The sequence below is a fragment of the Thiorhodospira sibirica ATCC 700588 genome, from assembly GCF_000227725.2.
Classification (GTDB): Bacteria; Pseudomonadota; Gammaproteobacteria; order Ectothiorhodospirales; family Ectothiorhodospiraceae; genus Thiorhodospira; species Thiorhodospira sibirica.
In genome coordinates, this window is sequence record NZ_MU255056.1 from 1,536,347 (window position 1) to 1,594,017 (window position 57,671).

The 57,671-nt window shown below is 53.1% G+C and carries 38 protein-coding genes and 1 CRISPR repeat array; of the genes, 27 read left to right on the top strand and 11 right to left on the bottom strand.

Annotated features, from left to right (window positions below; all coding sequences use genetic code 11):
- The 4 genes from tuf to rpsL all read right to left on the bottom strand — a co-directional run.
- The coding region (gene tuf / locus THISIDRAFT_RS07405) for an elongation factor Tu (RefSeq protein ID WP_221913974.1) at positions 1–951 on the bottom strand (951 nt) is incomplete at its 3' end.
- A gap of 41 nt (positions 952–992) precedes the next feature.
- Positions 993–3,089 carry an elongation factor G gene (fusA, locus tag THISIDRAFT_RS07410; RefSeq protein WP_006788637.1) on the bottom strand — a complete coding sequence of 699 codons (2,097 nt, stop codon included), beginning with the start codon at positions 3,087–3,089 and terminating at the stop codon, positions 993–995.
- A gap of 72 nt (positions 3,090–3,161) precedes the next feature.
- The gene (rpsG, locus tag THISIDRAFT_RS07415) at positions 3,162–3,629 is read right to left on the bottom strand and encodes a 30S ribosomal protein S7 (protein ID WP_006788636.1); all 468 of its coding nucleotides are present in this window, start codon (positions 3,627–3,629) and stop codon (positions 3,162–3,164) included.
- A 21-nt stretch (positions 3,630–3,650) separates the two neighbouring features.
- The gene (rpsL, locus tag THISIDRAFT_RS07420; protein ID WP_006788635.1) at positions 3,651–4,028 is read right to left on the bottom strand and encodes a 30S ribosomal protein S12; all 378 of its coding nucleotides are present in this window, start codon (positions 4,026–4,028) and stop codon (positions 3,651–3,653) included.
- Between the two features lie 347 nt (positions 4,029–4,375).
- On the opposite strand from rpsL, the gene THISIDRAFT_RS07425 reads away from it, so the two are divergent.
- From THISIDRAFT_RS07425 to THISIDRAFT_RS07485, 13 genes are all read left to right on the top strand, one after another.
- Positions 4,376–4,759 (top strand): DUF6394 family protein, encoded by a 384-nt coding sequence (locus tag THISIDRAFT_RS07425; RefSeq protein ID WP_006788633.1) that lies wholly within the window; start codon positions 4,376–4,378, stop codon positions 4,757–4,759.
- Between the two features lie 12 nt (positions 4,760–4,771).
- Positions 4,772–6,460, top strand: coding sequence for a potassium channel family protein (locus tag THISIDRAFT_RS07430; protein ID WP_006788632.1), 1,689 nt, complete (start codon positions 4,772–4,774; stop codon positions 6,458–6,460).
- A 96-nt stretch (positions 6,461–6,556) separates the two neighbouring features.
- Positions 6,557–7,045, top strand: a complete 489-nt coding sequence (locus THISIDRAFT_RS07435) for a Crp/Fnr family transcriptional regulator (protein ID WP_006788631.1) — start codon at positions 6,557–6,559, stop codon at positions 7,043–7,045.
- Between the two features lie 621 nt (positions 7,046–7,666).
- Positions 7,667–7,885: a hypothetical protein gene (locus THISIDRAFT_RS07440; protein WP_006788408.1), complete on the top strand. Its 219-nt coding sequence runs from the start codon at positions 7,667–7,669 to the stop codon at positions 7,883–7,885.
- A gap of 205 nt (positions 7,886–8,090) precedes the next feature.
- Positions 8,091–9,878 (top strand): TM1802 family CRISPR-associated protein, encoded by a 1,788-nt coding sequence (locus THISIDRAFT_RS07445; protein WP_006788407.1) that lies wholly within the window; start codon positions 8,091–8,093, stop codon positions 9,876–9,878.
- Between the two features lie 36 nt (positions 9,879–9,914).
- Positions 9,915–10,910 carry a type I-B CRISPR-associated protein Cas7/Csh2 gene (gene cas7b / locus THISIDRAFT_RS07450; RefSeq protein ID WP_006788406.1) on the top strand — a complete coding sequence of 332 codons (996 nt, stop codon included), beginning with the start codon at positions 9,915–9,917 and terminating at the stop codon, positions 10,908–10,910.
- 2 nt (positions 10,911–10,912) lie between these two features.
- Complete coding sequence (cas5b, locus tag THISIDRAFT_RS07455; protein WP_006788405.1) at positions 10,913–11,629, top strand: type I-B CRISPR-associated protein Cas5b; 717 nt, start codon at positions 10,913–10,915, stop codon at positions 11,627–11,629.
- Positions 11,598–13,979 carry a CRISPR-associated helicase/endonuclease Cas3 gene (locus tag THISIDRAFT_RS07460; protein WP_006788404.1) on the top strand — a complete coding sequence of 794 codons (2,382 nt, stop codon included), beginning with the start codon at positions 11,598–11,600 and terminating at the stop codon, positions 13,977–13,979. Before cas5b ends, THISIDRAFT_RS07460 begins: the two co-directional genes overlap by 32 nt.
- Entirely contained in the window at positions 13,967–14,692 is a 726-nt protein-coding gene (locus THISIDRAFT_RS07465; RefSeq protein ID WP_006788403.1) for a CRISPR-associated endonuclease Cas6, read from the top strand. The genes THISIDRAFT_RS07460 and THISIDRAFT_RS07465 overlap by 13 nt, the downstream gene beginning before the upstream one ends.
- An 82-nt stretch (positions 14,693–14,774) precedes the next feature.
- On the top strand, positions 14,775–15,764 hold the full coding sequence (gene cas1, locus THISIDRAFT_RS07470) for a CRISPR-associated endonuclease Cas1 (RefSeq protein WP_006788402.1): 990 nt from the start codon (positions 14,775–14,777) through the stop codon (positions 15,762–15,764).
- Positions 15,751–16,056, top strand: a complete 306-nt coding sequence (gene cas2, locus THISIDRAFT_RS07475) for a CRISPR-associated endonuclease Cas2 (RefSeq protein ID WP_006788401.1) — start codon at positions 15,751–15,753, stop codon at positions 16,054–16,056. Before cas1 ends, cas2 begins: the two co-directional genes overlap by 14 nt.
- Positions 16,053–16,661: a CRISPR-associated protein Cas4 gene (gene cas4 / locus THISIDRAFT_RS07480; protein ID WP_040853043.1), complete on the top strand. Its 609-nt coding sequence runs from the start codon at positions 16,053–16,055 to the stop codon at positions 16,659–16,661. The genes cas2 and cas4 overlap by 4 nt, the downstream gene beginning before the upstream one ends.
- Before the next feature lie 197 nt (positions 16,662–16,858).
- A CRISPR array of direct repeats spans positions 16,859–23,332; the repeat unit is 37 nt; unit sequence GTTTCAATCCTTGTTGTAGTGGATTTAGGGTTTAAAC.
- A gap of 787 nt (positions 23,333–24,119) precedes the next feature.
- Positions 24,120–24,620 (top strand): BRO-N domain-containing protein, encoded by a 501-nt coding sequence (locus tag THISIDRAFT_RS07485; RefSeq protein ID WP_221913975.1) that lies wholly within the window; start codon positions 24,120–24,122, stop codon positions 24,618–24,620.
- Positions 24,621–25,109: 489 nt separating this feature from the next.
- Here THISIDRAFT_RS07485 and THISIDRAFT_RS07490 read toward each other — a convergent pair whose 3' ends face one another.
- A complete protein-coding gene (locus tag THISIDRAFT_RS07490) occupies positions 25,110–26,021 on the bottom strand; it encodes an SDR family oxidoreductase (RefSeq protein WP_006787173.1) in 912 nt (303 codons plus the stop codon).
- 28 nt (positions 26,022–26,049) lie between these two features.
- Here THISIDRAFT_RS07490 and THISIDRAFT_RS07495 point away from each other — a divergent pair, with 28 nt between their 5' ends.
- The 4 genes from THISIDRAFT_RS07495 (at position 26,050) to THISIDRAFT_RS07510 (ending at position 30,529) form a co-directional block, all read left to right on the top strand.
- Positions 26,050–26,376, top strand: a complete 327-nt coding sequence (locus THISIDRAFT_RS07495) for an FmdB family zinc ribbon protein (RefSeq protein WP_006787174.1) — start codon at positions 26,050–26,052, stop codon at positions 26,374–26,376.
- Between the two features lie 32 nt (positions 26,377–26,408).
- The gene (locus THISIDRAFT_RS07500; protein ID WP_040852041.1) at positions 26,409–27,050 is read left to right on the top strand and encodes a DUF502 domain-containing protein; all 642 of its coding nucleotides are present in this window, start codon (positions 26,409–26,411) and stop codon (positions 27,048–27,050) included.
- 100 nt (positions 27,051–27,150) lie between these two features.
- Positions 27,151–28,935: an aspartate--tRNA ligase gene (aspS, locus tag THISIDRAFT_RS07505; RefSeq protein WP_006787176.1), complete on the top strand. Its 1,785-nt coding sequence runs from the start codon at positions 27,151–27,153 to the stop codon at positions 28,933–28,935.
- A 55-nt stretch (positions 28,936–28,990) separates the two neighbouring features.
- The gene (locus tag THISIDRAFT_RS07510) at positions 28,991–30,529 is read left to right on the top strand and encodes a phytoene desaturase family protein (RefSeq protein ID WP_006787177.1); all 1,539 of its coding nucleotides are present in this window, start codon (positions 28,991–28,993) and stop codon (positions 30,527–30,529) included.
- Positions 30,530–30,547: 18 nt separating this feature from the next.
- Here the strand turns inward: THISIDRAFT_RS07510 and THISIDRAFT_RS07515 are convergent, their stop codons facing one another.
- The 3 genes from THISIDRAFT_RS07515 to aceE all read right to left on the bottom strand — a co-directional run bounded on the left by THISIDRAFT_RS07515 (position 30,548) and on the right by aceE (position 35,587).
- The gene (locus tag THISIDRAFT_RS07515; protein WP_159098513.1) at positions 30,548–31,327 is read right to left on the bottom strand and encodes a class I SAM-dependent methyltransferase; all 780 of its coding nucleotides are present in this window, start codon (positions 31,325–31,327) and stop codon (positions 30,548–30,550) included.
- A 199-nt stretch (positions 31,328–31,526) separates the two neighbouring features.
- A complete protein-coding gene (gene aceF / locus THISIDRAFT_RS07520) occupies positions 31,527–32,834 on the bottom strand; it encodes a dihydrolipoyllysine-residue acetyltransferase (RefSeq protein WP_006787179.1) in 1,308 nt (435 codons plus the stop codon).
- 89 nt (positions 32,835–32,923) lie between these two features.
- Positions 32,924–35,587, bottom strand: coding sequence for a pyruvate dehydrogenase (acetyl-transferring), homodimeric type (aceE, locus tag THISIDRAFT_RS07525; protein ID WP_006787180.1), 2,664 nt, complete (start codon positions 35,585–35,587; stop codon positions 32,924–32,926).
- Positions 35,588–35,832: 245 nt separating this feature from the next.
- Between aceE and pyrC the strand changes: the two genes are divergently transcribed.
- The 9 genes from pyrC (at position 35,833) to fabF (ending at position 47,856) form a co-directional block, all read left to right on the top strand.
- Positions 35,833–36,876 carry a dihydroorotase gene (pyrC, locus tag THISIDRAFT_RS07530; RefSeq protein WP_006787181.1) on the top strand — a complete coding sequence of 348 codons (1,044 nt, stop codon included), beginning with the start codon at positions 35,833–35,835 and terminating at the stop codon, positions 36,874–36,876.
- The gene (gene rnt, locus THISIDRAFT_RS07535) at positions 36,861–37,523 is read left to right on the top strand and encodes a ribonuclease T (protein WP_006787182.1); all 663 of its coding nucleotides are present in this window, start codon (positions 36,861–36,863) and stop codon (positions 37,521–37,523) included. The genes pyrC and rnt overlap by 16 nt, the downstream gene beginning before the upstream one ends.
- Before the next feature lie 120 nt (positions 37,524–37,643).
- Complete coding sequence (locus THISIDRAFT_RS07540; RefSeq protein ID WP_006787183.1) at positions 37,644–39,155, top strand: YifB family Mg chelatase-like AAA ATPase; 1,512 nt, start codon at positions 37,644–37,646, stop codon at positions 39,153–39,155.
- A gap of 101 nt (positions 39,156–39,256) precedes the next feature.
- Positions 39,257–40,375 carry a GGDEF domain-containing protein gene (locus THISIDRAFT_RS07545; RefSeq protein ID WP_006787184.1) on the top strand — a complete coding sequence of 373 codons (1,119 nt, stop codon included), beginning with the start codon at positions 39,257–39,259 and terminating at the stop codon, positions 40,373–40,375.
- Between the two features lie 42 nt (positions 40,376–40,417).
- Positions 40,418–43,984: an EAL domain-containing protein gene (locus tag THISIDRAFT_RS07550; RefSeq protein WP_006787185.1), complete on the top strand. Its 3,567-nt coding sequence runs from the start codon at positions 40,418–40,420 to the stop codon at positions 43,982–43,984.
- Positions 43,985–44,075: 91 nt separating this feature from the next.
- Positions 44,076–45,017, top strand: a complete 942-nt coding sequence (gene fabD / locus THISIDRAFT_RS07555; RefSeq protein ID WP_006787186.1) for an ACP S-malonyltransferase — start codon at positions 44,076–44,078, stop codon at positions 45,015–45,017.
- A 2-nt stretch (positions 45,018–45,019) separates the two neighbouring features.
- The gene (fabG, locus tag THISIDRAFT_RS07560; RefSeq protein WP_006787187.1) at positions 45,020–45,760 is read left to right on the top strand and encodes a 3-oxoacyl-ACP reductase FabG; all 741 of its coding nucleotides are present in this window, start codon (positions 45,020–45,022) and stop codon (positions 45,758–45,760) included.
- A 271-nt stretch (positions 45,761–46,031) separates the two neighbouring features.
- On the top strand, positions 46,032–46,274 hold the full coding sequence (gene acpP, locus THISIDRAFT_RS07565) for an acyl carrier protein (RefSeq protein ID WP_006787189.1): 243 nt from the start codon (positions 46,032–46,034) through the stop codon (positions 46,272–46,274).
- A 343-nt stretch (positions 46,275–46,617) separates the two neighbouring features.
- The gene (gene fabF / locus THISIDRAFT_RS07570) at positions 46,618–47,856 is read left to right on the top strand and encodes a beta-ketoacyl-ACP synthase II (RefSeq protein WP_006787191.1); all 1,239 of its coding nucleotides are present in this window, start codon (positions 46,618–46,620) and stop codon (positions 47,854–47,856) included.
- Positions 47,857–47,974: 118 nt separating this feature from the next.
- Here the strand turns inward: fabF and THISIDRAFT_RS07575 are convergent, their stop codons facing one another.
- Positions 47,975–48,253 carry a ComEA family DNA-binding protein gene (locus THISIDRAFT_RS07575; protein ID WP_006787192.1) on the bottom strand — a complete coding sequence of 93 codons (279 nt, stop codon included), beginning with the start codon at positions 48,251–48,253 and terminating at the stop codon, positions 47,975–47,977.
- 751 nt (positions 48,254–49,004) lie between these two features.
- On the opposite strand from THISIDRAFT_RS07575, the gene THISIDRAFT_RS07580 reads away from it, so the two are divergent.
- A complete protein-coding gene (locus THISIDRAFT_RS07580; protein WP_006787193.1) occupies positions 49,005–51,353 on the top strand; it encodes a diguanylate cyclase in 2,349 nt (782 codons plus the stop codon).
- Between the two features lie 801 nt (positions 51,354–52,154).
- Here the strand turns inward: THISIDRAFT_RS07580 and THISIDRAFT_RS07585 are convergent.
- The gene (locus THISIDRAFT_RS07585; protein WP_006787195.1) at positions 52,155–55,625 is read right to left on the bottom strand and encodes a carboxypeptidase-like regulatory domain-containing protein; all 3,471 of its coding nucleotides are present in this window, start codon (positions 55,623–55,625) and stop codon (positions 52,155–52,157) included.
- A 20-nt stretch (positions 55,626–55,645) separates the two neighbouring features.
- Positions 55,646–57,637, bottom strand: a complete 1,992-nt coding sequence (locus THISIDRAFT_RS07590) for a calcium-binding protein (RefSeq protein ID WP_139063998.1) — start codon at positions 57,635–57,637, stop codon at positions 55,646–55,648.
- Positions 57,638–57,671 lie beyond the last annotated feature (34 nt).

Genomic DNA, 57,671 nt, shown 5'->3' on the forward strand with positions numbered 1-57,671 from the left:
TTCTTTGGACAGGACGTATACCTCGGCTTCAAATTTAGTGTGCGGGGTGATGGAGCCGGTTTTGCACAGCACTTGTCCGCGTTCTACGTCGTCGCGTTTGGTGCCACGCAGCAAGACGCCGACGTTGTCTCCGGCCTGCCCCTGGTCGAGCAGTTTGCGGAACATTTCTACGCCGGTGACGGTGCTTTTCTGGGTGTCGCGGATGCCGACAATGGAGACTTCGTCGCCGACTTTGACGATGCCACGCTCAATACGACCGGTGACGACGGTGCCACGCCCGGAGACGGAGAAGACGTCTTCGACGGGCATGAGGAAGGCGCCGTCAATGGCGCGCTCGGGCTCCGGGATGTAGCTGTCGAGGGCGGCTATGAGTTTGTCGATGGCGGGCACGCCGATGTCGGAGGTGTCGCCTTCAAGTGCCTTGAGGGCGGAGCCTATGACGATGGGGGTGTCGTCGCCCGGAAATTCGTAGCTGGAGAGCAGGTCGCGGACTTCCATTTCGACCAGCTCGAGCAGTTCGGCGTCGTCTACCATGTCGGCTTTGTTGAGGAAGACGACGATGTAGGGCACGCCTACCTGACGGGCGAGCAGGATGTGTTCGCGGGTCTGGGGCATCGGGCCGTCAGCCGCGCTCACGACCAGGATGGCGCCGTCCATCTGCGCCGCACCGGTGATCATGTTTTTGACGTAGTCGGCATGGCCGGGGCAGTCTACATGGGCGTAGTGGCGGTTTTCGGATTCGTATTCGACGTGCGCGGTGGCAATGGTGATCCCACGGGCGCGTTCTTCCGGGGCGTTGTCAATCTGGTCGTAGGCACGGGCTTCGCCACCAAATTTTTTGGCCTGTACCACGGTCAGCGCGGCGGTCAAGGTTGTTTTCCCATGGTCTACGTGACCAATGGTTCCCACGTTGACGTGCGGCTTCTTACGCTCAAATTTTTCCTTGGACATGGCTTTTAATACCCCTTACAAAAAATAATCAATGGTTAATATCAAGATGTTTTCTTAATCACCGCTTCGGTGACATTACTCGGTGCTTCTGCATATTTGGCAAACTCCATGGAGTAGGTCGCCCGTCCCTGACTCATCGACCGCAGCGTGGTGGAGTAACCAAACATCTCTGCCAAAGGCACCTCAGCGCGTAACAGCTTCAGACCGGCATTGTCTTCCATGCCTTGAATCAGGCCGCGACGACGATTTAAATCGCCCATCACATCACCCATGTATTCCTCGGGTGTTTCCACCTCAACTTTCATGATCGGCTCTAATAAAACCGGGCTGGCTTTAAGCGCGCCTTCACGAAACCCCATCGAACCGGCAATCTTAAACGCCATTTCCGACGAGTCCACATCGTGGTAAGACCCGTCATACAACGTCACCTTGACATCCACCACGGGGAAGCCTGCCAACACGCCGTTGCGCATCTGCTCCTGAACGCCTTTGTCTACCGCAGGGATATACTCCTTGGGCACCACACCGCCAACAATGCCATTTTCAAATTCATAACCGGCACCGGCCTCTCTGGGCTCGATCCGCAGCCATACATGGCCATACTGACCGCGACCACCGGATTGACGGACAAACTTGCCTTCCTGCTCCACCCGCTTGCGAATGGTTTCACGGTAGGCGACCTGAGGCTTGCCGACATTGGCCTCGACCTTGAATTCACGACGCATCCGATCCACGATGATTTCCAGATGCAGCTCGCCCATCCCGGAAATAATGGTCTGCCCGGATTCTTCATCTACACGCACGCGGAAAGAGGGATCTTCCTGCGCCAACTTGTTAAGCGCAACCCCCATTTTTTCCTGATCGTTTTTGGTCTTTGGCTCAACTGCCACGGAAATCACCGGCTCAGGGAACTCCATCCGTTCCAGAATCACCGGCTTATCCAGTGCAGACAGCGTAGTCCCCGTAGTGACATCTTTCAGACCTACACACGCGGCGATATCACCGGCGCGCACTTCCTTGATTTCTTCACGCGAGTTGGCATGCATCTGCAACAAACGGCCAACGCGCTCTTTGCCCACGCTTTGGGAGTTGTACACCGAGTCACCGGAATTCAACACGCCAGAATACACACGAATAAAGGTCAGCGTACCGACAAAGGGATCGGTGGCAATCTTGAAAGCCAGCGCAGAAAACGGCTCATCATCGCCCGATTTACGATGAACGGGCTGCTCGGTATTGGCATCAAGACCGGCAATCGCTGGAACTTCCGGCGGCGAGGGCAGATATTCAATCACCGCATCCAGCATGGCCTGCACGCCTTTATTTTTGAAGGCTGAGCCGCACAGCATCGGCACGATTTCCAGGGCAATGGTGCGCGCCCGCAAACCGGCACGGATTTCTTCCTCAGAAAGCGCCCCGCCCTCAAGGTACTTATTCATCAGATCTTCATTGGCCTCAGCGGCGGCTTCGACCATATTTTCCCGCCACTCCTCGGCCAGTGCCTGCAAATCGGCAGGAATATCCTGATACTCAAAGGTGACACCCTTGTCTTCTTCATTCCAGAAGATCGCCTTCATCTTGATGAGATCGACGACTCCTTTAAAACTATCCTCTGCGCCCAAGGGGATCTGCACCGGAACGGGATTGGCGTGCAGACGCTCACGCATCTGCTTGTGTACCTTGAAAAAATCCGCCCCTGCACGGTCCATCTTATTCACAAAGGCCAGACGCGGCACTTTATACTTGGTGGCCTGACGCCACACCGTTTCGGATTGCGGCTGCACACCGCCAACGGCGCAATACACCATGCAGGCACCGTCCAGCACGCGCATGGAGCGCTCGACTTCAATGGTGAAGTCGACGTGTCCGGGCGTGTCGATGATATTGATACGGTGCTCGGGATACTGCTTAGCCATCCCTGACCAAAAGCAGGTCGTCGCTGCAGACGTGATGGTAATGCCACGCTCCTGCTCTTGCTCCATCCAATCCATCGTCGCAGCACCGTCATGGACCTCACCCACCTTGTGAGAAACGCCGGTATAAAAAAGAACGCGCTCGGTGGTCGTGGTTTTGCCGGCATCAATATGGGCACTAATGCCGATATTACGATACCGCTCAATGGATGTTTTGCGTGCCACAGATAAACCCTCTGAATCTTCCTCTAAAAACCCGATGGTGTGCGCATCAACCGGCACACCTCAAATACACAACTACCAGCGATAATGTGAAAATGCCTTGTTCGCTTCAGCCATGCGGTGCGTATCTTCACGCTTTTTCACCGCAGCACCTTTGCTTTCCGAGGCGTCCATCAACTCACCGGCCAGCTTCAAGGCCATGGACTTTTCGCCGCGCTTGCGTGCAGCGTCTACCAGCCAGCGCATTGCCAGGGCATTTTGCCGCACGGAACGCACCTCAACCGGCACCTGATAGGTCGCACCGCCCACACGCCGGGACTTTACCTCAACGCGGGGACGCACATTGTCAAGCGCCTGCTCCAACACCTGCAAACCGTTACCTTTCTTCGCCTCGACCTGAGCCAGCGCACCATAAAGGACGCCTTCGGCAACGGATTTCTTGCCGTCACGCATGACCGTATTGATGAACTTGGCCAACAATTCACTGCCGTATTTGGGATCAGGAAGGATGGTACGCTTGGGGGCTTCAGATCTTCTGGACATAGATTGCTCTCAATAACTCCATCAGGCCTTCTTGGGACGCTTGGCGCCATATTTGGAACGGCCTTGCTTACGATTTTGCACACCTTGTGTATCCAGGCTGCCGCGCACCGTATGATAGCGCACGCCCGGCAGGTCCTTGACACGACCGCCACGAATCAGCACAACGGAGTGCTCTTGAAGGTTGTGGCCCTCGCCACCGATATAACTGGACACCTCATAGCCATTGGTCAACCGTACACGCGCTACTTTACGCATGGCCGAGTTAGGCTTTTTGGGTGTCGTCGTATAGACACGCGTACACACGCCCCGCTTCTGAGGGCAGGCCTCCAAGGCGGGCACATTGCTCTTGTCCATCTTGCGCTTACGGGGTTTGCGCACTAACTGGTTAATTGTCGCCACGAAAGTTTTTCTCCTACCCTAGAAACAAAGACAGGCCGAACCATACCGGCCTGTTTAAGGGTGCAGTATTCTAAAAAGGGGCCTGCTTCATGTCAAGCATAAAGGGCCGTAACAACTAGGTAAAAATCACATAATTAGGATCATTCAGGCCGATAATGCGGCACCTCAAAGCATCCATCATGGCGCGCTATTATAGTGAGCCGCCCGCCCAGCCGCTAGAGGGCAAGCGTTTATATTTATCACCGTGATGCCAAAAGCCCCAAACCTTGTGCCCACGGTGCCTTTTTAGGCCAACCCTCTGCTATGCTTGTAACCCCTGCGTCTGGCGCAACCTCGGAGAGATCAACGTGAATCTTGGCAAGGTGATTTTCGGCTTTTTTATCCTGTTGGCGATGACCTTAAATTTTGGCTTTTTTATCGGCGACATCGACAACCCGGACCATCACAATGTGTATGAGCTGTTTGCCGCTATTGTGGTTAGCCTGATTGCCACCATTTTGAAATTTGGCGAACGCACCCAGATCGGTGCGGTCCTGCTGGCGGCCAGCCTGGTGGCGGATTTACAGTTGATTGCCGCAGCACTGGTCTGGGCCATTGCCGTGCATGTGCTGGATGTGGGCCTGACTCCGGCGGTGATGGCGAGCATCGTATCACTTTCAGGGGGTGCCTTGCTGGCTAATGTGGTTTCCGTGGTCTTGCTGACGGTGGAAACTGTCACCCTGCATCGTTGAGCGACTGTGCCCATGCAATCCGTGGTTCCCTTGATTTTTCGGCGGATGCGCATTCCGCTCGTGGTGTTGGTGAGCGCCTACAGCATCGCCGTGCTGGTGTTCACCCTGATTCCCGGCGTGGATGATCAGGGCAACCCGTGGCGGATGAGTTTCTTTGAGGCGCTGTACGTGGTCAGTTACACCGGCAGCACTATCGGCTTTGGCGAAGTGCCGTATGATTTTTCCAATGGCCAGCGCCTGTGGACCATCATCAGTATCTATCTGACGGTGATTGCCTGGCTGTATTCCATCGGCACCATCATCTCCTTGTTACAAGACAGCGCCTTTCGTCAGGCCCTCAACCGCAGCCAACTGCGCCGCAGCCTGCGTAGTTTTGCCGAGCCATTTTATCTGGTCTGCGGCTATGGCGATACCGGCAAGCTCTTGGTGCGCTCTCTGACTGACCGCAAGCGCCGTGTGGTGGTGATTGATAATAATCGGGAAAATATTGACGAACTGAGCCTCAAAGACCTCAGCGTTTACGTCCCCGGCTTTTGCCTGGATGCCCGCATTCCGGAAAACCTGCTCATCGCCGGTCTGCAACATCGACGCTGCGCCGCCGTGCTGGCGGTTACCGATGATGATCAGGCCAATTTGCAAATCGCCATTACCAGCAAATTATTAAGCCCCAAGGTCACGGTCTATTGCCGCGCCAAGACGCAGGCCACCGTGGCCAATATGCAATCCTTTGGCACCGATTATGTCATAGACCCCTTTGAGGAATTTGCCCAGCGACTGGCCCTGGTCATCCGTGAACCAGATACCCATCGGGTGTATGAATGGCTCTCTGCCGTGCCCAATACCAAACTGCCGGAAGGGGTTGAACCGCCCAAGGGTCGCTGGATCCTCTGCGGCTTTGGACGCATGGGCAAGGCTGTCTATAAAGCCTTGCGCGCTGAGGGCATTGAAGTCACCGTGGTAGACGAAAATCCCCAGGCCCACAACGCCCCCAAGGGCACTATCTTTGGCAAGGGCACCGAGGCCTGCACCCTGCAAGAGGCGCGCATCGACCAGGCCGCCGCTTTGCTAGCGGCCACTGCTGATGATGCCGACAATCTCTCCATCATCGTGACCGCACGAGAATTAAATCCGGATTTATTTATCGTGGCGCGCGAAAACCGCCTGCACAACAAGGCGCTGTTCCGTGCCGCCAAACCCCAATTAGTGATGGAGCCCAGCTACATCATTACCACCCGCATTCTGTCAGTGCTCACCACCCCGCTGCTTGAAGACTTTCTGCGCATGGCCAGAGGACAGTCGAATCAATGGAATCAGCAACTCGCCCAGGAAATGCGACGCATCAACCAGGAACTCACCCCCGAAAGCTTCAGCATCCGCGTAAGCCTCAACCGCTGTCCGGGACTCACCCAGGCCCTCAAGCTGGGCAAGCCCATCCTGCTTGAAACCCTGTGCCGCGACCCGCGCAACCGTGAACAGTTTCTGGAAGTCCTGCCCTTGCTCCTGCGACGCGGCGAACACAATACCCTGCTACCCACCTTTAATACCCCGCTGGAAATCGGCGATCGCATCCTGTTTTGCGGCTCCAACCAAGCGCAAAACCTGATGCGCCGAGGCCTCAATAACCTCAATACCCTGCAGTTTCTGTTTTGCGGCGAACAATGCCCGGATGGCCTGATCTGGCGCTACATGGGGCTGCGCTAGATTAAAGGTTGAAGTGCGTGCTTTAACCGGGATACTATCGCTATATTCAAAAACACTTATATCCTTACAATTTTTTGTCTTAAAAGGCTCACCACCATGGATCATACCTCCGACGATATCAAAAGTTTTTGCAGCTCCCGCCTGGGCGAAGGTTTGAATGAAGAACAAATGCGTCTGCTGGCCAGCATTTCCCGCTGCCGTACCCTGCACGATGACGAGATTTTATTTGAAGAGGGCAAGGTGGATCACACCCTGCACATCGTCGCCTCTGGCAAACTGCTGATCACCCGCCAAGTTGCCGGCGGCGATCCACTGATTTTGCACGTCATTCAGGAAGGCGACCTTGCCGGCGAAATGAGCTTTGTTGGCGGACGCCCCCACAGCGCCACCGTCCGCGCCATTGGCCGCCCCACCGTATGCACCTTTGAGCGCAGCGACTTTGAATCATTGATCGAAAAAGACCCCTGGCTGGTCTACAAAGTCATGCAAAACATCGTCAAAGTCGTCCATGACATCCTGCGCAAAATGAACACCCAGTATGTCGAAATGAGCAACTACATCAGCCAGCAACACGGGCGTTATTAAGTCTTGTCTGCAAGCGCCGCACCCTCTAGCCCGGCATAAAACGTGGCGGCATCCTCCAGATGCCGCTGCAAAAAAGCGATGCCTGGAAGCCGCTGCCACTTCGTGCGGAGCGGTGTATATAGGGGGAGCTTACACCTAGACCATGCCCCCGCCCAGCCTCTTTGATCAATCTCTCAGCCGAACAACGTGCCCTGCTGGAAGGCTTGGCACACCGCCGTGAAACGTCCCACAGCCTGGCCCAACGTGCGCAAATCGTGCTGCGTGCCGCCGATGGGCCGCCTTTCTCCAGGATCCCACGCACCGTATCCGTTTCGTCTATACCTGCTCCTAAAAACCTAAACAAAGTTGCTTATGCGATTTTTAGGCATTTCGCTCTCCGTTGATAACACCCTTGCGGGCGAGCAACTGGAGTCCTGGTTGAGCAGTCCCAACCGAATGGCCGGTCAACACCGGCAACATGGGCGGTTTCAGCCGTCGAAACCCAGCTTGCGCCATAAAAGTGGCCTCGGCGTTCATCCTGAACAGAGAACAACTTTGCGATTCGACTTCGACCCCGACCATGGAGCGCGAAACCTTCGCGCTTGTAGATAACCTATCTACAATAGAGAATTCTGATAAACAATGAAGAAAAAATCAAGAACTGTTTTTTGCTCCAACTACTCCTGGCTCAACCACATCGAAATCGGGTTCGCTATCCTGACCCGACGACGGCTCCGGCGTGGGCGCTTCGCCTCTACCAAGGCGCTCAAACAACGCCTCCTCGACTTCATCGCCTTCTTCAACCACACCCTCACCAAATTGTTTCGCGAGACCTACATCGGCAAACCGCTGATGGCGTAAATTATCCTGAATATTTCTGGGGTGGGGTACTGGTCTATCCGGGGTTTTGACAGCCTCGCGTTAATGTGGCAAAACTCTCCGGGCGTGGCCACAAAAGCAGGTATGCCATTTTAAATTTTCTTGCCTATTTAAAAATGACACACGAATCGGCGTTATACAGGATACAGGGTATGCCGTATCCATTCTCAGGAGGTCTTGGACAAAGATGTTTCAACGCTTTTATGAACTGGCTCATTGCCTGCCGCAACGCCCTGCATGGGAGCGACTCAACGAAGGAATGCCCACAAACTATGACCGGGGCTTAGCCTTATGTTTTGATCCTGCGGGCAACTGGTGTGGGGTACGCACATATCAAGGTAATCAGGGGGTCGTGTATCGGTCAGGCCCCTCTAACGGCATTGACTTCACACCCTGCTGCAAACTGGCCAGCAATACCGCCAACCGTATTGCGGCAACCGTGGCCATGTGTACCGAAGCACCAGAGCTTAACGCCCGGCAGCGTGAATGGCTGAGCGCCACGCTGGCAAACTTTCGCACACATCAAGACGCGATCTGGGCAGCAGTTGAAACCGCCAGTGCCCAGGCTGATATTGATGGCAAAACGCATCGCGGCTATGTGTACTGGGCAGATGAAGCCATGCAGCCGGTGTATGCCTGGCCCGAAATAAGTCATGTGCTGGTACGCCGGGCCATGGAAAGCTTTGGCGACAAGGGCGGACAACGTAAAGATGGATGTTGTGCGGTATGCGGTCGCAACCAGATCCCCGTTTATGGCAATTACGCCGTATTAGCCTGTTATAACTTAAATAATCGGGGCAGTATTGCAGGTGGTTATGAGGCCAGTGCAGCCCATCGCAACTTTCCCGTATGCGCCGACTGTGCCTTAACCATTGCAGACGCCTTCACCTTTGCCAATACGCATTTGGCCAGCGTCATGGCAGGGCAAAGCTATCTGGTCTTACCTTATAGCAATGCGCCAAAGGTGCGCGAGGAATTACAGGCGCGTCTGGGAAATCATCCCCAGCGCTACAGCCTGGGCAAGGCCAAAGATCTGGTCGCTGATGAACTGGAGTTAACCGATGAGTTCAGTGATTGCGGCGATCAACTGGCCCTGGCGCTGATTTTTTATCAAGAAAAAAATGCCTCCTGGCGCATTCACGCAGAAGTGCAACATCTGCTGCCCAGTCGCCTGCAGGCACTACATAACGCAGCGCGCCGCATTGAACGTGCCGCCGATCTTGTGGCCATCCGTAAAACACAAGCGCAACCAGTACACATTAATGCATTTAGCTTCAAAAACTTTTCAGGCAATGGCGATAAAGCCAGCGAAGAAACGCTGCGCAGCTGGTTGACCGCACTGTTTGCCGGTGAAACCATTCAACGTGCGCATTTTCTCCATGCCTTGGTGACAAAATTGCTTCATACCGGCCGACACACCCCCGATTGGCTACACTGGATGACCCGCCAGGCATGGGGCTTGTACCGGTATGCCCAGGACGTAAAACTCATTATCCACACGCAACAGGAGCATCCCGCGATGTCTGAGGCCATCCCCCATAGCCCTTATGGACAATATATCCGTGAACACGCTGAGTTTTTTCACCGCCCGGAGTTGGTGGTTGCTTTTCTCACCGGCTGCTATGCCGCCACCGTGGCTGCGGTACAACGCCAAGAACGGGGCGCTGATCCCTTTACCAAAAAATTTGTGGGGCGCCTGCTGACCCGCCAGCACCTCCAGCGCCTCTACCGTGAAGGCCATGCCAAGCTTTCCCAATACCGCAAACTGGGGTATGTGATTACCAGCCTCGATCCTGATCTGGCCACGGCCTGGGTCAGCTGCGGAGAGCACTGGCAAATCAGCGACGATGAGGCAACCTTTGCATTCACCATTGGCTACAGCCTTGCCTATCGTATTGGTCAGCTGGCGCGTGAGAGCGCACACGCACACCCCACGGCGGACGAGGCAATCCTGCTTCCGCCGGATGCCGTATAAACACCCTCAATATCACGTTTAATCAAGGAGCGTTTCATGTTCACTGTATCTGATCTGACCAACCGCCACGAAATCCTGTTTCTCTACGAAGCCCGCGATTGCAATCCCAATGGCGATCCGCTCGATGAAAACCGCCCGCGCACAGACCCGGAAACGGGCGAAGCCACGGTCAGCGACGTACGCATCAAGCGTACCGTGCGCGACTATCTGCTCAGCCTGGAACCAGACGTTGAGAAGCGTCTGGCCAACGGCGTTGAGATCCTCATCCGCGACACCATGAAAGCAGACGGCCACCTCTCTGAAGGCAAAGACCGCGCTGAACACTTCCTCAATGAGGCGGCAAAAGGCAAAAAGAAAGAAGCCAAGCGCCAGGCCCTGGAAGAAGCCATCACCCAAGGATGTATTGATGCACGCCTGTTTGGGGCCACACTGCCACTGGGCAAAAGTGAGCCCTCCATACAGCTGACAGGCCCGGTACAATTTGCCGCCTTCAATCGCTCATTACACCGCGTAAGCCCGGTGCTCGTGCAACAAACAGCGGCCTATGCCGGCGGAGCCAGTGTGCATCAAAAATCCTTTGCAGAACGCTGGCTATTGCCCTATGCCCTGATTGCCGCTTATGGGGTCGTCAATGAAGTCGCCGCCAAAAGCACCGGCTTATCTCAAAAAGACCTGCGTCAACTGTTTGCCGGTCTTTGGCATGGGACGGCAGCCCTCAACACCCACTCCAAGCTGGGACATGATCCGCTGCTGCTGGTGGTTGCCGACTACCAGCCCGGTTATCGTCTGGGGGCACTGACACAGCGCATCGCACTCACCCAGCAACGCGCCGAGGATAGCGCCCTGCGCTCCACCCAGGATTTTGAGCTAGACATCGCCCCGCTGCTGGAAGCCTGGCGTGCTTATCCCCGCCTGCAAGGCGTGCGCGTTATGCAGGATGCGCGGCTGCGCTGTCGCATGGGAGAGCAGGTCGGTAGCTTTACAGAACTGGCCAACGCCGCAGGTCTTCATGTCAGTGCTCTGGATCTCTAATCATGCGCACCCTGGTCTTTGAGGTCAGTGGCGAGTATGCGCTGTTCAAAAAGCCCTACTCGCCCATGAGTCCAGTCAGCTACCCATTGCCGCCGCCCCCGGCGGTACTGGGCATGCTGGGTGCCATTCTGGGGCTGGATAAAAACGCCTATCATCACACCCTGCAATGGGCGCAGGTGCGGGTTGCGGTCAGCCCCGCTGCGCCGCTGCGCTTTTTTCGAGCGGCATTGAATCTGCTCCAGACCAAAGATGGCACCGACCGCTATTTTCGTCCACGGGCCGATAAAAACACGCACACCCAAGTCCCGTTTACCTTTTTGCGCGAACCTCGCTTCCGCATCCTGGTCGCCGGGCTGGCATCGCCACACGCTGACGCCATCGCCACTGCACTGCAAAATGGCACAAGCCGCTATACGGTCACGCTGGGATTAGCAAACTGCCTTGCCGATCTACGCTGGATCGGCGAATGGAATGCCGAGGCCATCAGCGCCGGAGACTACGCCGTTAACACCGTACTGCCGCTATGTGAGGGAATGCACCTTCACTATGAGGCCGGACGGCGTTACCATCGCCTGCGCATTCCGGCCAGCATGGACCCGCAGCGCGTGGTGCATCGTTATCAGGAAATTGTACTGGCCGAAGACGCGCAACCGATGCGCGTCCGCGTACCCGATGGAGTGCTCTATCATGTCAACACCGGCCCCGTTGCCTTTTTATAAGTGCCAGGCACATCCAGGAGACGCCCTCAACCAACACCTGCTGCGCGTAGCCCAGCGGGCAGCGGCCAGCATTGCCCCGACCGCTCGCCCAGAGATTGCCCGCATTGCCTTTATCGCCGGGCTATTTCACGATCTGGGCAAGGCCACCCCCTGGTTTCAGCAATACCTCAACGGCCAGGCGCGGCGCAGTGCCTTAACGCATCACGGCGAACTGGGTGCCATACTCAGCTGGTGGTACAGCGCCCAGCTTGACGGGCCTTTATGGCAACGGTTAGCCGTGTTCAGCGCCGTGCGCCGCCATCATGGCGCCTTGCGCATACAAAACTGGCCAGATCTTTTCGCCCAGACGCGCAGCGAATTTCGTGAACCCGATAGCCCCCTGCGCACCCAACTGGCCGCCCTGGACAGCCCAGGCATTGCCAACTGGCTCAGTGAACAGGCCACAGCACATCCGCAATATGGCCTGCCCGTACACTGCGAACCTCCCAGCCTGGAACACATCGAAGCGCGGGTGTACGAACGCGACTGTGTCGGCTCCAAATTGCGACGGGCGTACACCTCCCTTGACGAGGCGCTTGCCACCCTGTCAGCATTTGGGGCATTGCTTGCCGTAGACAAAACCGATGCCGCCTTAAGCGGTGCGCACATCGCACGACAAGCGCTACCTGCCGATGCCGTCAGCCACTACAAGCGCCAAGTCTTCCCCGCAGAGGCATCCTCAAGCCCGCTCAACCAGCGTCGTGAGCACATCGCCAAAACCCTCACCACAACCTGGCTTGCACACCTTGAACAACCACTGCTGACCTTTACCGCCCCCACCGGAGCCGGCAAAACCCTCAGCGTATTACACGCTGCATTACAGGTGCGCACCCATCTGGCAAAACAGCACGGACACGCGCCGCGCCTGATTTACTGCCTGCCATTCACCGCCGTCATTGACCAAAACCATGCCGTCATCCGCGCCATCCTCAAAGCCAGCGGACTGGCCGAGCGCGAAGACATCCTGCTCAAACATCACCACCTCAGCACAGGCGTATTTCGCACCGGCGACGACGCTGCAGAACATCAGCCCGACGGCGCCGGCCAACTGCTCACCGAAACCTGGCAAAGCGAGATCATCGTCACCACCTTTCACCAACTACTGCACAGCCTGCTCAGCCCATGCAATGCCAACCTCAAACGCGCCGGCCAACTTAGCGGCGCCATCCTCGTGCTAGACGAAGTACAGGCCCTGCCACTACGCTACTGGGAAGCCCTGCGCCAACTCTTCAAAGCCCTGGCACGGACTGCAGGCACACGCATCCTGCTCATGACCGCAACCCGACCGTTGATTTTTCAGCCCGGCGATGCCCTGGAGCTGCTGCCCGACCATGCACAACACTTTCAGGCACTCAACCGCACCCGTTTGCACCTGCAACATCATAACCCCCTGCCGCTGACCGCCTTTGCAGGCCAGCTAATCGCCCACCTGCACAACAACCCGCGCCCCACACTCATCATTGTCAATCGCCGCAAGGCCGTATCCACCCTCTTTCACGAACTGACCCGCGCCTTCCCACAACGCCCCTGCGTCGCGCTCTCCACACACCTGACCCCGCGAGACCGCCGCGCCCGCATCCGCCTGATCCAAAGGCTACAGCGTCAAGGCCAGCCCGTCATCGTCATCAGCACCCAACTCATCGAAGCCGGCGTAGACCTAAGCTTCCCGGTGGTACACCGCGACCTCGCGCCACTGGATGCCCTTATTCAATCAGCCGGACGGTGTAACCGCCACGGCGAACAGGCCAAAGCCCTGGGAGAAGTCTACCTCTGGCAACTGGCCACAGACCCCAGCGAAACCCAAACCAGTGAACCGCTGTGGCGGCGTATCTACGATGCCGCCCTGATTGAAGTCACCTGCGAAATACTCGGCCATGCCGCCTATTGGGATGAACGCGATTTTCTCGAACTCAGTGCCCGCTACTTCAGCGGCTGCCGGGCGCGTCAAGATCAACAACGCCTCGACGAACAGCTCAAAAACGGCGACCTGGCCGGAATTGAGCGCGACTTTCAACTCATTGAAGAAACCCCCAGCCTCACCCTTTTCATCCACCGCACCCCCAAAGATCAAGCCCTCTGGCAGATCTACCGCGACATCCAGGACAACCCCGCACTCAGCCCGGCCCAACAGGAACGAGCACTGCGCCCCTATCGCGCCGCCTTTCGTGAGCGCATCATCCAGATTCATGCCAACACCACAACAGGACTAGACCGTGATACCGTAAACCGACTTGATGCCACCCCCGAAACCTACCATCGCAGCACAGGATTCATCAAAACACCCGGAGTAGACGCCACATGCATTCTCTAGCACACATCGCCCTCGCCCAAGTGCAACTCCAATGGGACCGCCCCCTAAGCGGCCCTCCCAGCACCCGAACCCGCCAACTGCGCGGCGCACTGGCCAACACCTTTCCAAACGAAGACCTCTTCCACCAACATGACCCCGCAACAGGCCGCGTACTCTACCGCTACCCCCACCTGCAATACCGCTGGCACCATGGCCACGGACTAATCATCGGCTGGAGTAGCGCCGCACAACGCCTGCTCGGCCTCCCCTGGCTAGACTACACACTCACCCTGGGCGATGATCAAGTCACCATCACCGACGCCGCACTCACCCTGCGCCAAACCCAGTTTGCCGTCAGCGACCGCCTGCTGCACTACCAAACCAGCAGCCCGATATTACTCTTCAACCAGGAAAACTACCGCCACTACCAAACACTTGACGCCCCTGCCCAAGCCCTGGAACAAGATCGCCTGCTGGTCGCCGCCCTTTTGTCGGCATTTCGTGGCCTGGACATCAACTGCACCCAGCGTCTCTACGCCAGCTTCACACACACACAAACCCGCCCCAGCACTTACAAAAGCGAACGCCTGCTCGGCATACAAGGACGCATCGTCACCAACCTCTTAATACCCGACGGCTTTGCCTTTGGACGCGCCGTCAGTCACGGCTTTGGCGTCGTACACAGCTATCAACCCAAAAACACCGAACATCACAAAAAAGACGCACAGATATAAACCTGGAATGACACACCCAAGACGTGGCTTCGTGCTGATACGAAGCCACAAAAATAAAAAATCCCCTGTAAGGAGCTAAAAAATGGATCTAATTCTTACCACATTTGGCACATACCTTCATCGACAAGGAGAAATGTTTCTGATAAAAATAAAAGAACAAAAAAAAGAAATATCTTCACGAAAAGTACGTTCGATTTGCATTACCACAGGCGCCAGCCTTTCAACAGACGCCATCTTGCTCGCGCTTGAAAAAAATATTGACATTGTATTTCTTGATCCAACAGGACATCCCTACGGAAGAATCTGGCATGGAAAACCCAGCTCAACCACCGCCATTCGCCGTGAACAACTGCGTCTTGCCGACACTGAAAAAGGACTACAATTAGCTTTAGAATGGATGTTACAAAAAATGGATAATCAGATTGAATTTCTACAGTCATCAAGGCAAAAAAGAACCCGCATATCTGCTCAGTTAACAGAAAAAATCGAAGCATTAACTATCTTGCGGTCTGCGCTATGCAATATAACAGGCTGCATTAATGAATCCCGTGGAACTATAATGGGAATAGAGGGCCGTGCAGGACGCACTTATTGGGAAGCTGTTAATAAATTACTACCTGAGAATTTTCAATTTAATGCGCGCTCAAGAAACCCCGCTAAAGATGAATTTAATTGCCTGTTAAATTATGCGTATGGTGTACTATACAACACGGTAGAACGCGCTTGCATTCTTGCAGGACTTGATCCTTATGTGGGTTTTTTACATACCGATCATTATCAAAAAAAATCCCTGGTATTCGATTTAATTGAACGTTACCGAATTTGGGCCGATGAAACAGTAGTTAATCTTTTTGCTGCACGCAAAGTAAAACAAAGCCAATTTGACCGCCTGCATAATGGATTAACACTAAACAAAGAAGGAAAAGCCATACTAATGGAAGCATTTAATAGCTACCTTGACCAGGGGATTCATTATCGTAATCGTAATATCAAGCGTCGCGATACTATACAGTTTGACTGCCATCGCTTGGCTAACGAATGGATTGGAAAATATCAACATGAAAACGACTGATACATTAGTATGGATCATTTATGATATCACTGAAGACAAAGCACGCGGCAAAGTGGCAAAAAAATGCAAAGAAGCGGGTCTTTATCGAGTTCAAAAATCTGTTTTTCTTGGAACTATTGCTCGCAACAGACTGGATGAGCTACAAATGCATATCGAAGAGCTAATCAATCCAGAGATTGACTCTGTATATATTTTCCCGATGTGTGAAGAAGACTTTCGTAAAGTAAAGTTACTCGGCCAGGCGTTTGATAAAAAACTGGTAACTGATGAAATAAAGGCGTTATTTATATGAATGAATGGGAAACAGACACCGAAAGGACACCAATGCTTACACCGTCCGAAATATTAGAGCACATCTACTGCCCTAGATTTAGCTGGTTTATGCATGTGCAAAATATTCCACAACATGAAGAAAAAAGATTTAAAGTTTTAAAAGGCCGTGAAATACATCGTCGTCGTACAACTGAAAATAGAAATTATCTACGTCAAAAAATTGGTGCTATTGGACGTGAAATAAACGTCTACCTCGCTTCGCCAAAATTACATCTACGCGGCATTGTAGATGAAGTGATTTGGTTAAAAAATAACACGATGGCGCCATTGGACTACAAGTACACAGAAGCACAAAACAAAACATTTAAAACCCATGAAACACAAATTATATTATATGGAATGCTGATTGAAGAGGTTTACCAAAAACCGGTAGAAAGCGGGTATATTGCATATATACGCAACGGCAGTCAGCTACAAGAGGTAAAAATCACAAAAAATAAAAAAGAAAATTTAATTTCATTGATACAAGAAATTTTTCAAATCATTGAAACTGGAAAAATTCCGAAAGGCACTAAATCACGCTTACGCTGTGAAGACTGCTGCTATAAAAACATTTGTGTTTAAATAATGGTTAAAGCTGCCCACAAAAAAAGCCCTTTATGCTAAAGCGACTGGACGCAACTCCGGCATAACCAATCGGTTTAAACGCTCGGCGTTTTTAACAAATTAAAAACAGAGCTTGGTTTTTAATGCGTATACTTGCAGTAAATTTTGGGTTCCAAAAGCAGTCACAACTGTCGTTAAAAAAACCACACCCCTTAGTTTAAATTATTGCTGTAGTGAATTTAGGATTTAAACGATTTGCTGAGTGGAGCGCCGAGTTTTACTCGGCATATTTCAATCCTTGTTGTAGTGGATTTAGGGTTTAAACACGTATGCCGACCAACCAGCGCGCGGATGTGATGATGGATGTTTCAATCCTTGTTGTAGTGGATTTAGGGTTTAAACCAAATCCTGGTATGCCCTGCAGGTGACGAAATTATGTTTCAATCCTTGTTGTAGTGGATTTAGGGTTTAAACGAAGAACGCAAGAATCTGGAAGTTATCGCAGGATTGTTTCAATCCTTGTTGTAGTGGATTTAGGGTTTAAACAGGCTTGTAGCGTGAGTGCTGCACCGCGCCCACCAGGTTTCAATCCTTGTTGTAGTGGATTTAGGGTTTAAACAGCACAGCCGGACAAGCATGACGAAATCGCCGAAATGTTTCAATCCTTGTTGTAGTGGATTTAGGGTTTAAACGACATAATGACATTCAGAACACAGACAAACAGGATAATGTTTCAATCCTTGTTGTAGTGGATTTAGGGTTTAAACATCAACACCTAGCGCGTATGGTGTGACTTATCCAGTGTTTCAATCCTTGTTGTAGTGGATTTAGGGTTTAAACTTTGGGAAAAGAATGACTTCGCATTTGCACTGTTGAGGTTTCAATCCTTGTTGTAGTGGATTTAGGGTTTAAACTAACACTAAGTAACCCATGCGCGCACAAAATAGCTGTTTCAATCCTTGTTGTAGTGGATTTAGGGTTTAAACTTGTGGCGAACGTGCTGGAAACGCCGCAAGGCGTAAAGTTTCAATCCTTGTTGTAGTGGATTTAGGGTTTAAACAAAATAGCTTAAAACGCGATTCAGCGCATAAAAGGGTTTCAATCCTTGTTGTAGTGGATTTAGGGTTTAAACTACATGAAAGATGAGGATGGCAAGCACACAGTTGGGTTTCAATCCTTGTTGTAGTGGATTTAGGGTTTAAACCGAGCTGGCGACGATGCTTGGGGTGACGGGGTGGGATGTTTCAATCCTTGTTGTAGTGGATTTAGGGTTTAAACCCTTTTAACCATTATCGATATTATTCGTAAACCCATGTGTTTCAATCCTTGTTGTAGTGGATTTAGGGTTTAAACATTCAGGGCGGCAAAGCGTAGCGGGTAAGCCTCGATGGTTTCAATCCTTGTTGTAGTGGATTTAGGGTTTAAACATTCAGGGCGGCAAAGCGTAGCGGGTAAGCCTCGATGGTTTCAATCCTTGTTGTAGTGGATTTAGGGTTTAAACTTTTTACTCAGCTGATGGAAACGCTCGGCGTTCAGTGTTTCAATCCTTGTTGTAGTGGATTTAGGGTTTAAACATCGATTTTTGCGGCGCGATGCTTTGGCGTGACGCAGTTTCAATCCTTGTTGTAGTGGATTTAGGGTTTAAACGCTACTGGATTTGCTGCAGCCTTGGAAAAAACAAGCAGTTTCAATCCTTGTTGTAGTGGATTTAGGGTTTAAACCCCGGCAGGCGGCATAACCCCACCCCTTTGACAAAGTTTCAATCCTTGTTGTAGTGGATTTAGGGTTTAAACGTGCGCGTAGGAGATAAATTCAGTAATCAGTTTGAGTTTCAATCCTTGTTGTAGTGGATTTAGGGTTTAAACCCATGGACAAGCAACAAAACAGGGATCACTACAGGTTTCAATCCTTGTTGTAGTGGATTTAGGGTTTAAACCAAGACCTTTGCCTGATCGGCGCGCAGGGCGAAGGGTTTCAATCCTTGTTGTAGTGGATTTAGGGTTTAAACGCATTATAACTATCGCAAGAATGCTACACGACGATGAGTTTCAATCCTTGTTGTAGTGGATTTAGGGTTTAAACCTGTACGATGAGGATGGCCAAGTCTATATGCTGGCACAGTTTCAATCCTTGTTGTAGTGGATTTAGGGTTTAAACTTTATGCGGCAAGGCATGTTAGTGAACGGCATCCCGTGTTTCAATCCTTGTTGTAGTGGATTTAGGGTTTAAACCCGATCGCTCACGGCGACACCGTAACCGGTGTTGAGTTTCAATCCTTGTTGTAGTGGATTTAGGGTTTAAACCCTGAAAACTTTGACGAAAATGATACCATCTTTTTCGGTTTCAATCCTTGTTGTAGTGGATTTAGGGTTTAAACCAGCGCGATTTATGTTTTAATGGGTTTCATGGTAGCGTTTCAATCCTTGTTGTAGTGGATTTAGGGTTTAAACACACCGTCATCAGCCTTGACTCAGTGGTTACAGAGTTTCAATCCTTGTTGTAGTGGATTTAGGGTTTAAACCTGGCTGTGCAGCTATTAGGCGAATATCAAGCTTCACGTTTCAATCCTTGTTGTAGTGGATTTAGGGTTTAAACAGTTTTCCGCCCAGGTGTTGCGCCGAGCGGGGTGGTGTTTCAATCCTTGTTGTAGTGGATTTAGGGTTTAAACAAAAGCTGGAAGACATACTGGATTACTACATTCGCAGGTTTCAATCCTTGTTGTAGTGGATTTAGGGTTTAAACGCATTTTTACCCGCCCTCCTAATCGGAGGCGTAACAGTTTCAATCCTTGTTGTAGTGGATTTAGGGTTTAAACGCAAGTTTTGGACATGATTGGTGCGCTATATAGCGAGTTTCAATCCTTGTTGTAGTGGATTTAGGGTTTAAACCAAACTGCGCATTATTCGGCCTACTATTTGTACATAGTTTCAATCCTTGTTGTAGTGGATTTAGGGTTTAAACTTGTTTGGGAGTGGCTTGATATTGATGCCATGCTGGAGTTTCAATCCTTGTTGTAGTGGATTTAGGGTTTAAACTTAAGCCGAGGCTTTGGCCTCGCATGCGATTAAGAAGTTTCAATCCTTGTTGTAGTGGATTTAGGGTTTAAACAGATAAATTCGCGATGCGACGCATATTCTCCCAGAGTTTCAATCCTTGTTGTAGTGGATTTAGGGTTTAAACTGCGTGTTTCCCATGCGTCCGCCATATACATAATTGGTTTCAATCCTTGTTGTAGTGGATTTAGGGTTTAAACCATCCTTGGAAGCGCCAAAGGTTCCGGGTTCCGTCGGTTTCAATCCTTGTTGTAGTGGATTTAGGGTTTAAACACCGCACCCCACCGCACCCCGCAGCACACCGTTGCAGTTTCAATCCTTGTTGTAGTGGATTTAGGGTTTAAACGTTTTGATCCGGCGGGGACTGATCCGGAGGTGATTTGGTTTCAATCCTTGTTGTAGTGGATTTAGGGTTTAAACTCAGGATTCTGAAACGGGTATCCTGATTCCTACTTAGTTTCAATCCTTGTTGTAGTGGATTTAGGGTTTAAACAGCAAGCGGGCGCACTGTTGATCGAGCTGATGAATGGTTTCAATCCTTGTTGTAGTGGATTTAGGGTTTAAACTCATTAGTAAGTCATCAGGATCGTCGCCTGATTTATCGTTTAAATCCTTGTTGTAGTGGATTTAGGGTTTAAACAAGCCAGCGGTAAGGGAGAGCATCCAAGAGGTTATGTTTCAATCCTTGTTGTAGTGGATTTAGGGTTTAAACTGGCAATAGAAGGCGGGATGGAAAACATACATATAGGTTTCAATCCTTGTTGTAGTGGATTTAGGGTTTAAACACTGTAGAAGGCAGGAATGGAGGAACATTTGTCTGGTTTCAATCCTTGTTGTAGTGGATTTAGGGTTTAAACCAAAAAGTGAGAACGCGAAGCTGAAAGCCAGTTTAATGTTTCAATCCTTGTTGTAGTGGATTTAGGGTTTAAACAAATCCCCAACCGCTACTGAGCTTGCCGATCCTGAGTTTCAATCCTTGTTGTAGTGGATTTAGGGTTTAAACGGGGCGCTTACTGCCTACAATCCAGAAAATATTTTGTTTCAATCCTTGTTGTAGTGGATTTAGGGTTTAAACAAGAGCTAGGCAAGTTGTATCACCGTCTATGGCTGGAGTTTCAATCCTTGTTGTAGTGGATTTAGGGTTTAAACTAGCGGCCCACAACGGCTGCAGCTATGCGGGCATGACGTTTCAATCCTTGTTGTAGTGGATTTAGGGTTTAAACCTTGTTATCAGCTGTCGCTATCGGTCTTATCTGGATGTTTCAATCCTTGTTGTAGTGGATTTAGGGTTTAAACTTAGACAGGTTCCGGGTCCCGTCGCAAGCGACCGCGGTTTCAATCCTTGTTGTAGTGGATTTAGGGTTTAAACGATATGCTAGAGATATTACATTCCGCAGGAATTACGTTTCAATCCTTGTTGTAGTGGATTTAGGGTTTAAACCCCAGGCGGTCATGCCCTTTCATGCTGTCCGCCACGTGTTTCAATCCTTGTTGTAGTGGATTTAGGGTTTAAACAGCCGGATGGGCGTTTTTTCCGGATGAACCATATCCAGTTTCAATCCTTGTTGTAGTGGATTTAGGGTTTAAACAGCGGCTCGCGCAAGCGCGACCTACAGGGCAGCTAAGCGTTTCAATCCTTGTTGTAGTGGATTTAGGGTTTAAACGCCAAATACGCAGAGACCGCCACCGAAGAACCAAGGGTTTCAATCCTTGTTGTAGTGGATTTAGGGTTTAAACTCTTATATTCTTATGTGACTGTGAATAATTGAAAGGTTTCAATCCTTGTTGTAGTGGATTTAGGGTTTAAACGCAGGTTTTTTCCTACACAGGTAAAAACCAATGCGGTTTCAATCCTTGTTGTAGTGGATTTAGGGTTTAAACTCATTAGCGTGCGACTTCCAGAATGCCGCATCAAGGTTTCAATCCTTGTTGTAGTGGATTTAGGGTTTAAACCGCTTGTTTGCCTCCTTATCGACGCCGCACCTGGCGTTTCAATCCTTGTTGTAGTGGATTTAGGGTTTAAACCGGATAACCTCATTCAATGGATTTCGCACACGTCGGTTTCAATCCTTGTTGTAGTGGATTTAGGGTTTAAACTGACCGAGTTTGACGCATTCCGCCATCCGCGATCGGCGTTTCAATCCTTGTTGTAGTGGATTTAGGGTTTAAACTTTTCGAGACAATTGAGCGACTGGCCAGGCTTCGGTTTCAATCCTTGTTGTAGTGGATTTAGGGTTTAAACTTTTCGTGCCGCGCCGGATCACACGGTCGGGTGTCGTTTCAATCCTTGTTGTAGTGGATTTAGGGTTTAAACGCAGCAATATAGCGCCATTCATAAGCAGTCTATTGAGGTTTCAATCCTTGTTGTAGTGGATTTAGGGTTTAAACGCGAAGTCCGAGCACGCCAAACTTGCCGCTGAGGTGGTTTCAATCCTTGTTGTAGTGGATTTAGGGTTTAAACCGAGCAGGTGCGGAATATCGCTTCCCGGCACAGCAGTTTCAATCCTTGTTGTAGTGGATTTAGGGTTTAAACGATCCGGCTGTGTTTGCCACGATCCAGCGGCTTGCGTTTCAATCCTTGTTGTAGTGGATTTAGGGTTTAAACCGCGCCACCACCTCATCCGCCACCAAAAACAACTTGTTTCAATCCTTGTTGTAGTGGATTTAGGGTTTAAACAAACCAAAAAGCAAACTCCCCAGCTATAAGGTAAGTTTCAATCCTTGTTGTAGTGGATTTAGGGTTTAAACGGGTTTAAACCGCAAGCGGCAATTGCTGTGGTCGCCGGGTCTCAAGGGTTTCAATCCTTGTTGTAGTGGATTTAGGGTTTAAACTCGGGAAAGACATTGCGTGTGATGTGGATGTTAGATGTTTCAATCCTTGTTGTAGTGGATTTAGGGTTTAAACTCTTTGAGTTTTGTCTATCCGTCCGGGGAATTTCTTTGTTTCAATCCTTGTTGTAGTGGATTTAGGGTTTAAACATCATTAGCGTTTGACTTCCAGAATGCCGCATCTTGGTTTCAATCCTTGTTGTAGTGGATTTAGGGTTTAAACAATTGACTTGACCGCTAAGGAGTTGACCGTACTGGTTTCAATCCTTGTTGTAGTGGATTTAGGGTTTAAACTGCTTGTTAAGGCTTTTGACGCCTGCGAAATTTCATGTTTCAATCCTTGTTGTAGTGGATTTAGGGTTTAAACCATTTCACCGATAGAAGTAGCTGCAGTGCAAGCTTTGTTTCAATCCTTGTTGTAGTGGATTTAGGGTTTAAACTGTTAATCACATAATTTGCAGCGCTTTCAAGTGATGGTTTCAATCCTTGTTGTAGTGGATTTAGGGTTTAAACGTTGCGGTCTTTGACGGTTTGAAACACTTCATCTTTGGTGTTTCAATCCTTGTTGTAGTGGATTTAGGGTTTAAACCCCGTGGAGTTGTTCCATTTAAAGCGCTTTAGCGATGTTTCAATCCTTGTTGTAGTGGATTTAGGGTTTAAACATTCGAGCGGCAAGCCATGCGCACAAGCTGCACAGGTTTCAATCCTTGTTGTAGTGGATTTAGGGTTTAAACAGTTTTCCGCCCAGGTATTGCGCCGACCAGGGTGGGGTTTCAATCCTTGTTGTAGTGGATTTAGGGTTTAAACCGCATTTGGTAGTAAATCGCTTTAAAATCAATCAAATAAGGATTTATTGCAGATCTTTTTTTGGGCTCTTTTTTCATAAAAAAACAGGGATAACAAGGCTTTTTAACATGGTCTTTACATCGAAAAAAGCGAATTATTTGCTTTTCCTTCAAAGAGTTAAAGCGTGCCACCTACAGCAGCTCAATATTTTTGTCTCAGCAGTCGCGCCCTGGTAAAAAGGCACTGGTCTGAGATGTTACTGAAATTTTCGTTTAATGCAAGCCTTTTCGGGCCGTTTTTTTTATAGCCGTCGCGGTATATCGCAATAAAAGGCTTTCTGGAGCACAGCGCCCCCGTTTCTTAATCAACGATGCACGGGGTGCTAATTTTTAATCGCTGTTTTCTGGCGATATCCGCTTGATGCCGCCTGCCTGGGACCGCGCAGCACCCGCTGCGCATTTGATACGCTTTAAACCCCACGAGGCCTGCGGCCTCGGTGCGGAGCTGGTGCTCCGCGCTCCCAGGGGGCTTGTGTTTGCGCTGTGGGCGGGGTAGAGTAGCCACGCGGTGGCCGTTACGGCTGCTGCGCGGGATTGACCTCCCTAGACCGTTAGCAGATACGATAACTACCGCATCTGCGGTTTTTTTGTGCCTGACTATCTGCTTTTCAGTGCTCGCTCCATGCGGGCGGCTGTGTGTGGGCGTCTTTGGACGCGCCAGACTAACGGCTGGTAGGTCAACCCATACAGTCGCCTGCGCCCTTTTCGGGGCACAGGTTTATGCGAACATGTATGGAGTTGATCAAACCATGACTTCTTTTGACATTTCCTTTATTCCTTTCCGTTTTGAGCAATCTGACGTGCGTGTGATGATCGTCGATGGCATACCGTGGTTTGTTGCCCGGGATGTTGCTGCGGCGTTGGGGTATGCGCGTCCAAATGATGCGGTCGGGATACATTGCAAACATGCTAAGTCATTGATTGATATAGATACGGTGAAACGCCGTATCCAACAAAATCAACCACTTAGCCTTGATCACAAAACCAAACTCATCCCCGAACCTGACGTTTACCGTTTAATTCTGCGCTCGAAATTGCCCAGCGCAGCGCGCTTTGAGGCGTGGGTGATGGAAGAGGTCTTGCCGACCATCCGGCGTACCGGCGGCTATTCTGGTATACCTGACACACCTGCCGACCGCCGCCACGCACCCGACATCGAAACCCACCTGACCCATGCCGTCGATCACCTCAGCGGCGCTTTGCACAACCTCACCGAAGCCCTGCAACAGGCCCAAGGCCTCTGCGGGTGAAACTTTTAGTCACCAGGAAAGAGAACTTTTCTCAACACCGTCCTCACAGCTCGCGAAGAGAGACACGCAGTAGACATAATACGCCCTGAGCGAATCCATGCAAGAAAAACTCGCGCAGGTAGGAAGGAGGGGCATTCGGAGTACTGTTGATGAGGTGCTTTCTGGAAGTGTGAATATACCGAAAGAAGACAAAAAGAGAGCGGAACAAAAGTTTTGGAGCAGAATAATCCCGGCAGTCGGCTGGGTGTCATAGCGTGGGCCTGTGGGTCTGAATCGGCGGGGGTCGGTGTGTGGGGGGGTGGGGGGGTGGGGGCTTGGTTCGCTAGCCGCTCCCCTCCTTTTTAAGGAGGGGTGGCGCGTAGCGCCGGGGTGGTTAAAAAATTCACACACAACCCCCTCCCCGCTTGCGCGGGACTCCCCCTTGGCAGGGGGAGCGTTTTTGGCCGCTGCCGAGTGCAACTCGGCGATCCGGGTTGGCGCTCCTGGAGTTTAGCGGCGGTGTTCGGAGCGGGAGGCGGCGAGTAGTACGCGATCCAGGGCGCGGGTGGGGAGCAGGCGGCGCAGGGTGGCAAACAGGTAGGTTGGGAAGGTGACGTAATAGCGCGCTTTGGGACGGGGATGTTCCAGGGCGTGGATGACTTTGCGCAAGACGGCCTCGGGCGGCAGGGTAAAGGGTGCTACCGGGCCTTGTTTTTTGAGGCGTTTTTCTGCCGCTTGGTACTGTGCCTGAAAGGGGCTGTGGTCGCGGTCGATGTTGGCGAGCAAGGCGGCATAGCCATTGGCGCGAAAACGGCTGATGATTGGCCCCGGTTCGATGAGGCTGACGTCGATGCCGGTGCCGTGTAATTCCAGGCGCAGGGTATCGCTTAAGCCCTCTATGGCAAATTTGGAGCAGGTGTAGGCACCGCGAAAGGGCAGGCCGATCAGTCCTAATACGGAGCTGTTTTGAATGATGCGTCCCTCACCCTGGCGACGCATCACCGGCAATACGAGGTTGGTCAATTCCAGCCAGCCCAGCAGGTTGGTCTCCAACTGCTGGCGCAACACCTCGCGGCGCAGATCTTCTACTGCGCCGGGTTGGCCATAGGCACCATTGTTAAACAGCGCATATAATGTGCCGTCTGTGCGCATCAGAATTTCTTTAACCGCCTGTTGAATGCTGGCGGAATCATCCAGATCCAGGTGCAGGGTTTCAAGCCCCTCGGCGTCAAGGCGGGCGACATCTTCAGTCTTGCGGGCGGTGGCAAAAACGCGGTGCCCGCGTGCTTTGAGGCCATGCGCGACACAGTGGCCAATGCCGCTGGAGCAGCCGGTAATCAAGATACTGCGTGGTTTAGGTGTCGTGTTCTTCACTGGAATTTTCCCGCATAAGCCCCATATAATCCGCCTTAATCCATTCATTTAGCCATTTTTTTCTGAGGATAACAATATGCCGATCTACGAATATCAATGTGATGCCTGCCATCATCGTCTGGAAGCGATTCAAAAACTCAGCGATGCCCCGCTAACGGATTGCCCGGCCTGTGCACAACCGGCCTTGCGCAAACTGGTCTCAGCGGCAGGCTTTCGCTTAAGTGGTAGCGGTTGGTATGAGACGGATTTTAAAAACAAAAATCAGCGTAATCTGAAGGAATCGGCAGGCGCGAATCCCGCATCCAAAGAGACGCCCCCCAAGGCCGAAGGCGCCAAGGCAAGCCCTGCAGCCCCAGCAAGCAGCACAACAACGGCGTCAGGCACACCGCCTGCGGCGAGCTGATCTCCCTTGTGAAAACCCATTTTATACACCGCGTGGTCGCGGCGCTGCGACGCTACCTGATTGCCGGGGTGGTGGTCTGGGCGCCGCTGGTGGTGACCTTTTTCATCGTCAAGCTCCTGGTGGAGCTGATGGATCATACCTTATTGCTGTTGCCTCCGGGATGGCGCCCGGAGGCTTTGCTGGGTTTCAAGGTGCCGGGCCTGGGTCTGGTGCTGGCCCTGATTATCTTGTTTGTCACCGGGCTGGTGGTGGCCAATTTAGTGGGACGCAAGCTGATTGCACTGTGGGAGGCGATGCTGGATCGCATTCCACTGGTGCGCAGTATCTATTCAGCGGTCAAGCAGGTGATGGAGACGCTGCTCGGTGCCGGCGGGGATTCTTTTCGCAAGGTGTTGCTGATTGAGTATCCGCGCAAAGGCATCTGGACCCTGGCGTTTCAGACCAGCACCGGCATTGGTGAGGTGCAGCATAAAACCAGCAGTGAGGTGATCACCGTCTTTATTCCGACGACCCCCAATCCCACCTCGGGTTTTATTATTCTGGTCCCCCGCGCCGAGGTGGTTGAGCTGGAGATGAGCGTGGAAGATGGCCTGAAATTTGTGATGTCTTTGGGGGTGGTGGCCCCCAAATACCCGTATCCGGTCAAGCCTGCATTGCCTGACAAGGCGAAATAATCCATTTTTGTGTGCCGTGATACAGCAAAAGCCCTGGTGGCCGCGCTGTGTCTTTGCGGCATTGCTGTTTTGCACATTTATTCAAGTTTAAGGAAGTGACATGCGTAGTCATTATTGTGGTTTTGTCGATACCCGCCTGCTTGATCAAGAGGTGACGCTGTGCGGCTGGGTCAACCGTCGCCGCGATCACGGCGGGGTGATCTTTATTGATCTGCGTGATCGGGAAGGCCTAGTGCAGGTGGTGTTTGATCCGGATACTCCGGAGGTGTTTGCGCTGGCAGAACGGGTGCGTAGTGAATATGTGTTGCAGGTACGCGGCAAGGTACGCAAACGCCCGGCGGGCACCGAAAACGCGGAACTGAAAACCGGTCAGATTGAGGTACTGGGTCTGGCACTGGAGGTGCTTAACAGCGCAGAAACGCCGCCGTTTCAGCTGGATGAAGATGAGCTTAACGAGGAGGTGCGGCTGCGCTATCGCTATATTGATCTGCGTCGTCCGGTCATGCAAACGCGCCTGCGGATGCGTACCCAGATCAGCCAGACATTGCGCCGCTTTCTTGATGAGCAGGGCTTTTTGGATGTCGAAACGCCCATGCTGACCAAGGCCACGCCGGAAGGGGCGCGGGATTATCTGGTGCCCAGCCGCACCCATCCGGGTGATTTTTTTGCACTGCCGCAATCGCCGCAACTGTTCAAGCAATTGCTCATGATGGGCGGTCTGGATCGTTATTATCAGATCGTGCGCTGCTTTCGTGATGAAGACCTGCGGGCGGATCGTCAGCCCGAGTTTACACAGCTGGATATTGAGACCAGCTTTATGGATGAGGCGGCAATCATGGGCCTGATGGAGCAGATGATTCGCGATCTGTTTGCCAAGGTGCTTAATGTCGCGCTGCCCGCCACGTTTGCGCGGATGTCCTATGCAGAGGCCATGCACCGCTTTGGCTCGGATAAGCCGGATTTGCGCATCCCGCTGGAGTTGACCGAACTCACCGATGCCATGCAGGGCGTGGAGTTTAAGGTGTTTGCCGGCCCTGCCACCGATCCACAAGGGCGCATTGCCGCCTTGCGGGTACCACAAGGTGGCCACAAGCTCTCGCGCAAGGACATTGATGATTACACCCAGTTTGTCGGGCGCTATGGCGCGAAGGGCCTGGCCTATATCAAAGTCAATCAGCTTGATCAGGGGCGCGACGGGCTGCAATCGCCGATCCTGAAATTCTTGCCCGACACCGTGGTGGTGGAGATTCTCAACCGCACGCAGGCCCAGGAAGGGGATTTGATTTTCTTTGGGGCCGATAAGGCGCATGTGGTCAATGATGCGCTAGGTGCGTTGCGCATCAAGGTTGGCGTGGATCTGGGGCTACAGGAACGCGGCTGGCGGCCTTTGTGGGTGGTGGATTTCCCGATGTTTGAGCGCGACCCGCAAAGCCAGCGGCTGATGGCTTTGCATCATCCCTTTACCGCCCCGCGCATTGACGACATCGAACAGCTGCAAAATGATCCGCTCAATATCGTCTCGCGGGCCTATGATATGGTGCTCAACGGCACCGAGATTGGCGGTGGCTCGGTGCGTATCCATCGCACGGCCATGCAGGCGGCGGTGTTTGGTCTGCTGGGCATTGGCGAACAAGAGGCCGAGGAAAAATTTGGCTTTTTACTCAACGCCCTGCGTTATGGCTGCCCCCCGCACGGCGGCATTGCCTTTGGTCTGGACCGGCTGGTGATGCTGATGAGTGGGGCGCAATCGATTCGCGATGTGATGGCCTTCCCCAAGACCCAGACGGCCTCGTGTCCGCTGACCCAGGCCCCCGCGCCCGTCAGCGAGGCCCAGCTCAAAGAGCTCAATATCCGCCTCGCCCCGCGTGCGGTCAATCCTTCCTGAAAAACCTCAATCGGTGGTTTAGCATTTCTGTGCTTTAGTATGAAGGTGTTTGGATTTGGATACACAGCGTTTTGATGTCATTATCATTGGTTCAGGGATTAGCGGTTTAGCAGCGGCGGCAGCACTGGCGAAGTGCAAGCGCCGGGTGGTAGTGTTAGAGCAGCATTTTCAGCTGGGTGGCCTGACCCAGACCTTTCAGCGTTCAAACTATATTTTTGCCGCCGGGGTGCATTATCTGGGTGGTGTCGCTCAACCACAGCGCCGGGCGGAGCTGGCCGGGCGCCTGCTGCACTGGTTAAGCAACGGTAAACTGCAGTTTAAGGCCATGCCATCGTCTTACGATGTGTTGCAATTTCCCGATTGGCGCTTTGAGGTGGAGTCATCCGCCAGCCATTTTGCGGAAAGCCTGGGGCGGCTTTCGCTGTATGATCGTGCGGCGTTAGAACGTTATCTCAGCGCACGCCATAGCGCCCGTCAGGACTTGTTCGCCTTGCTGCTGGACAAGGCCATGCCCGGCACACTGCTGCCTCGATTGGCCCGACTGCGCTATGGCCGCTATGCCCCGGATGTGTTGCAAACCAGCACTGCGCAGATGCTTAAGCCCTTTAAAGATCCCCGCGTGGCTGCGGTATTGGGCGCACGCTGGGGCTGTCATGGCATGGTGCCAAGCCGGGCACCCTTTGCAGTCCATGCGCTGACCACCGGCAGTTATGACAACGGCGCTTATTATCCGGTAGGCGGGCCGGCAAAATTTGCCAAAACCCTGCTGGCTACCATCAGCGCTGCAGGCGGAAAACTGCGGCCACGCACCAAGGTCGTAGAAATTTGCAGCGCGCATCAGCGGGTCAGCGGGGTACGTCTGGAAAATGGCGAGGTCATCGAGGCCCCGGTGGTCATTTCCACCATGGGGGCGCGGCAAACCGCACAGAGCTTGAGCAGCGGCGAGGCGTTGGCCTGGCGCGAATCACTGGCCACGCTGCAACCGGGGGTGTCGTGTGTGTCGCTGTATCTGGGCTTTTATGGCGATATCCGTGAATACGGTGCCACCGCTTCCAATGTATGGATTTATGAGGATGAGGAGATTGGGCGGATCTGGGAAAAACCGACCCAGGAAGATGCCCCGACGCTGTTTGTCTCCTTTTCATCCTTAAAAGACCCGGAACATCCCGATCCCTTGCACCATACCGCCGAAATCATCGTACCGTGTGCCTTTGCGCCGTTTCAGCATTGGCTACAAAGCAGCGTTGGCCAGCGTCCGGTGGGCTACAAGGTCGATAAGATTCATATCACCCAGCGGTTGCTGGCGCAGTTTAAGCGCCATTTCCCCAAGCTGGCCCCCTTGATTGATTTTTACGAGATTTCCACCCCACTGTCGCAGGCTTCCATCAGCGGTAGCGATCAGGGGGCGATGTATGGGCTGGAAATGAGTGCCGAGCGTATCCTGCATCCAGGTCTGAGGCTGCAAACCCCGGTGGCAGGCTTATTCCTGGCCGGACAGGACACCACCAGCCCCGGCATTGCAGGGGCCTTAATGAGCGGGGTCTTGGCGGCCGCCCATGTGCAGCCCCATCTGTGGTGGCGAGTGTTGCGCTGAAACGGTGCTGGTTGCGCGTTAACCGGCGTCAGACACATCGCAGCGGTGGGCGGTGGGATTGGGCATTTTTGCCGGACTCAGACGACCGGGCCGCCAGCGCAGGCGTATCGGGGTCATCACCGTGGTGCGCTTGCGCGCCAGCAGGATATACACCGTGCCCAGAAAGGGGGTGGCGCGTGGCCCCAGGGCTTCCAGGAAATGCAGTTGTTTGAGGAAAAAAGTTTTTCTCAACAAGGGCCGATAACCGAGCAAATGGCAATCGAGCACATCAAAGCCCAGTACCGCCAGCCATTCGCGCACCTTAAAGGCGCTGACATATTGCGCCTGCGCTTGCCATTGCAGGTCTTTGCGCCCGCGCAGGCGCGCTGACACGCCACACAGCCGTCCGATTCCAAAAGGATTAAAACCGATAATCAATACATGCCCATCAGGCACCAGGGCGCGATCCACCTCGCGCAATACCTGATGCGGATCTGCAGAAAATTCCAGGGTATGCGGCAGGAGGATCAAGTCCAGGCAATCAGTGCGAAAGGGCAACGCCTGGGCATGGGCCAGCAAATGGCAGCGGCTTTGTTCATCCATGCAAAAGCGGCGCATGATCTTGCTGCTGGCCAGGAGGTCATGCTGCGGATCGAGTTCACCGATTTGCACCGCATAATAACCAAACAGGCGCGGGACATACTGGTCAAGACGATTTTGCACCTGCGCCAGCAATATCTGACCGGCTGCCGAGCAGTACCAATCACGCAAGGCCGCATAACCCGCAGAAGAAGTAGAGGTGTGAGCGCGTGTATGCATACCACCCAAAGGATCACAGGCAAAACCTGTGTACGCAAGCGAAGCCATAAAGTTTGCAATATAGAGCAAGTCCTGACAGCCTGCAACATCGTGGCGGCATCTTCCAGATGCTGCGTGAAAACACAGCGACGGCTGCCTGCGCCGCGTGCGTCGCGGCAGGCAGGCGCGGCGCAGGCAGGGAAGCCGCCGCCACATAAACTTATAGCAACATACGGCGCATGTCGGAGAGCAGGCCGCTGAGGCAGTGGGTGAAGCGGGCACCGAGGGCACCGTCAATGACACGGTGGTCATAGGAAAGCGACAGCGGCAAGATCAGGCGCGGGATGAATTCGCCGTCTTGCCAGACCGGTTGCATGCGCGCCCGCGAGATGCCCAGAATCGCGACCTCGGGGGCGTTGATGATGGGGGTGAATTGGGTGCCGCCGATGCCGCCCAAGCTTGAGATGGTGAAGCAACCGCCTTGCAGGTCGGTGGCTTTGAGTTTGCGCTGTCGGGCACGGTCGGAAACATCTTGCAGCTCATGGGCCAGCTCGACGATGCTTTTGCGATCCACATCGCGAATCACCGGCACCACCAGCCCGTCGGGGGTGTCTACGGCCACGCCGATATGATAGTAACGCTTGAGGATCAGCTGTTCGCCACTGGCATCCAGTGAGGCGTTAACGCGGGGATGTTCTTTGAGGGCCGAGACCACTGCCTTGAGCAGGAAGGTGAGGAAGGTGATTTTGACGTTTTTGCGCTCATATTCTGTCACCAGGGAACGGCGGAAGGCATCCAGTTCGGTGATATCAGCCTCGTCAAACTGGGTGACATGCGGGATGTTGACCCAGTTGCGGTGCAGGTTCTGGCCGGTGAGGCGGTTGATCTTGGTCAGCGGTTGGGTTTCAATCTCACCGAATTCACGAAAATCTATCGTCGGCATTGGACTCATGCCGGGCAGGTGACTGCCTTGCGACAGGCTGCGCTTGACAAAGCCCTGCACATCTTCTTTGAGAATGCGCCCTTTCGGACCGCTGCCGCTGATCTTGCGCAGATCCACGCCCAGTTCGCGGGCAAAACGGCGGATGGTTGGCGAGGCATGGGGTTTGCTGCCGGATGTCTCGGTGGCGACGGGTGGCAGGTTCGCGGTCGGCGGTACGCTTGGCCGGGGGGCGGGTGCTGGCGCGCTTACCGGGGAGGCCGCCTCTGGTGCGGGCGTGCTTGCCGGTGATGCGACGGATAGCGGCGGTTCCTGGGTTTTGCTGTCGCGGGCGGTGGCATTGGCACCCGCCGCTTCCAGCATTAAAATCAGGCTGCCTTCCGAGACGCGCTCACCGACCCGCGTTTTGATCTCGACCACGGTACCGGCCAGCGGTGAAGGGATGTCCATGGAGGCTTTATCCGACTCCAGCGTCAGCAGCAGGTCTTCGGGCTGGATGCGATCCCCCGGTTTGACCAGTACCTCGATGACTTCCACATCCTTGAAATCCCCGATGTCAGGCACCTTGACTTCGATGGTGTTGCTCATAAATCAACTCTCCAGCCATACCGGTGAGGTAAACCACCGGCAGATTCTTTTTTTATGGTGTGCTAACAATGGCCCAAGACAGCAGGTGCTCAGGCGTTCAAAGGATTGACTTTGCCGGCATCAATGCCATAGAGGCTTATCGCTCGGCTCACCTCGGAGGGTTCCAGGGCACCTTCATCGGCCAGGCTTTTGAGCGCCGCCAGGACGATATGGTAGCGATCGACCTCAAAATGGCGGCGCAGGGCCGAGCGCAGATCGGAGCGGCCAAAGCCGTCGGTGCCCAGCACGGTATAGGGTGCCGGCACATAGGCGCGGATTTGATCAGCATAGAGCTTGACATAATCGCTGGCGGCAATCACCGGGCCTTGCGCCCCTTGCAGACACTGCGTCACCCAGGGGATGCGCGCCTCGTTTTCCGGATGCAGGCGATTAAAGCGCTCACAGTCACGCCCGTCGCGGGCCAATTCGTTAAAGCTGGTAGCACTCCAGATGTCGGCGATGATGCCAAAATCCTCCGCCAAAAGCTGCGCGGCGGCCTGCACCTCGCGCAAAATGGCGCCACTGCCGAGTAATTGCACCTTGCGCTTGGCTGCACCGCCGTCGTGTAGACGATACAGGCCACGGATGATGCCTCCTTCGCTGTCTGGGGGCAGCGCTGGCTGGGGGTAGTTTTCATTCATCGTGGTGATGTAATAAAACACATTATCCTGTTCCACATACATGCGTCGCATCCCGGTCTGAATGATCACCGCCAGTTCATAGGCAAAGCAGGGATCATAGCTGATGCAACTGGGGACATGGGCGGCCATCAATTGGCTTTGACCGTCCTGATGCTGCAAGCCCTCACCGGCCAGCGTGGTGCGCCCGGCGGTGGCGCCGATCAAAAAGCCGCGTGCCTGCATATCCCCGGCAGCCCAGAGCAGATCGCCGACGCGCTGGAAACCAAACATGGAGTAGAAGATGTAAAAGGGGATCATGTTGACGCCATGTACGCTGTGCGCGGTGGCGGCGGCAATCCATGAAGACGTGGCTCCCGCCTCGTTGATGCCTTCTTCGAGGATCTGACCTTGCTTGTCTTCCTTGTAATACATCACCTGATCGCGGTCTTGCGGCTCATAGCGCTGGCCTTCCAGCGAGTAGATGCCTAACTGGCGAAACAGCCCCTCCATGCCGAAGGTGCGCGCCTCATCCGGCACAATCGGCACAATATGCGCACCGATCACCTTATCGCGGGCCAGCGCGGTGAGCAGGCGCACAAAGGCCATGGTGGTGGACAGTTCGCGCTCGCCGCTGGCTTCCAGCAGGGGGGCAAACAGCGCATCACCGGGGATTTTAAGCGGGGCCGAGGCGTGGCGACGGGCGGGTAGATAGCCCCCCAAAGCCTTGCGCCGGGCTTGCAGATATTGCATCTCGGGGCTGTCGGCGGCGGGCTTGATGTAGGTGCAGGCGGCGACTTCCTCATCGTTGAGCGGAATGCTGAAGCGATTGCGAAAGGCTTTGAGATCTTCGATATCCAGCTTTTTCTGGCTATGGGTACGGTTTTGTGCCTCACCGGCATGACCCATGCCGTAGCCTTTCACCGTGTGCGCCAGAATGACCGTGGGCTGGCCGGTATGCTGCATGGCGGCATGATAGGCGGCATAGACCTTGTGCGGGTCGTGTCCGCCACGGTTGAGTCGCCAGATGTCGCTGTCTGACATCTTGGCCACCATCGCCTTGAGTTCTGGGTATTTGCCAAAGAAATGCTCACGCACATAGGCGCCGTCTTTGGATTTGTAGTTTTGATAATCGCCATCCACCGCTTCCATCATGCGCTGTTGCAACAGGCCATCTTTGTCGATGGCCAGCAACGGCTCCCAGTATCGCCCCCATAAGACCTTGATCACATTCCAGCCCGCGCCCCGGAAAATGGCCTCCAGTTCCTGTACAATCTTGCCATTGCCGCGCACCGGTCCGTCCAGGCGCTGCAGATTGCAATTAACGACAAAGATCAGGTTATCGAGTTTTTCGCGGGAGGCCAGGGTGATAGAGCCTAGGGATTCGGGTTCATCGACCTCGCCATCGCCGAGAAAGGCCCAGACCTTGCGCCCGCGTGTATTGGCCAGACCGCGATCATGCATGTATTGCATGAAGCGGGCCTGAAAGATGCTCATGATCGGCCCCAGCCCCATTGACACCGTAGGAAATTGCCAGAAATCCGGCATCAGGCGTGGATGGGGATACGACGACAGCCCCTGACCATCCACCTCGCGGCGAAAATGGTCAAGCTGGGACTCGCTTAAGCGTCCTTCCAGAAAGGCGCGGGCATAGATACCGGGGGCGCTGTGTCCCTGAATGAACAGCAGATCACCGCCATGCTCATGCGACTGGGCCCGCCAGAAATGATTGAAGCCCACATCATAAAGGGTGGCTGCCGAGGCAAAGGTGGCGATATGACCGCCCAGTTCGGCACTGATGCGATTTGCCTTGACCACCATGGCCATGGCGTTCCAGCGGATATAGGAGCGGATGCGCTGCTCCAGGGCCATATCCCCCGGATAATCGGCTTCCAGATGGGCCGGAATGGTGTTGACATAGGCGGTGTTGGCCGAATAGGGCAGATATGCGCCGGAGCGGCGCGCCTTGTCAATGAGCTGCTCTAGCAGATAATGGGCCCGCTCCACGCCGTGGTGCTCCAAAACGGCCTCCAGGGCATCCAGCCATTCTTTGGTCTCCTGAGTATCCACATCATCAACGGGTGTATGCGCTAACATGAATCAAAACCTCCTGCGTTCTAGCATTACATTATTTTCGTTATTGACGCTACCGCGTACCGGCCTACCGCAAACCCGGCCCCCGTGTGATGCCTGCGGTGGCGGCCTTCGCGAATCATGGAATAAGCTTATAGTGAGTATTAAAACAGACTATCTTCTAGTTTTTAACCCGACAGGTCAAGCAAGATCCTCTTGCTAAACCATTGCTGCACTTGCGAAATTTGTTTAAAATCTGTGGAATTTCAATGACCCCGACGCCCCTCTCGCTCACCCTTCGCCGTCCTGATGACTGGCATGTGCATCTGCGTGATGATGCCATGCTTGCGACCGTATTACCGCACACTGCCCGCCAGTTTGCGCGGGCGGTAGTCATGCCCAACCTGCGTCCACCGATCACCACCACTGCCCAGGCACAGGCCTACCGGGCGCGCATTCTTCAGGCCCTGCCTGCCGGACTTTGCTTTGAGCCACTGATGACGCTGTATCTAACCGAGGCCACGCCTGCAGCAGAGATTTTACAGGCCAAGGCCAGCGGCATCGTCGTCGGGGTCAAGCTCTATCCTGCCGGGGCAACCACGCATTCGGATGCCGGGGTCACGGATATCCGCCGGGTGTATGCCACCCTGGAAGCCATGCAGAGCTGCGGAATGCCTTTGCTGATTCACGGTGAGGTCACCGATCCAGCGGTGGACATCTTTGATCGCGAGGCGGTGTTTATCGACAGGGTGTTGTTGCCCTTGCGGCGCGATTTTCCTGCGCTCAAGATGGTATTGGAACACATCACCACCGAGGCGGCGGTGCAGTGTGTGCGTGATGGTGATGACTATCTGGGCGCCACCGTCACCCCGCAACATATTTTGCTAAACCGCAATGCCTTGTTCAGCGGCGGCCTGCGCGTGCATCACTACTGCCTGCCGGTACTCAAGCGCGAGCGACATCGGGCGGCGATTATGGCCGTGCTTGCCTCCGGTCATCCGCGCTTTTTTCTGGGCACCGACAGCGCGCCACATGGGCGTCATGCCAAAGAGAGCGCCTGTGGCTGTGCCGGTATTTTCAGCGCCCATGCGGCCCTGGAACTCTATGCCGAAGCTTTTGCCAGTGCCGAGGCGCTGGCGCAACTGGAGGCTTTCGCCAGCCTCAACGGCCCACGGTTTTATGGCTTAGCGCCCAATGAGACATACATCACTCTCCGCGCCCAGCCCTGGACGGTACCGCATCACTATGGGCAGGATGAAACCCATATCATCCCGCTGCGCGCCGCTGAGGAGGTGTCATGGACGCTGAGCTGAATGTGAAAGAGGATGAATTCTATCCACTCAGGCGGCGCTTTCGTGGCTTTTTGCCGGTGGTCGTGGATGTGGAAACCGGCGGCTTTAACCCGCGCACCGATGGCCTGTTGCAAATTGCGGCGGTGATGGTGCGCATGAATGCCCAGCAGGAGCTGTATCTGCACCGCACCTTAAGCTATCAGGTGCAACCCTTTGAAGGGGCCAACCTCGACCCTAAGGCCCTGGAATTCAACGGCATCAAACCCTGGCACCCCTTCCGCTTTGCCGTTCCGGAGCAGGAGGCCATTGAGACCATCTTTAAGGCCATCCGCACGGAGATCAAACTCAACGAATGCAACCGGGCGATCCTCGTCGGCCATAACGCCGGTTTTGATCTGTCCTTCGTCCACGCGGCGGCAGAGCGCATCGGCGTCAAGCGCAACCCCTTCCACATGTTCAGCATCCTGGATACCGTCAGCCTGGGGGCCCTGGCCTTTGGGCAAACCGTGCTGGCCAAATCGGTACAAGCCGCCGGCATCCCCTGGGACAACAAAGAAGCCCACAGCGCCACCTACGACGCGCAAAAAACCGCCGAACTGTTCTGCCATATCATCAACCGCTGGCAACAGCTTAACGCCGTGGCTCCCGGTGCCGAGATGGCTTCATAAACGCCCGGCGTGATGCTTGATCCACAGACGTGCTTCCTGCTAAGTTCTAGCGTCGATCAAGATGGCGATTTAAACCCGGCGCCTTCACTCCCAACGCACACAGAAACGCAATGGACGCCCATGCAGCTTGCCAGTACCTATAGTCGTGCCCTGTTAGGCATACAAGCCCCACTCGTGCATATCGAGGTTTTTATCGGTATGGCCAAGGAGTATTTTGCCATGGTGGGGTTGCCGGAGGCGGCGGTGAAGGAAAGCCGCGAGCGGGTGCGGGCCGCCATTATGAATAGCGGCTTTTATTTTCCCGAGGGCAATATCACGGTCAACCTTGCGCCTGCCGATCTGCCCAAAGAAGGCGGGCGCTTTGATCTGGGGATTGCTTTGGGGATTTTGGCGGCCTCGGATCAGATTCCGGCTCAGTCCTTGCGGGGCTATGAATGTGTCGGCGAGCTGGGGTTGACCGGGGAGTTGCGGGCGGTGCGCGGGGCATTGACGGCCAGCCTGGGGGCGCGCAATGCCGGGCGCAGTCTGTTGGTGGCCGCAGGGGATGCTGATGAGGCGGCCCTGGTTGAGCAGTCGCGGATTTATCCTGCCGATCACCTGCTGAGCGTGTGCGCGCATCTGCGCGGCGAGCGGATGATCGCGCCGTATCAGCGTCACGCAGCCCCGGTCGTGCCGCCCACGGTGCCTGATCTGGCGGATGTACGCGGGCAGCCCTTGGCGCGCCGTGCCCTGGAGATTGCCGCCAGTGGTCGCCATCATTTGCTAATGATCGGCCCACCCGGCACCGGCAAAACCATGCTGGCAAGCCGCCTGCCAGGGATCTTGCCGCCGATGAATGAAGCTGAGGCCATTGAAACCGCAGCGGTGCATTCCATCAGCCATGAGGGCATCAAAAATACGCAGTGGTTTATGCGCCCCTTTCGTGCACCGCATCACACCGCCTCCGGGGTGGCCTTGGTGGGGGGCGGCTCGGTGCCGCGTCCGGGGGAGATTTCTCTGGCGCATAATGGGGTCTTGTTTCTTGATGAGCTGGCGGAATTTGACCGGCGCGTGCTGGATGTCTTGCGCGAACCGCTGGAGACCGGGCAGATCACCATCTCCCGGGCGGCGCGTCAGGCCGATTTTCCCGCGCGTTTTCAGCTGGTGGCGGCAATGAATCCCTGTCCACAAGGCTATGACTGTGATCTGCAACAACACTGCCGCTGCACCCCACAACAGCGCCAGCGCCAGCAGCAAAAACTGTCGGCGCCGTTTATTGATCGCATTGATTTATCCATTGAGGTGGTGCGGGTGGGGCGTGAGATCTTTGATTATGATGCTGCACCCGGCGAAAATACAGCCACGGTGCGCACCCGGGTGTTAGCCGCGCATCAACGGCAAATGGCGCGCCAAGGCAAGGTCAACAGCGCCCTGGGACAGCAGGAGATCAATCAATATTGTCGCTTGAAGCCCCAGGATCAACGCTTGCTGGAACAGGCGATGGAGCGCTTTCGCTTATCCGCGCGGGCCTATCATCGCATCCTCAAGGTGGCGCGAACCCTGGCGGATATGAGCGGCAGCCACGACATTGAAACCCCGCACCTGAGCGAGGCACTGAGCTACCGCGCCCTTGATCGATGGCGCGGTGATTAGGCGTTGGGGGGTGAGTGCTGCGCGAATGCACCGTGTGCCACTCACCGGGCGGCGCGCTGATCTATCTTTTTCGACTCTAACGGTGTTGTGTGGGGGGATGTATGGCGTCATTCCAGTGGGATGAAAATTATATCACAGGGATTGACTCTGTTGATTCCCAGCATCAGGCGCTGGTTTGCATTATCAATGAGTTAGGCGAGATGCTGATGCGCGCCAGCCCCATTGAAGAGACGACCCTGCGCGCCTTGATTGAGCAATTATTCACCTATACGCAAGAACATTTTCGTGACGAAGAGCAGCTCATGCAAAGCCACGGCATTGATGCACGCCACTTCAGCCATCATCAACGCGCCCACCAGCATTTCATCCAGGAAATCGCGATACTGTCTGCGGATCATCAACTGCTCAGCCGTGCCCAGAGTATGCTCAAATTTTTGGTGGATTGGCTGGCCTATCACATCCTGGGCTCGGATCAGTCCATGGCCATGCAGCTTAAAATGATCCGCGAGGGACATTCTGCCGAAACCGCGTATACGGCCTATCAACAACTGGGGATGCGCGCCACGGAACCCTTGCTGGTGGCGCTGCACCGCTTGTTTGAGCAGGTTTCCGAGCGCAATCGGGCGCTGTATGAACTCACGCTGACGCTGGAATCCAAGGTGGAGGAACGCACCCGCGAGCTGGCGCTGGCCAATAAACATCTGGAGGAGCTGTCATTAACCGATGTACTGACCGGATTGCCCAATCGCCGTCATGCGATGCGGGTCTTGCAGACGGAATGGGACCTGCACACGCTGCCGCTTTCCTGCATGATGCTTGATGGCGATGGCTTTAAGCAGGTCAATGATACCTATGGCCATGAAGCCGGTGATCAGGTATTGGTCAGCCTCGCCCATTGTTTGAAAACCCATATCCGTACCGATGATTTGGCATGTCGTTTGGGCGGCGATGAATTTTTGATTGTCTGTCCGCACACCGATCTGCTGGGTGTCTTGCATCTGGCCGAGCAGTTGCGCCAAAAGGTCAATGCCTTGCGGGTGGCGGTGGGTGATGGCCTCTGGCAGGGACGCATCAGCATTGGGGTCGCCACCCGGATCACGACGATGCATCAGCTCGATGAACTGCTCAAATGCGCCGATGATGGCGTCTATCTCGCCAAACGCAGTGGCCGCAATCAGGTGGCCACCGTACAAGGCGCCCACCTGCGAACCCGCTCATGAGTGCCTGCATCTCCGCCAGGACTCACCCCCAAGATAGCACCCATGGATGAGGTCTCGCTGCGCACCCCCGGCAAATTTACCAAGGATGTGGTGCTGTTGCTGGTGGTGTTACTGTTTGCCTGGGGCGCGGTCGCGGATTATCTGGATCGCTACCGGCAACAAACGGTGGCCAATATCCTGGAGCTGACCCTCCATTCACAACACCTCGCCTGGGAAGCCGCGCAGCGGGTCTATCAGGTCAAAGCCGACGGATTTTTCAGCGCCTTTATCGAGCATCCGCAGACCCTGCTCAGTCTGCAACAGGCTCAAGATCCCGCCTTGCGTGATGCGGCCCGTCAAACCTTGCTTGAACACCTCAAGCCCCTGTATCTGCAAATGCAGGCATTGGGTTTAGAGCGTCTGCATGTGCATTTGCCCGATAGCAGCAGTTTCTTGCGCTTTCATCACCCCGGCCTGTTTGGTGATGATCTGAGCACCTTGCGTCCGTCTGTAGCCTGGGTGAATGCGATGCAACAGCCGCTGTCAGGGTTTGAGGCCGGACGGCTATCCTCGGGCTTTCGCCATCTTTACCCCATTCTGGGCGCAGATCAGCAACCGCTGGGGAGCGTGGAATTTAGTGTGCCGTTTAACAGCTTGCGCACCGAGCTTGCATCCTTGCTGCCGGGGCGTGAATTTGAGCTATTGCTGCATGCTGAGGCCCTTACACATATCCTGTTTGCCGAGCAAAAACTGCTCTATCTGCCCAAGGTGGGGAGTGGGCATTTCGTCATTGTCAATCCGCATCAGGGCTTGACCGATACGCAGCCTGGCTTGCCCCGGTTAAGCCAGCAGATCTTTGCCTCCTTGGCCAAACATCAGGGGGTCAGTCGCCAGTTGCATCTGGGGCATAGTCAGGCGGTCGCACTACCGATCAACGGACATATCTACACACTTGCCCTGACCACCGTGCACGATCTGCATCAACAGGCCGTCGGCTTTGTGGCCTCCTATGCCCCACAGCCCCGCATCAGCGCCGCTGAACGCAGTTTTTGGGTCACCCTGGGACTGGCCACCCTGCTGTTGATGTTGTTGGGGCTGGCCGGTTACATCATGCTGCGTGAAAACAGAACTAAACTGTGTGAACGCCAGCGCCTGCAAACCATCAACGATACCTTGAGCGAAGGCGTTTATGTGATGGACGAGCACGGGGTGATCACGCACATTAACCGTCGTGCCAGTGAGCTGCTCAACTATACCCCCAAGCAGCTGGCCGGACACACCGCTCACCACCTGTTTCATTGCCATGCAAACAATGCCTACACGCCATTGAGCCAGTGCCCCATCTTCAAAACCGTCAGCGCGGGGCAGGAATACACCGCACAGGAACAGTTTCGCCGCGCCGATGGCAGTATTTTTTCGGTGTGGGTACGCAGCCGTCCGATCATACAAGACGGCGTGAATACCGGCTCAGTGACCTCGTTTAGCGACATCAGCGAACAGGTACAGATGCAAACCGCCTTGAAGGCCAGCGAGGCGCGTTACCGGGCGGTGGTGGAAACGGTGCAGGAGGTGATTTTCCAGATCGATGAATATGGCCAATGGTGCTTTTTAAACCCTGCCTGGGCACGCATCACCGGCTTTGATGTGGCCACCACACTGGGCACCCACTTTCTTGGCACACTCCATCCCGATGAGCGTGCGCTCAACCAGCGCATGTTTCAGGATCTCGCCCTGGGCGAGAAAAAATATTGCCGCTACGAAACGCGTTGTCTGCAACAGCAGGGCGGGGTACGTTGGCTGGAGGTCTACAGCCAGGCGCTGTACACCCCGGAGGGCGATTTTTGCGGCATCTCCGGCACACTTACCGACATCACCACCCGCAAAAATACCGAACAGCGCCTGCGTCTGGCTGCCAGCGTCTTCACCTCCGCGCATGAAGGCATCATGATCACCGACACCGAGGGCACGATTGTCGAGGTCAACGAGACCTTCAGCCGCATTACCGGCTATCTGCGCAAGGAAGTGTTGGGGCGCAATCCCCGCCTGCTCAAATCCGGGCAACATGCCCAAGTCTATTATGAAAACCTGTGGCACTCCTTGCGCAATCAAGGCCATTGGAGCGGTGAGCTATGGAATCGGCGCAAAAACGGCGAATTATACGCTCAACTGGCCAATATCAGCGCGGTGCGCAATAGCCAAGGCCAGACAGAGCATTATGTGACCTTGTTTACCGACATCACGCCGATCAAGGAGCATCAAAAACAACTGGAGCACATCGCCCATTTCGATGCGCTCAGCGGCCTGCCCAACCGCGTGTTGCTGGCGGATCGTTTGCGCACCGCGCTGTTACAGGCGCAGCGACGCGGACAAATGCTGGCGCTGGCCTATCTGGATCTTGACGGCTTCAAGGCCATCAACGACAGCTACGGACATCACACCGGCGATGAATTATTGATTGTATTGAGCCAGCGAATGCAGGAAACCTTACGCGCTGGCGATACCCTAGCACGCCTGGGCGGAGATGAATTTGTCGTGGTTCTGGTCGATCTGGATAGCATCAGCGATGCCGAGCCGGTTTTACAGCGCCTGCTCGCCGCTGTAGCCAAGCCAGTGCCTCTGCACGGGCGCTTTTTTACGGTATCGGCCAGCATCGGCGTCACCGCATTCCCTCAAGACGATGGCGATGCCGATCAACTGCTACGCCATGCCGATCAAGCGATGTATGTCGCCAAGCAGATGGGCAAAAATCGCTATCACTGGTTTGATCTGGATCAGGATGCCGACATTCGCATCCAGCAAAAGACCTTGAGCGAAATCCAGCAAGCCCTGGAAAGCGGTGCCTTTGTCTTGCACTATCAGCCCAAGGTCAACCTCAAGACCGGCGCCCTGATTGGCGCAGAGGCCCTGATCCGCTGGCAACATCCACAGCATGGCCTGCTATCCCCGGCAAGCTTTCTGCCGCTGATAGAAGATTGCCCCCTCGGCGCCCGGCTGGATGAATGGACCATTGGCCAAGCGATGTTGCAGATCACCGCGTGGCAACAACAGGGGCTGCATGTCCCGATCAGCGTCAACATCGGTGCGCAGCTCTTGCAGCAGGGCGAATTTTTTTCGCGCCTGTGTGCCCTGTTTGAGGCGCATCCCGAGGTCAATCCGATGCATCTGGAGCTGGAAATCCTGGAAACCAGCGCGCTAGAGGATATGCAGCACGTCGCCAACACCCTGAAACGCTGTCGGGAGCTTGGGGTGGGGCTGGCGCTGGATGATTTTGGCACGGGCTATTCCTCGCTGAGCTATCTGAAAAAGCTCCCTACCAATGTGCTCAAAATTGATCAAAGCTTTGTCCGCGATATGCTGGAAGACCCGGATGATTTAAGCATTGTGAAGGCGGTGTTGGGGTTGGCCAGTGCCTTTGGCCACACGGTGGTTGCCGAGGGCGTGGAAAGCAGCGAACATGCGCGGGTATTGCGCGCCCTGGGCTGCGAATTTGCCCAAGGCTATGGCATCGCCAAGCCCATGCCTGCGGATCAATTGCCCATCTGGCTGGATGCCTGGCGCATGGAAGAAGCCATTCGCCAGCAACGCGAGCGCCAACACCTGCAACCGGCTGGCCCGGTTTCACTTTTTTAACACCCAGCGGGTGGGTTTGGCTGGAATTTGCGCGCTACCGGATTTTTAGCCTACACTAGCGCCTCTTAAATGAACATATTTGGGGGCATTGATGAGTTTTGCCTGCGTGTTTCCGGGCCAGGGTTCCCAATCGTTGGGAATGCTCAGTGCCTTGGCGGAGCGCTATGCGCTGGTGCGAGAAACCTTTGAGATCGCATCTGAGGCCTTGTCGTTTGATCTATGGAATCTGGCGCAGCAGGGGCCCGAGGAGGCGCTGCACCGTACTGAGAATACGCAACCACTGATGTTGACTGCCGGGGTTGCGGTCTGGCGCGTCTGGCGTTTGCAGGGTGGCCCCATGCCACGCATGATGGCCGGACATAGCCTGGGCGAATATACCGCCCTGGTCTGTGCCGGGGCGCTGGATTTTGCCACCGCCGTCACCCTTGTTGCCCAGCGCGGTCGCCTGATGCAAGGGGCCGTGCCTTCCGGTGAAGGCGCCATGGCGGCTATTCTGGGGCTTGAGGATGCCCAGGTGGTCGCGGTGTGTGCACAGGCGGCCAAGGGGCAGGTCGTTGAGGCGGTCAATTTCAATGCACCCGGTCAGGTGGTGATTGCCGGTCATGCCGCAGCGGTGGAGCGGGCGCTTGAACTGGCAAAAAAAGAAGGGGCCAAACGCAGCGTATTGCTGCCGGTGAGCGTTCCTTCACATTGCCAGTTAATGCAGCAAGCCGCACAACGCCTACAGTCCACCTTGGCGATGACGGATCTTAATCCACCACTGACGCCGGTTTTACATAATGTGGATGCCGAGGCGCGCAGTGAGGCCAAAGCCATTCGTGAAGCCTTGGTGCGCCAGCTCTACAGCCCGGTGCGCTGGGTCGATACCATCCAGACGATGAGTCGAGGCGGCGTCAAGACGGTGCTGGAAATGGGGCCCGGAAAGGTATTAACCGGAATGAACAAACGCATTGATAAAGGCCTGTTGTCGGTGTGCGTTCAGGATGCTGAATCGCTTGAGCTTGCACTGGCCAGTACACAAGGGGAACATTAAAGATGTTGCACGGTGAGATTGCATGGATCACAGGGGCCAGTCGCGGGATTGGCAAGGCCATTGCCTTGGCGCTGGCCAAAGAAGGCGCGACCGTCATCGGTACGGCAACCTCCGAGGGCGGTGCGCAGGCGATTAGCGCCTACCTGCAAGAGGCCGGTGCCAGCGGCTGTGGCATGGTGCTTGATGTGGCGCAGCCCGAGGCGATTGAAGCGGTCAATAAACAGATCGCCGAACAGTGGGGCAGTGTGAGCATTCTGGTCAACAACGCCGGAATCACCCGCGATAATTTGCTGATGCGCATGAAAGACGAGGAATGGGACAGCATCATTGCAACTAACCTCACCAGCGTATATCGCATGAGCAAAACCGTCTTGCGCGCCATGACCAAGGCGCGGCGCGGACGCATCATCAACATCGGCTCGGTGGTCGGTTCCACGGGAAATCCTGGACAGGCCAATTATGCCGCCGCCAAGGCCGGGCTGCTGGGTTTTACCAAATCGCTGGCGCGGGAAGTCGGCTCGCGGGGCATCACCGTCAATGCGATTGCGCCCGGCTTTATTGAAACTGACATGACCCGCGACCTGCCCGAGGCACAAAAACAGGCCCTGCAATCACAAATCCCGCTGGCCCGTCTGGGTCAACCCGAGGAAATTGCGGCGGCGGTGGTGTTTTTGGCTTCACCGGGCGCGGCGTACATCACCGGCGAAACCTTGCATATCAATGGTGGGATGTACATGCCTTAAAGCCTTTTCCAGCGCCGTCAGGCCGGGCTTGAAGGCGCTGTGCTTCACGGTACAAGGGATGCGGGGGCGCGGGCTAAACGCCATAATCCCTGCACCGGAACCGTAAAAGGCTTGTCATGGCATAAAAATCAAAGTACATTTTGCGCTCTTTATGCACACGGCTGCATCATGTCGCATATTGGCCACTTCCGTATGCCACGGCGTATGGAAATACCAAGCAAACCTTCAGCTTTCAGGCTGTTTTTTTAATACTAAGGGGACATCATTCACCATGAGTACCGTTGAAGAACGCGTCAAGAAGATTGTTGTTGAACAGCTCGGCGTTAAAGAGGAAGAAGTCAACAACAGCTCATCGTTTGTCGATGATCTTGGCGCTGATTCTCTAGACACTGTTGAGTTGGTCATGGCGCTGGAAGAAGAGTTTGAAACCGAAATTCCAGACGAGGAAGCCGAAAAGATCACCACCGTACAGCAGGCGATTGATTACATCAACGCCCATCAGCAAGCATCCTGATGGACGCATAATGGCAGGGCAATTTGCCACTGGCCACCGTTAGCGCTGGCGTCCTTGAGCCGGAGCCCGACACGGCTCCGCTCAGCTTCTGGATGCAAGCGGCGATAACATCATCGCAAATAAAATTAAGGCGCTGGCCTTGGCACTCACGCCAGGACAACACCAGCCCGGATAACGCAGCATTGCCCAAGCCCGCATTCCGACGCTTTGGGTTGCTGATAAAACGGTATTTCATTCGGCGTGCAGCCATGCGCCGCACTCATTCAGAATATAAAGCTTTCGTCCCGGGACGCGGACGTGCTTTTAAAGCGGTAGATCAGTTCATTATTTAGGGGGCAAGAGCTTGTCAAATCGGCGTGTAGTGGTAACAGGACTCGGCATTGTTTCGCCGGTAGGGTCCACAGTCAAATCGGCATGGGAAGATATCACCGCAGGCAAAAGCGGTATTCGCCCGATTGAAGTCTTTGATGCCAGCGATATGCCAGTGCGTATTTCCGGCCCGGTCAAAGATTTTAACGCCGATGATTACGTCTCGCCCAAAGATCAGCGCAAGATGGACACCTTTGTCTATTATGGGATTGCCGCCGGCCTGCAGGCGCTCCGCGATGGCAAGCTTGAGGTGAGCGAGGCAAATGCAGAACGCATCGGAGTCGCCATTGGCTCGGGTATCGGCGGCCTGCCTTATATTGAAAAAAGCTATGGGGCTTACCTCAAAGGCGGCGCCCGCAAGATTTCCCCCTTCTTTGTCCCCAGCGCCATCATCAACATGGTCGCGGGCAATCTTTCCATCATGTGCGGCCTGAAAGGCCCTAACATCTCCATCGTTTCTGCCTGCGCCACCGGCACCCACAACATCGGCGATGCCGCCCGTATGATCAAATACGGCGATGTGGATGTCATGCTGGCGGGCGGTGCGGAAATGGCCACCACCCCTCTGGGCATTGGTGGCTTTGCTGCCGCCCGCGCCTTATCCACGCGCAATGACGATCCCGAACGCGCCAGCCGCCCCTGGGACAAAGACCGTGACGGCTTTGTGCTCGGCGATGGAGCCGGGGTCTTGATGCTGGAAGAATACGAACACGCCCGCGCCCGTGGTGCCGAGATTTACTGCGAGCTGGCAGGTTTTGGCTGGAACAGCGACGCTTACCACATGACCCAGCCCTCTGAAGGGGGCGAGGGTGCGGCCTCCTGTATGTTGATGGCCTTGCGGGATGCGGGTCTCAACCCCGATCAAGTGGATTACATCAACGCTCACGGCACCTCTACCCCCGCCGGTGACAAAGCCGAGACCCAGGCCGTCAAACGTGCTTTGGGAGATCATGCCAAACGCGTGGCCGTCAGCTCCACCAAATCCATGACCGGTCACCTGCTCGGCGCTGCTGGTGGCATTGAGGCCGTATTCTGCGTACTGGCCATCAAGCATGGCCTGATTCCGCCGACCATCAACCTGGATACCCCGGATCCAGAATGTGATCTCGACTATGTCCCCAATATCGCCCGTGAGCAAGCCATCAACGTGGCCATCTCAAACTCCTTTGGCTTTGGCGGCACCAACGGCACCTTAGTCTTTCGCGCCATCTGAGCGTCTCGCCGCAAAACGCAAAGCGACGGCCCAAAGCCGTCGCTGTTTGTCCAAACCACGCTGTTCAAACAAGAAAGGCGCAGGCCTGATCGTCCTGCGCCTTTCGCCCCACGCTCAATCAATCAATCGTAATCACATCCAGATTGGCCTCAACCGTCTTGGCACCAATTCCCCGCACTTTCGTCAAATCATATACCGAGGCAAACGGCCCATTTTCCTCACGATAAGTGACAATCGCGGTAGCCTTTGCCGGACCAACCCCCTTCATCACCTGCGCAATCGTCTGCGCATCTGCCGTGTTAATGTCTACGGCCTCTGTCTGTACAGCTTGTGCCCAAACCGCAGTAGACAGCGCCAGCCCCACAACAAACAACACGATGCTTAGGTAGTGTTTCATACCAAACTGCCCTCCGTTTATAAATCCGTTAAAAAATCCGTGGCGGAATCAATGTGATCACTGCCCTGGCGCACCATTTAATCCATTTAAAAACAATCAACTAAACCGCGCCCAGACACAGCTTCACACTCGCTATATTACCAAGCTGCAAATCAAAATCAAGCCGCTTAAATTGATTTTAAGCAATTAGCTTGCAATTATCCGTCTTGCGCGAAAAACCCGCCGTTCAGGGCGGGCGCGGAAGCCCCCACTTGCGGGGACTGGCAGGCGCCGCTACACTGCCAACGTTCTCTGAAGCTACGGCAGGGTATGCCGAAAGTCACGCTGGCTGAGAGGAAGCACGAATCCGCCGAGGAAATGTTCGTCGATCATGGATAGCTCTCCGCAGGAATCCCTGTGATCGCAGGAAGTGATGGTGAACCATCTGAACAACGTAGCGTACTCAAATGACCTGCTCCTAAAAACCTAAGCAAAGTTGCTTATGCGATTTTTAGGCACTTCGCTCTCCGTTGATAACACCCTTGCGGGCGAGCAACTGGAGTCCTGGTTGAGCAGTCCCAACCGAATGGCCGGTCAACACCGGCAACATGGGCGGTTTCAGCCGTCGAAACCCAGCTTGCGCCATAAAAGTGGCCTCGGCGTTCATCCTGAACAGAGAACAACTTTGCGATTCGACTTCGACCCCGACCATAGAACGCGAAACCTTCGCGTTTGTAGATAACCTATCTACAATGGAGAATTCTGATAAACAATGAAGAAAAAATCAAGAACTGTTTTTTGCTCCCAGCATCCAACACGCTCACCACCGTCGTTTTCTTCATTGCTCCCCTCAACAGCAATTCCCGCCGCACTCTATCTCATTGAGGTCAATACCAGCGGCACGCCAAGTTTTACGTTCATCACCGATAAACTTTTACAGATGCTCGATCTGAGCCGTGAGCAGGTGCTTGCGGATGCGATGAGCGTCTTTGGGCGCGTGCATCCCGACGACTCTCCGGCGTTTTGGGCGCTCAGTCAGCAGCTCTTCACCACGCCGCGCCCCTTGTTTTGGGAAGGACGCATGGTGGTGCGTGAGGCCACGCACTGGTGGCGTATTGAATCGCTGCCGCAGCCACTGCCCGAGGGCGGTACGCGCTGGGAAGGGGTGGTAACCGACATCACCGCCATCAAGGATGCCGAAGCAGCGCGTACCGCCAGTGAGGCGCGCTTTCAACGCTTGCTGCAGTTTTCCCCGGTGCCGCTGGGCAGTCTCGATCCATCCCATCGCACGCGCTTTTATAACGCCGCCTTCACTGAAACCTTCGGCTATACCGCCGCCGACTTGCCTGATTTGGAACGCTGGTGCGAACTCGCCTATCCCGACCCGAACTATCGCCGCTGGCTGATCCAGGGCTGGGAGATTGCGCTCTCAGCACTGGCGGCTGGCGATGCCAGCCACATACCCTTTCGGGCCACAGTGACCTGCAAGAACGGCAAACAAAAAGTCGTCGATATTTATCATAAAGAATTCGAGGACGGCTGCCTGGGCGCCTTCATCGACATCACCGAACATCAACGCAAGCAGCGGCACGAGCGCGAACTGCAAGCGATTTTACGCGATGTGATGAACGCAGAACCGCTGGCGGCGATTGCCCTGCGTATCGTCCGCGCCGCCGAGACGATGCTTCCCAACCGTTTGTGTTCCTTGCTTCTGGTCGATCAGGAGCAGCACTGCCTGCGCCAATGGATCGCACCGAGTCTGCCCTGCTTTTACAATGCCGCCCTCGACGGTTTGGCGATCTTTGATGGCAATGGCTCCTGTGGCACGGCGGCCAAACGCGGCGAGCGGGTGATCAGCAAGGATTTGCGCACCGATCCGGCCTGGAAAGCCTATCGCGGGCTCACCGAGCGCGCGGGTCTGCGGGCCTGTTGGTCAGAGCCTGTGACCAATAAGGCCGGTCAGGTATTGGCCACCTTTGCACTCTATGCCCGCCAGCCGAGTGTGCCCACAGGGCAGGAAATCGCACAGATCAGCGTCATCGTCAACCTGATGGGACTGGCCATCGAGCACGATCAGGTGCGTGAAGCCCTGGCGCAGCGCACCGCCTGCGAAGTCGCCGTGCGCGACATCTCGCGGCTGTTTTTGGCACTTCACCACAGCGGTCTTGATGCTGCCATTGACAACGCCTTGGTACGCATCGGCACCTGTGTCGCCGCACATCGCTGCTACCTGTTTCTGATGGACGAGGGCGGCTTGACCATGAGCTGCACCCACGAATGGTGTTCACCGGGCACCCGCCCGCAGATTGATGAGTTGCAGGCGCTGCCGGTGAATCACTATCCGTGGTTGCCCGAAATTGCCCAGAGTCGCCAAGCCGCCTGGATCACCCAGGATGACATCAGTCAGCTCTCGCCCGAGGAACAACAAATCATCTACGATGGCGAGATCCAGTCGATGCTGGCGATGCCGCTGTTTCAGACCGAGCAGATGTGCGGCATTCTCGGACTTGACAATATCCGCACCGCCAAACGCTGGAACGAATTTGAGCTAGGACTGTTGCGGCTGGTGGCTGACATGATCAGCGCAGCGCTGGAGCGGGATCGGCTGCATCAGGCGCTGCATGAGCAGGCCTATCGGGATACACTGACTGGACTTGCCAACCGGCGGGCCTTTGATGAGCGGCTACACACCGAGATCGAACGCGCCCGCCGCTACAGCAAAGTGTTTTCCTTGTTGCTGTTTGATATCGACCATTTCAAAGCCGTCAACGACACCCACGGCCATGCCGTGGGCGATCAGGTATTGCAAACACTCGCCAAGGTCATCACCCCCCGGCTGCGCCAAACCGATTGCCTCGCACGTTGGGGCGGCGAGGAATTTGGCTTACTGCTTCCAGAGACCGATGCCAACGGCGCGATGCAACTGGCCGAACAGTTGCGCCACGGCATCGCTGCCGCCCCCTTTCCCTGCGTCGAACAGCTGACCGTGAGCATCGGCATCACCGCGTTCACCCCCGACGATAGCATCGACCGCCTGTTTCGACGCGTCGACCAGGCGCTGTATCTCGCCAAAGAACAAGGACGAAATCGCTGCGCGTTAAACATTTCATACCAGCCCTGATCCAGTATCGAACGGTTCAATCCTGATTTCGCCCGGACATTGCGTCCCGGCTAGCTGAGCATACCCGCTGCCGACGTTGGCATGTTTTTCACCTGCAAGTCCTCAATGACGACCATAGCGTGATTCGCAACGATGATCGCTTCCAGTCCAAGGCGTGGTGACCATCGCGTGGGGATTCCTAGGAGCGCACAGCGCCAGCTGTGCATGAAGTGGCGGCAGCTTCCAGCCGCCGCCACGTCAAAAACTCCCCTCCTTTTTAAAGGAGGGGTGGCGCGTAGCGCCGGGGTGGTTTATGAGTGGTTTTAACCTTTATCGAGTACAACGGCAGCATCGGTTCCCGAAAAGCCGGGTTGGTTATGGGTGATTTTGACCCCCTCCCCGCCTGCGGCGGGGAAGTCCCCCTTGATTGAGGGAGCGTTTTTAACGCGCAGTGCGATATCATCTTGATGCCGCATAAGAAAGCGAAACCTGGAAGGTATCGCCACAGCGAACGCAAGATGCGTCCGCTACGGCTCGCGACGGCTGGAAGCCGCCGCCGCGTCCTCAAGAATTTCAAGGTAATTCGTCATGATCGAGCAAAAAAGCGCATTATCCTAACGGTGGATGCTCTTATGTCAACAGAACCTAAGAGTGCCGCACTCAAAAGCGCGGCACTCTGCTGCTTAAATGAACGTCCCCGCCCCAAGGGGCGGGGTATTTCGTTGTGCTCGCATGCTTCGCGGCTCGACGTCACTCAATCGGGCTTTTCAGACGCGATCCTTTGCTTCGCCGCAAGCGGCGGGGAATATGACCCTGAGAGATTTAATCAACCTTCATTTCAAAATAAATCAAATTTCTTTTTATTTCAACCCTATCAGATTTATTAAAAGAAAGCTGACTTCCTAGCAATCTACCAAAAAAACGCACCACGCTATTAAATGGGTCTGGAGGAAATTTACTTTCATGATTAAATTGAAAAGTTATTTTTTGAAAGCCATTTGTATCTCTAAAAGTGCCAGAGCCGTTTCTTTTTATTGCTCTATCGCTGGTTGAACTGATTGTCTTAATAATATTTTCATTGTCAACAAGATAACGCTGAAGGATTGGTTCGGCGCCCATGTATCCTTGATTATATTCAGAATTTTCTGTAAACATATTGGCTCTATCTAAAAATAGACTCCACTGGGTTAGCGTTTTATTGTGATGCGGCAACATATGAAAAGTATTCTCATTTACCTCTGCATCGAATTTTATGCTTGAATTTGCGATTTTGTTTTTCACAAAAAAGCTTACAGCGCCATTAGAAGATGAGGAGCTATTTATAAAATCACACCCAGATTTATAAAACTTTAAATTAAAAGCAGATTGGATGAAATTCCTATTTGTTAAAGGATCTGGAAGATTTAGCCATGTTGAATTCTCATCAAAGCATTGATTTACAGTTTGATGGAGTATGCCTGGTAAAGAGTTTGGTACATTGCGATTGTCTTCGTAAAATCTAGGAATTTCCCTAGCGACTACGACTGTATGACCAAACAATATGTCAGTGTCTACTTCTTTTTTAATTTCTATTGTTCTAGGGTTGTTTACATAAGGATATAAGTTTGAATATGTGAGCTTACCATAATCATAATTAAATTCTTTGAATGATTCTTGGTTATTTCGAATAAGAATATCCATGGAAGGAATCTTGAATTTTGTTACCAAAATCTGATTAGTACTTGCATCCATTTCCCATTTATTATCTTCAATCCAGCGCCATCCGATATAACGATCGCTATAGCCACTAGGAATTGGGGCAGTATATGATCTTACGTTCTCGTTATTTAGTCTTAAATAACTAATATCGCCTCTATTATCTAGCCTAGACCGTCCATTCCAGTTTTTAATAGGATCTGTAATGCCGGAAGGTGAATTTCCAACAGGGAGCATTCCAACATACCTATAAAAACTTGTCGGATCACCAATAACACGAACAACTAAAACAGCGTCATATTTTTCTGGATTAAAAGCTTTAGCTAAAGAATCTGCCGATCTAAACACAGCATGAATGCTATCCGGAAACATTGGTTTTTCGCCACCCACTATTATTGTACGTGTATCCGCAGTAGCAACCACTAAGCGCTCTACTTGCATCAAAAATGTATCAACTTGCGCATTAATATTATTTTTAACGCTAGTTAAAAATTGACTAGCTAGATTGTTTAGATTATTTTCAAAGTTAAAACTAGCACTATTTAAATTAGGATTCCAATTTAAAGCATTAGACTGAACAATTATTGCCTTAATACTAAGATCCATTGCTTCTAAAAAACGGGAATTCAAAAGAGAATAAGCATTAGCTAATGCTAAATTTTTATCTTTGCTTGCGCTTATTTCAATACTCAATGCTTGTGTTAAGTAATCGAATGCGTTTCCACTTTTATTAGTATATATATGGGAAACATAAGCATTTAATTTTGCTGGAATGTCTCTTGATTTCCAGTATTCTATATAAAATTGAATGTCATCAGGTCCTAATGCAGTACCTTGCCAATTTAATAAAGTAATTAATTCATCGTAACTCGTTTCAATATCTGACTTTGCTCTATCTGCATGACCAAAATATGTAGTAGCTTGACCGCGAAGGCGGTTTGCTTCATTTTGGGTGAAAAGTCTCTCATCAAGATATTTAATACTATCCTTGATTTCGGTAATACTTGTATTCATTTCATACAAAGTATTACGTATCTTCGAAAGCTCGATTGCTATTTTTTCGTCCGCAGTTGGAAACCCTAAAGCATTAGATAGATGTGCAAATGCTACTTGGCTACCTGCTCCTAAAACAGCGAGTGCCCCGGATTTGAAACCTGCACCTAAAAGATTTATTGCGTCGTCTGTTCCCAAGTGCGCTTTGCGTGGCAACAGGATCTCAGCAATCACCTGATCAAATTTTAATGAAACGGTATGCTCATCGAAAAACAACTGACGGGAGTAATATCGATCAACTGAGCGCGTATCGGATAAATCAATACTCGCTGGCATATTAAAGTAGCGCTGGATGGCACGCTGTGTTTGGGCAGCATCGGCACCTGTTGCTTGTTGATAACGATCGGCAAGCGTCGTGAATACATTGATTTCAATGGATTTTGCGCATTGATCTGCAGATTGTGCAAACGCGGCGAGTGTCTCAGCCGATAGGGATGTGGAAAAGGTTTCGGAGATACGCCCCCGAGTAAAATCTACCTCGATGCGCAAGGGGTTTAGATGGGATAGATCAAGCAGGTGTAGCGGAATGACCCAAGCTCCGGTGGCGTCGGTCATTGCCATCTGGGGATAGGTTGCAGTATCGGTCACCAGCCGAACCTCGCCATAACGGATAGGCAATATGGAGGCCAGTTTGACCGTGCCTTGCAAGGCTTTAATACCAGATGCCGGTAATACCGCTTGTGAGACCAACCAGCCCTCTAAACCACGATGACGCGCAATTTCCTGCGTGAGCATAGTAAATCCTAACGCGTCATGCGTGTGACTGAACGCAAAATATTCAGCCCATTGCGCAAAGGGATCAAGACAGTCTGTGCAATCACAAAGACGGCTATTGGCTGCATAGCGTGCCTCAGACAGGGCATAACCGTGGTGTGTGATCAAATGCTCAGTCAAGGTGCTAAACGGCGTAACATGACACACCGCCTGCTGATTTTGCGGATCGCATACAGCCGTTAGCGCACGGTCAAAGCCACTGTCTTCAACCACAACATGGTAATTACCTGGCGCAGAAACCGGATAACGATAAAAGCCATTTGCATCGGTCATCACCGTAGCAAGCAAGCGGCTATCCTCGTCGTAAATAGCGACACGCGTTGCTACCAAAGGCTGCGTACCTACAGCATAGCCTTCGAGGGCATGCGGTCTGATCACATGAAAATCACCCGTTGCGCCAACTCTAAAATAAGCCTCCGAGCGCCCTTCATTGTTAAGCGGAACGGATAATATTCTTTGCGTTCCAGAGTAAATAATCAGTTCCTGACCATCGTGCTGATAAAAATAGTCTTGACCTGGATATAACTGGAAACGCAGCTGATTGACCAATGAAGGTGCAATTTCAGTAATTTTTGCGGCGGCGTTCTCTAAAATAATCAGAGTGTTTGCATAGTCATGTCCGGGTAAGGCATAAATAGACTGTGCGTTATTGACAACCCATCTATCTTGATCCGGGTCAAGATAAATGACCTCTGATGCTGTGCTTGCATGGATACCCAATATTAAAAAGAGCATCAAAGCAAGAAATCGTGCATATCGCGCTGTGTTCATAGCTGCCTCATAAAATAAATTTAGATGCCATTAAATCCAATAAAATGACTATCGCTCAAGTTTTCTGACGCATTCATAACCCCCGCAAGAGTGACCATCTTTACAGATGAATCAATTATTCCATCATTAGTGCTATCTGCCACAATAAACAAAGTGCTGTTTTCGGCGTCACTCATTAACAAATAAAAATAATCTCCTGGATTAACATTCGCAAATTGATTGGCTACGGCTAATGCGCTTTCAACAGATAATTCAGCTTGGGATGTCTGTAATACCGCTAATCCCGTGTTTTCATTTAACGTCCCTCCTACATCAACAACCTGATAAACGCTTCCATTACCTCTTAATTCGTCTTGAGCAATAAGGCGCCAAGACCAAAAATCCCATGCATTGAATAAAATCTCTAACTGATTGTCCCCTTGTAAAAAATCCGTTATAACACTATCCTCTCCATGATTGGCATTAAATTTAAAAACATCATTGCCTTCACCGCCAGTCAGAATGCTTTTTCCGAGTCCGGCATAAATAGACTGGCTTCCTTCGCCGGTAATTATCTCGATATCTTTGTGAGTGTCCCTTGCCCACACACGTTTAACCAAATCATTTAAATGACTTAAATCGATTACTCCCTCAAAATTAAAATCGAAATTTATTGCTCTAATGTTTAGCAAGTCAATGTTTTGAGGGAACACCGTGTCTGCATTGACTCCAGAAATATCAATAAATCCTTTTGATTCAGTGTTATATAAACTAGGATTTTCAAGCTGAATGGCGTGTATAGACAAAAGCTGTTCAGCATGTGTCACAGGAAAAATTACTTCTGATGTAATCTCATCTGCATAAATATTAATAGCAACGTTAGACAAATCAATGCGCCTATCGGCATTACCCAGAATATCAATATAACTATTTTCTCCCTGTATTTCCAAACCATGGGCTTGATCAGGTCTCAGCTCAATCCCAAGGTATTCGTACCAATCCTCTGTGACAACATACCCATTAAAGCTGCTTGGATAAATCACACCTTCGACAAATAAGGCACGATCCAGGCTTAAATGAGAATTAATTTTAGATAAATCAATGAGCTTAGTCGCATATCCTTCTAATTCAATTCTACCTGCACCACTAACCTCAAGTCCATCGGCCTGATCTGGATGCATAAACCAGTAAAATTCGTAATACTCATCATCATCTTCATCATAATAGCCATTTTTATCTGGCAAAATAAACCCTTCTGCAAAAGAGGCCCCGAGCATATTGATATCGGTTTTTATTTTACTCAAATCAGCAAAGCTATTGCTCTCTCCGTCCAGTCTGATTGCGGCAGACCAATGCGTACTATCCACAGCAATGCCACTCATGTCATCAGGCGATGCAACCAGGTCAAAATTTAAGCCAAACAAACTTATTTTTTCCAGGGGATGCGCACTAAAATCGAATCGATAATCTTTTTCATCTGCAATACCGGGGTATGTTAGTATTGCAGTAGAGCTTAAAGACTCATCGCTCCATTGTAATTTAATTTGAGCATGATTAAATGATTCATTATTTATTTTCAGTATGCCAGGCTCAACCAGCTCAAACAATGGGTTAGTTTCTATTGCGCTTTCAAGCAGTGACCCAGTTAATTCAAAAGTTTGTGGATTCACTTGTATTTGGCTGTATTCTGTTTCGCCCACTCTAATCCATGAGCTCATTCCGTCTTTATCTACAGGCAGCGTTACAACAATTTCTTCAAATGCGTTTTTTACTTCAATGCGCCCTGTATCAGAATTAAATGAATACTGATAAATTCCTTCAGAAGATAGCGTTATCTTTGCTATACGTGCGATTGCGCTTGACATTTCCACGCGCGCAGAGGGGCCGCCCAAAGTAATCTCTAAATCATGGTAGTTTTCCATGGGGATAGGATGCAAAAAAACATACTCATTATCTGGGATAATGATGTGCTTTACGATACCTGGAACATAAAATTGATTTTTCATTGATTTATGCGAGACAATATCCAGCATGAGTTCACTGAATATTATCATCTCCTTGTTTTTA

Coding starts and splice junctions, on each gene's coding strand:
- rpsG (WP_006788636.1), bottom strand. CDS start 3,629: ATGTCCAGAAGATCTGAAGCCCCCAAGCGTACCATCCTTCCTGATCCC.
- THISIDRAFT_RS07430 (WP_006788632.1), top strand. CDS start 4,772: ATGCAATCCGTGGTTCCCTTGATTTTTCGGCGGATGCGCATTCCGCTC.
- THISIDRAFT_RS07435 (WP_006788631.1), top strand. CDS start 6,557: ATGGATCATACCTCCGACGATATCAAAAGTTTTTGCAGCTCCCGCCTG.
- THISIDRAFT_RS07440 (WP_006788408.1), top strand. CDS start 7,667: ATGAAGAAAAAATCAAGAACTGTTTTTTGCTCCAACTACTCCTGGCTC.
- THISIDRAFT_RS07445 (WP_006788407.1), top strand. CDS start 8,091: ATGTTTCAACGCTTTTATGAACTGGCTCATTGCCTGCCGCAACGCCCT.
- cas7b (WP_006788406.1), top strand. CDS start 9,915: ATGTTCACTGTATCTGATCTGACCAACCGCCACGAAATCCTGTTTCTC.
- cas5b (WP_006788405.1), top strand. CDS start 10,913: ATGCGCACCCTGGTCTTTGAGGTCAGTGGCGAGTATGCGCTGTTCAAA.
- THISIDRAFT_RS07460 (WP_006788404.1), top strand. CDS start 11,598: ATGTCAACACCGGCCCCGTTGCCTTTTTATAAGTGCCAGGCACATCCA.
- THISIDRAFT_RS07465 (WP_006788403.1), top strand. CDS start 13,967: ATGCATTCTCTAGCACACATCGCCCTCGCCCAAGTGCAACTCCAATGG.
- cas1 (WP_006788402.1), top strand. CDS start 14,775: ATGGATCTAATTCTTACCACATTTGGCACATACCTTCATCGACAAGGA.
- cas2 (WP_006788401.1), top strand. CDS start 15,751: ATGAAAACGACTGATACATTAGTATGGATCATTTATGATATCACTGAA.
- cas4 (WP_040853043.1), top strand. CDS start 16,053: ATGAATGAATGGGAAACAGACACCGAAAGGACACCAATGCTTACACCG.
- THISIDRAFT_RS07485 (WP_221913975.1), top strand. CDS start 24,120: ATGACTTCTTTTGACATTTCCTTTATTCCTTTCCGTTTTGAGCAATCT.
- THISIDRAFT_RS07490 (WP_006787173.1), bottom strand. CDS start 26,021: ATGAATGGATTAAGGCGGATTATATGGGGCTTATGCGGGAAAATTCCA.
- THISIDRAFT_RS07495 (WP_006787174.1), top strand. CDS start 26,050: ATGCCGATCTACGAATATCAATGTGATGCCTGCCATCATCGTCTGGAA.
- aspS (WP_006787176.1), top strand. CDS start 27,151: ATGCGTAGTCATTATTGTGGTTTTGTCGATACCCGCCTGCTTGATCAA.
- THISIDRAFT_RS07515 (WP_159098513.1), bottom strand. CDS start 31,327: ATGCATACACGCGCTCACACCTCTACTTCTTCTGCGGGTTATGCGGCC.
- aceF (WP_006787179.1), bottom strand. CDS start 32,834: ATGAGCAACACCATCGAAGTCAAGGTGCCTGACATCGGGGATTTCAAG.
- aceE (WP_006787180.1), bottom strand. CDS start 35,587: ATGTTAGCGCATACACCCGTTGATGATGTGGATACTCAGGAGACCAAA.
- pyrC (WP_006787181.1), top strand. CDS start 35,833: ATGACCCCGACGCCCCTCTCGCTCACCCTTCGCCGTCCTGATGACTGG.
- rnt (WP_006787182.1), top strand. CDS start 36,861: ATGGACGCTGAGCTGAATGTGAAAGAGGATGAATTCTATCCACTCAGG.
- THISIDRAFT_RS07540 (WP_006787183.1), top strand. CDS start 37,644: ATGCAGCTTGCCAGTACCTATAGTCGTGCCCTGTTAGGCATACAAGCC.
- THISIDRAFT_RS07545 (WP_006787184.1), top strand. CDS start 39,257: ATGGCGTCATTCCAGTGGGATGAAAATTATATCACAGGGATTGACTCT.
- THISIDRAFT_RS07550 (WP_006787185.1), top strand. CDS start 40,418: ATGGATGAGGTCTCGCTGCGCACCCCCGGCAAATTTACCAAGGATGTG.
- fabD (WP_006787186.1), top strand. CDS start 44,076: ATGAGTTTTGCCTGCGTGTTTCCGGGCCAGGGTTCCCAATCGTTGGGA.
- fabG (WP_006787187.1), top strand. CDS start 45,020: ATGTTGCACGGTGAGATTGCATGGATCACAGGGGCCAGTCGCGGGATT.
- acpP (WP_006787189.1), top strand. CDS start 46,032: ATGAGTACCGTTGAAGAACGCGTCAAGAAGATTGTTGTTGAACAGCTC.
- THISIDRAFT_RS07575 (WP_006787192.1), bottom strand. CDS start 48,253: ATGAAACACTACCTAAGCATCGTGTTGTTTGTTGTGGGGCTGGCGCTG.
- THISIDRAFT_RS07580 (WP_006787193.1), top strand. CDS start 49,005: ATGAAGAAAAAATCAAGAACTGTTTTTTGCTCCCAGCATCCAACACGC.
- THISIDRAFT_RS07585 (WP_006787195.1), bottom strand. CDS start 55,625: ATGAACACAGCGCGATATGCACGATTTCTTGCTTTGATGCTCTTTTTA.
- THISIDRAFT_RS07590 (WP_139063998.1), bottom strand. CDS start 57,637: ATGCTGGATATTGTCTCGCATAAATCAATGAAAAATCAATTTTATGTT.